Source organism: Lysinibacillus sp. FSL M8-0355 (assembly GCF_038008985.1).
GTDB classification, from domain to species: domain Bacteria; phylum Bacillota; class Bacilli; order Bacillales_A; family Planococcaceae; genus Lysinibacillus; species Lysinibacillus fusiformis_D.
On the sequence record NZ_JBBPAI010000001.1, the window covers coordinates 461,371 to 519,041 of the forward strand.

A 57,671-nucleotide genomic window follows, 5' to 3' on the forward strand; every position below is an offset into this window, starting at 1 on the left:
AGTATTTTTATAATTAGGAAAAAATAGAATAATCTATGGATTTGAGTAGTTTTTCCTGATTATAAGGAATGATGGAGTATAGAGCTAGATGAAGGATGATAGGTGCTTATGGTAAAGAAAACGTTAAAACAAAGAATTGTAGAAGCTTCAGTTGAATTGTTTCAGCAAGATGGTTATCACAATGTAACGGTGGATCGCATTGTGGATTATATTGGGGCATCAAAGGGTGGATTTTATCATAATTTTAAATCAAAAGATGAACTGTTATATGAAATTCATGATGTCTTTATTTCATATGTTATTCAACAATCACAGGATGCATATGACAAATACGATACACCTATTAAACGTCTATGTGCCATGCTGCAAACGCTGACACAAGTGTTCGATATGTATCAAGCACATATTACGATTTTTTATGAAGAGAGTCGTTCACTCTCAGATGAATATAGTGATATTATTCATAAAAAACGAGATCACTATCGAGACATCTTGCAAAAAGTAATAGCAGAGGGCCAGGAAGCAAAGGTTTTTCGTACAGAATTACCTTGTACGATTGTCACGATGGCAATTGTCGGGATGATTAACTGGACATACAAATGGTTTAAGCAATCGGGGCCATTAACAATGGAGCAAATCACAGATGTTTTTACTGATATGGTATTGCGTGCTATTGTGACGGAACAAGCAATGGATGAAGCTAAACAATTTATGATAAAGGGGTAGCCAGTAGGAAACACTGGTTTTATTATTTGTTTTTACAAACCGACTAGTCGGTATTTATCTGTAAGTGACGATCATTGAATTCCATCTATTATGGCAAATTTGACATTAGGGGGATTAGGGATGAATTTTGAATTAACAAAAGAGCAAGAGATGATTCGTGACATGGTGCGTGATTTTGCTGAAAAAGAGATTAAACCGTATGCTCGTGAGGTTGATGAGACATCAACAATGAGAATAGAGAGCTTTAAGAAGATGGCAGAACTAGGCTTATTGGGTATCCCATTTCCTGAAGAATATGGCGGCTCAGGTGGAGATACGGTGTCCTATGCTTTAGCTGTTGAGGAAATTGGTCGTGCATGTGGGGGTACAGGACTAAGCTATGCAGCTGCTGTTAGCTTAGGAGCTTCACCAATTTACAACTTCGGCACAGAGGAACAAAAGCAGGAATGGCTAGTTCCATTAGCAAAAGGTGAGACATTAGGATCATTCGGTTTAACTGAGCCTAATGCAGGTTCAGATGCTGGTGGCACACGTACTACAGCCGTTATTGATGGCGATGACTATGTTATTAACGGAGAAAAATGCTGGATTACCAATGCAGGGTACGCTCGACAAATTATTGTAACTGCAGTAACGGGTAAACGTGGAGATGGTAAAAAAATTATTTCCTCTATTATTGTGCCAACAAACACACCAGGTGTAACGATTAACTGTAATTATGACAAAATGGGTGTACGTGGCTCCAATACATGTGAAATTGTGTTGCAAAATGTTCGTGTCCCTAGAGCAAATCTATTAGGGGATGAAAAACGAGGCTTTAGCCAGTTTTTAAACACACTAGATGGTGGGCGTATTTCTATTGCCGCGCTATCTGTGGGGATTGCACAGGCTGCCTATGAAAAAGCATTGAAGTTTGCACAGGAGCGTGAACAATTTGGTGCACCTATTTCGAAGCTACAGGCGATCCAATTTAAATTAGCCGATATGGCGATGGAAATAGAGCTTGCTCGTACATTAGTACATAAAGCGGCATGGCTAAAAGATCACAAGAAACCATTTGGCAAGGAAGCGGCGATGGCTAAACTATTTGCTTCTGAAATGGGCTTCCGTACATGTAATCAAGCTATCCAAATTCATGGTGGCTCTGGGTATATGAAGGAATACGATGTAGAACGCCATTTACGTGACATTAAGTTAATGGAAATCGGTGAAGGAACATCTGAAATTCAACGTCTCGTCATTTCTCGTCTAATTGGCTGTTAATCATAATCAATTATGCCTTGGCATAATTGTGTCCGGAATTGGCTTTGTGCTTGCACAAAGCAGTCCTTTCCGATTCCGTGACACCCGCTGAACAGTAGCTTAAATCAGCACTCATCTCACCATTTATAAAGGTGGAGACTTCTGCTGAAAGAAGTTAAATAGCATGAATAAGGGGGATCTTCATGGCAGAGCTTGTGTATCAAACCATTGGTCAGTTGCTAGATGAACAATCTAAAAAGTATCCGCAAAACGAAGCGTTGGTCTATGCTGATAGGGGTTTACGCATGACTTACGAGCAGCTAAATCGTCAAGCACGACTCGTGGCGAGAGGTTTAATGGCTTTAGGAATTGAAAAAGGTGACCATATCGCAGTATGGACAACAAATGTGCCTGAGTGGGTGCAGCTTCAATTTGGTACGGGGAAGATGGGTGCTCCTATCGTTACGGTAAATACCAATTATCGTGCAAGCGAGTTGGAGTATCTATTAAAACAATCTGATGCCAAAACGATTTTTTTAGTTGAAAATTATCGAGACCATTCTTTTATTCATACACTGCAAGAGTTATGTCCAGAGCTTGAACATTGTGAACCAGGTAATTTGCAATCAAAGCGACTACCTTTATTAAAAAATGTTATTTTAATCGGCGAAACCAAATATCCAGGTGTACTCAATTGGTCAGATGTTTTGACTGCTGCTGAGCAAGTAACCGAGGAACAGCTAGATCAAAGAGAGCAATCTCTTCATTATGATGATGTCATTAATATTCAATATACATCTGGTACAACAGGCTTTCCTAAAGGTGTGATGTTAACGCATTTTAATTTAGTCAATAATGCAGTCAACATTGCAGAATGTATGCAGTTAACTGCAGAAGATCGTTTATGTATCCCAGTGCCATTTTTCCACTGCTTTGGTTGTGTCATAGGGACATTAGCCATTACAACGAGTGGCGGCACGATGGTACCAGTACAAGAATTTTCACCTGAAGAAGTACTAAGGACCGTTCAGCAAGAACGATGTACAGCATTACATGGCGTGCCAACGATGTTCATTAGCGAACTTAATTTACCGAATTTTGCGTCTTTCGATCTGTCAACTTTACGGACAGGAGTAATGGCGGGTTCAAACTGCCCAATTGAGGTCATGAAAGCAGTCATAGAGAAAATGGGCATGAAAGATATTACAATCTGCTATGGCCAAACGGAATCATCACCAGTTATTACACAAACTAGAACGGATGACCCGTTAACATTAAAAGTGGAAACGGTTGGTCGTGCGTTACCAAATTTAGAAGTGAAAATTGTTGTTCCTGGTACGACTGAAGAGGCCCCAATAAATGAACAAGGGGAGCTATGTACAAGAGGCTACCATGTCATGAAGGGCTACTATAAAAACCAAGAGGAAACAGAGCTTGCTATTGATGAGGCTGGCTGGCTGCATACTGGAGATTTAGCAACGATGGATGAAGCGGGCTATATCCGTGTAACTGGACGGTTGAAAGATATGATTATTCGTGGAGGCGAAAATTTATATCCGAGGGAGATTGAGGAGTTTCTTTACACGCATCCGAAAATTTCAGACGTACAGGTTGCTGGTGTCCCTGACCCTGTATATGGAGAAGAGGCGGCAGCTTGGATCATTTTAAAAGATGGCGAACAGGCAACAGAGGAAGAAATTCGAGATTATTGTAGAGACAAAATTTCTAGACATAAAATTCCGCGACATATTTTCTTTATCGATAACTATCCTATGACTGCATCTGGAAAAGTTCAAAAATATAAATTACGAGAAGATTTTGTTATGACCGTAAAGTAAGGAGGGGCAGTGACTATGTTCAACAAGGTATTAATTGCAAATCGTGGGGAGATTGCTAGACGGGTAATCAGAACATGCAAGCGTCTAAATATTCATACGGTTGCTATTTACTCAGAGGCAGATGTTGATAGCTTACATGTAAAAGATGCGGATGAAGCTTATTGTGTAGGGAAGCCACCCGTTGCACAAAGCTATTTAAACATTGACCGCATTCTTGAAATTGCAAAAGAGAGTGGCGCAGAGGCTGTTCATCCAGGCTATGGTTTACTATCGGAGAATGTGAATTTTGCGAAACGTTGTACAGAGGCGGGTTTAGTCTTTATCGGACCAAGTGCGGAAGTCATTGCGTCAATGGGCAGTAAATTAGAGGCACGTAAAACAATGAAAGCTGCTGGCGTGCCTATTGTAGAAGGAGTAGAGGCTCCTGTGAAGGATGTTGCAGAAGCTACTGAAATCGCTGAACGTTTAGGTTATCCAATTATGTTAAAAGCATCTGCTGGCGGTGGTGGTATTGGGATGCAGCTAGTTGACAATGCCGAGGAGCTGGCTAAAGCATTTGAGGGAAATCAAAAGCGTGCGCAATCATTTTTCGGTGATGGCACGATGTATATGGAGCGTTTTATCGCTAATCCTCACCATGTGGAAGTGCAAATAATTGCCGATCACCAAGGCAATATAGTTCCGTTATTTGAACGGGAATGCTCTATTCAACGAAGAAATCAAAAAGTGGTGGAAGAAGCCCCATCACCGTTCATTTCACAAGAGACTAGAGATAAGATGTTAGAGGCTTCAGTGAAGGCTGTGAGGCACATTGGATACGTCAATGCTGGAACGATCGAGTATTTGGTGGATAAAGATCAAAACTTTTACTTCTTAGAAATGAATACAAGATTACAGGTAGAGCATCCAGTCACAGAGGAAATTACAAAGCTTGATTTAGTAGAAGAGCAATTAAAAATTGCGGCAAAACTACCTCTTACATTTACTAGGGAAAGTATTACTAAAGATGGGCATGCGATTGAAGTGCGTATATACGCAGAGAATCCCTCCACATTTTTCCCTTCTCCAGGTACCATTACGGTTCTTGAATTACCAACAGGCGAAGGGGTTCGACATGAATGTGGTGTAGAGACAGGTTCAGCAGTTACACCATTCTATGATCCAATGATTAGTAAATTGGTGGTGTGGGGAGAAACAAGGGAGATTGCCTGTGAGAGATTAATTCAAGCACTGAAAGCGTATAAAGTGGAGGGTATTCAAACGAATATTCCGATGCTGTTAAAAACCGTTACACATGAACAATTTTTAAAAGGGAATACAACGACTAAATTTGTAGAGCAATATTATTTACCGCAATTAGCAGAAACGAAATAACAACTTTCATACATTCGTGCTTCTTTGAAGGGCGAATGTATGACTAAAATTAGGAGTGAAGGATAATGGCAACAGTAAAAGCAAGTATGGCAGGTACAGTGTGGAAAATCGTCGTAACAGAAGGAGAGAAAGTGACGGCAGGCCAAGATGTAGCTATTTTAGAGTCGATGAAAATGGAAATTCCAATTGCAGCAGAAGAGGATGGCGTGGTAACGAAGATCATTGCCAATGAGGGAGACTTCATTAACGTTGACGATGATATTTTAGAAATTGAATAAGAGGAGGCTTCTTTAATGCAGCTACCTAAGCATGTCATGATCAAAGAAGTTGGTCCCCGTGATGGTTTACAAAACGAAAAAACGCATATTACAACAGTTGATAAAGTACAATTAGTGAATTTATTGAGCCAAACAGGACTAACTTACATTGAAGTGACTTCATTTGTTCATCCGAAATGGATACCTCAATTGGCCGATGCTGTTGAGGTTCTTCAAGCTATTAAACGGCATAAGGATATTACCTATGCAGCGCTTGTACCTAATATGCGTGGCTTAGAACGTGCATTACAGGCTGAAGTAGACGAAGTAAGTATTTTTATGTCTGCTAGTGAAAGTCATAATCAAAGCAATATTAATAAAACCATTGACGATACATTTCCTATATTAGAGGAAGTAGTAATGGGGGCTAAGGCTGCAAAGAAAAAAGTTCGAGGTTATATCTCAACGGTTATTGGCTGTCCATATGAGGGGTATATACATCCTGACAAAGTACTACGTGTAACAGATAAATTGTTGGAAATGGGTGTGGCTGAAATATCGCTTGGTGACACAATTGGTGTTGGCGTGCCAACGCAGGTTGAGTATCTTTTAGAGGCATTATTAAAAAGATACGATGCTGAAAATTTTGCCATGCATTTTCATGACACACGTGGGACAGCGCTAGCCAATATTATGAAATCCTTAGAGATGGGTATGACCAAGTTTGATAGTGCGCTTGGCGGATTAGGGGGCTGTCCATATGCTAAAGGCGCTTCAGGGAATGTAGCTACAGAAGATCTATTATATTTATTCGATGAGATGGGTATTGAAACAGGAATAGATCGACAGAAAGTGCTAGAGGCAGCACTCTTTATTGAAGAGAAATTGGGCAAAGCGGTTGCATCGAAGCAAATGGCTATTGTCCGTAATGAAAGGAGTGCAAACCAACGATGACACAACTTGTTCATTTTGAATTACTAGAGGGCAGCATTGGACTGATTACCCTAACAAGACCAGAAGCTGCAAATGCTATGTCTGTTCAGTTACTTCGTGAGCTGTCCGACATGCTCGATCAAATCAATGGAGATCCAGCAGTGCGTGTTGTCCTACTGACAGGTGCAGGGGAAAAGGCATTTTGTGCAGGGGCAGATTTAAAAGAACGTAAAGGAATGGCTGATCGACAAGTGAAGCAAATCGTACAGTTGATTGGTGCGACTGTGGCAAAAGTTGAGACACTTGCTCAGCCTGTCATTGCTGTACTAAATGGGGTAGCATTTGGCGGTGGATTGGAGCTGGCATTAGCTTGTGATCTACGTATTGCCGCTACACATGCAAAGCTTGGTTTAACAGAAACATCACTCGGTATTATCCCAGGTGCTGGAGGAACACAACGACTTCCACGACTAATTGGCCTTGGCAAAGCAAAGGAATTAATTTATACAGCACGTAGGTTGAGTGCGGCGGAAGCCAAAGATTATGGCATTGTTGAGTATGTTTATGAGGAACATGAGGTAATGGAAAAGGCACAACAACTTGCGCTGGAAATGGCAAAAAATGCACCACTCTCTCTAGTGCAAGCTAAAGTCGCAATCAATCAGGGTGTTGAGGTAGATTTAGCTACCGGGTTAAAAATTGAATCACTAGCATATAGTGCACTGATCCCAACAGAAGACCGATTAGAGGGCTTGTTAGCCTTCCAAGAGAAGCGAGCGCCACAATATTCAGGGAAATAAAGCGCTAAAAATGATTTTGGTGTAATTGATTGGGCAAAGGGAGGAAATAAACATGAGCAATATCTCGACAGAAAATACGCCACCTACAATGAAGGACAAAATTTTAACAGGTGGTTTACCAAAATATCATGATAAAAATGCACAACAAGGCAAGCTATTTGTACGTGAACGTCTTGAACTATTACTAGATGATGGTCTTCAATCAGAGGATGGCCTCTATGCAAACTGTTTAGCAGGGGATTTACCAGCTGATGGTGTTGTCACAGGTATAGGTAAAATTCATGGTCGTACGGTATGTGTGCTAGCTAATGATTCTACTATTAAAGCGGGCTCTTGGGGAAAACGCACAGTTGAAAAAATGATTCGTATTCAGGAAACAGCTGAAAAGCTGAATTGCCCATTACTATATTTAGTCGATTCAGCAGGTGCGCGTATTACAGATCAGTTAGAAATGTTCCCAGGACGCAGAGGAGCAGGACGCATTTTCTACAACCAAGTCAAGCTGTCAGGGAAAGTTCCACAAATTTGCTTATTATTTGGCCCTTCCGCAGCAGGCGGTGCTTATATACCTGCATTTTGCGATATCGTTGTCATGGTAGAAGGAAATGCTTCTATGTATTTAGGATCACCTCGAATGGCGGAAATGGTTATTGGGGAGAAAGTAGATTTAGAAACTATGGGTGGCGCAAAAATGCACTGTTCTGTATCAGGCTGTGGAGATGTGCTTGTCAAAACAGAACAGGAGGCTATTACGTATGCTCGTAAATATTTAGGTTACTTCCCGAATAACTATGCTGAGCGCAGTAAGATAGAGGCATCTAAACCACCTGCTTCATTTGATAAATCTATTGAAGAATTAATTCCACAAAACCAAAATGTTCCTTTTGATATGTATAAATTAATTGAACGTATTATCGATGAAGATTCATTTTGTGAAATCAAAAAATTATTTGCACCAGAATTAATTACAGGTCTTGCACGTATTAATGGGCAATCCGTTGGGATCATCGCTAACCAACCTCGTGTCAAGGGAGGCGTGCTATTCCACGATTCAGCTGATAAAGCAGCGAAGTTCATTTCACTTTGTGATGCATTCAATATTCCGCTGTTATTCCTAGCTGACGTTCCTGGTTTTATGATTGGTACTCAGGTAGAAAAAGCAGGAATCATCCGTCATGGTGCGAAAATGATATTTGCCATGAGTGAGGCGACTGTTCCTAAGCTAACGGTCATTGTTCGTAAAGCGTATGGTGCAGGTCTATATGCCATGGCAGGACCTGCCTTTGAACCAGATTGCTGTATTGCTTTGTCAAATGCACAAATTGCCGTAATGGGACCAGAGGCTGCTGTGAATGCTGTTTATGCCAATAAAATTGCAGAGCTTCCAAAAGAAGAGCAAGCAAGCTTCATTGCTGAGAAACGTAAAGAATACCAAGAGGAAATTGACGTGTATCGATTAGCATCAGAGCTAATCATCGATGATGTCATTGAGCCGAATGAGTTACGCAAGGTGTTAGAAAATCGCTTAGAGCTTTATATGTCCAAATACTTATTATTCTCACAACGTAAGCATGGGGTAAACCCAGTATAAACATACTTATTGAAAGGCTGTCTCTGCTGTTAAGAGGCAGCTTTTTTTGAATGATTAATTTTTTCAGCTACTTGCATGCCATAGAGCAGCATATTAAAATATGGGAAGGAATAAAGGGAAGTGGGTGTTAAGCTTGTCTAAAAACAACATAACGGATGTTCACGGTAATGCCAAGCTCCCATTACCGTATCGAGATGTCATTGATACATATTATTTGCCCCTCAAGGTCATGGGGTGGATCTTATTTAGCATCTATTCATTTATAGCTTTTTATAAATTGGTCATTGATCGCTTAGTAAATGTAGTAGTTGTTTTATTGCAAGGCGATTATTCTATCGGCGACTTAGGTTTGTTTGATTATAGTAGTTGGCGACTAACTACTAATTTTGTTCCCTTTGAAACGATTCTCCGCTATATAAACTACTCTCAATATTTTAATTGGGATATCATAATCGTTAACCTTCTTGGCAACTTATTAATTTTTACTCCAATGGGTTTTTTATTGCCATTATTGTCGAAAAAATTTCGCAAAGCATGGGTCATTATTTGTTTGGGCTTTTTTGCTAGTCTTGCTGTAGAAACCATTCAATTCATTTTTACAGTGGGTTCTGCGGATATTGATGATTTAATTTTGAATACGATTGGCGCATGGCTTGGCTATATAGCTTATAAAGGGATCTTAATTAGACCTAAAAAATGAGAAAGCAGTCCTGTTTTAAGGGCTGTTTTTTGCGTTAATAAAAATTTTGTTTAAAGAGTGCTTACTGTAAAATGAATGTATGGATTATACGCTTAAAAATAGAGTCTTTATACCTAGCACTAAAAATAATTAGTATCTCTTTAGGTGGTTAGTATTAATTTTTGCTTGAATTTAATAGTGAAAATTCCGATAATGAGTGTACAGAAACTGTTCAGACGGTATAGATATAGTGAAAGAAGATATTTTCATATCTAGTATCTTATTAGCATATGAAGATAGAAGGGCGAGGTGAAAACTATGAAAATATCAAATTTAAGGGAGCAAGAGAGAATTTCATCGCAATATAATCGTAAAAAAATCTTGCAACGAAAAGAAGCCGGAGAAGCTTATCGCAAAAATGCGATGTATTTTCAGCCAAAGAAAAACCCAGCATTGCTTGAACTTGAAAATCTACTGTTAGGGCGTACCGATCAAGACTTATTTGAGCAGCAACAAGAAAAGTCAAAAGAAGTTACTCCTCAACAGCAAGCCATAATGGAAGACTTGCGACAAACAGAAAAGAATGTACGTGCTCATGAGCGATCCTATAAAGAAGGTACTAGTGATAGCGCAGAATCTTCTACTGTCGTCAATCCAGAGCAAAATGACACCTTGCAAATTTTAGAGCAGGTGCGACATGCCGCATTAGCATCGACAGAGCCTTCTCCTCAAGATTTACAGGTGGCACAAAGCGTGAATGCGCAAATACAACATATATTAAACGATTCGTATACTGAAGAGGGCAAAATAGGCGAAGAAGAGCCATCCTTTGTACGTGACATCATGGAAGTGAAGGTTCCTGAACGTTTCTCGAAGGAATTGAAATTGGATCCATTTGCAGATACAATTTTCGGTAAGAACTATGAGACTGCATTTAAATTAAGAACATTCCATCAGGTATCGGAAAAATATGCGGCTCATGTTCAAATGACGAAAAATGGCTATCGTCCAGACACGGACTCTATGTTCTCTTTGATAGCCTGATGCTGTAGATAGGAGATTATTGACATGGCAAAGGCAAAGCATGCGAAAACAAATGCAATTCGATTATTAGAACAACAAAAAATCCATTTTGATGTGATTGAATATGAAACGGGAGACGGTCAAGTTGATGGTGTCTCTGTTGCAGAAAAAATTGGTCACCCTGTCACGCGTGTGTTTAAAACATTGGTAGCAAAGGCAAGCACACAAAAGCTATTTGTATTTATCATTCCAGTGGCAGAGGAGCTGGATTTAAAAGCTGCCGCAAAGGTAGTCGGGGAAAAGAAAATCGAAATGCTAGCGGTAAAGGATTTACTTGGTTATACCGGTTATGTACGTGGCGGATGTTCACCAGTGGGAATGAAGAAGTTATATCCAACAGTAATAGATGAATCTGCCCTAGGGCAAGATAGTATTATTGTGAGTGCGGGGAAAATAGGTATGCAAATCCATGTTCAGCTAGACGACTTGAAAAATATGACAAAGGCACAGCTTGCCCCTATTACAACTACCCATGCGTGAGAGAATGGGTAGTTTCTTTATGTATAATGGACAATCAAGTACAAGCGCGGTCTCTCAATTTTTTATAGAAAATGTGATACAGTTAGAGCAATATCATGCATAGAGAGAGGGATAGGAAATGCGTAAGATAATGGGGTGGCGTTGGACATTTTTTATTAGTGGCCTAATTGTGATGTCACTTGGCATCACGATGTCGATAAAGGGGAAAATTGTTGGCACAAGCCCTTGGGATGTCTTGCATGTTGGGTTATTTCAAAATTTTGGGTTAAGTATTGGGACATGGTCTATTATAACAGGGCTCTTTATAGTTGCTTCAACATCGATTGTGTTACGTGAATGGCCAAAGATAGGCACTTGGCTGAACATGCTGCTCATCGGCTCCTTCATTGATGTATTTAATTTGGTGCTGCCATCTACTGATGTTTATGGCTTGCAGATTACATATTTTATCATTGGTTTATTTGTTTTGAGTTTTGGCTGTGGGATGTATATTGCACCGAATATGGGTGCAGGTCCACGAGATACTTTAATGATGATACTTGTTGAAAAGTTTGGTGGCTCGATTAAAACAGCCAGAATGGGCATCGAAGTTCTGGTGACCATTGTTGGCTGGCTTTTAGGAGGACCAGTTGGCGTAGGGACGGTATTAATCGCTTTAACTTCAGGCTATATTGTGCAATATTCATTACCGTATTGTCGTAAAATATTAATGAAATGTATTGGGCATATAGAAGGAATGAAGCCATTCTATTAAACGATGAAGCTACTTAGATCTGTAAAAGATAGAAGTAGCTTTTCATCTTTTTTAGCGTTCTTTCATATAATGCAGGGCAGAAGCTAAAGGAGGAACGACATTTGAATGGAAATGTAACGTATTATTTTGGACACGCATTGACTGGGCAAGGTGTGAAACATTTATATAAAGAGATGATAGAAGAGGCGGAGCTTGTTTACTTTTTGCAAGGTGCCCCCACATTTAAAGGATCAGAGCTGTTAAAAGAGCTAGGGTATTTTTATGTGAAGCAGGGCTTTGCAGTCGAATGGTTTAAGCATGCTTTATTAGAGGAAGTAGTTGAGGCTGTTTATGTAAAGGGCTGTAACAGACTTTTTGTATGGGCCTCTGAATGGAATATCGAGCCAACTTTACTCGGTACAAAGCATCGCGTCATGTCCTTTTATGATTGTTTAGAGGAAGTACAGCTTGAAAAGGTTGGGGAGCAGCTTGCTGAGGCGATGCAGGAGCGTGCAACTTGGCGTGAAAAATGTATTGCAAAGCTGGATCAGGCAATCAAACTTCATGATGACTGGGAGATTATCACGCAAAGCTGTATGAACTGGCAGGCATTAAATGAACAAGTGGAAAATTTAAAGACAGAAGTGTTCCAGTCAATTGTTTTAAATAAAACGGGTATACGGACACATCGTTTACTTGGAACACTAACGCCTAGAGGTGCGGAAAATACAGTTGAAAGTATGACAAAAAGTATAACGACTCGCTTCATGATTAAAGGTAAGCCTGGTACAGGTAAGTCTTCATTAATGAAGGGTTTAGCGGATGAGGCCAATGCTAGAGGTCTTGATGCACAAATTATATGGTGTGGTTTAGATGCAGGTTCAGTGGATATGGTCATTATTCCAGAGCTTAATTTCTGTATCTTTGATAGCACAGAGCCCCATGTCTTTGATCCACAGGATGGTAGATTAGGGGACAAGATTTTTGATATTGGGCAACATTGTGCACTTTCAGAGGAGGCAGAAACAGCAATTGAGGCAGTTCGAGCACACTACAAAGAAGCTATCCAGGATGCAATGGGTCATTCGAAGCGTTATGCTGAAGCCGAATATACAATCCGCCGTCTAGTGGATAATTGTCTATCCGCATCCTTATGGCGTGAAAAAACAGCACCATTATTCGAAAGATTAACAAAGTAATGTAGCTAATGGCTTGCATGTGCTAAACTAGGAGCTAGAACAGTTTTCCTAGGAAAGGATGATACGCTTGTCAAAAGTATTGAATGCATTTTTAGATGAAAACCTACAAGCCTTACATGAACAAGGCTTATACAATGAAATTGATCCAGTAGAGGGAGCTAATGGCCCGATTATTCAAGTCCGTGGCAAAAATCTTGTTAACTTATCCTCTAACAACTATCTTGGCTTAGCAACAAATGAAGAATTAAAGCGTATTGCCAAAGAGACAATTGATAAATACGGTGTTGGTGCAGGTGCTGTTCGTACAATCAACGGGACACTTGATTTGCACGTTAAATTAGAAGAAAAGCTTGCTGAATTTAAAGGAACAGAAGCGGCTATTTCTTATCAATCTGGCTTTAATTGTAATATGGCAGCCATTTCAGCTGTAATGGATAAAAATGATGCGATTCTATCTGATCAATTAAACCATGCCTCTATTATTGATGGTTGTCGTTTATCAAAGGCGAAAATCATTGCGTTTAATCACTCCGATATGGATGATCTACGTGCTAAGGCAAAAGCAGCTAAAGAATCAGGATTATACAATAAAATCATGGTCATAACAGATGGTGTATTCTCAATGGATGGTGATATTGCTAAATTACCTGAGATTGTGGAAATTGCTAAAGAGTTTGATTTAATTACGTATGTCGATGATGCACATGGTTCAGGTGTAACAGGTAAAGGCAAAGGAACTGTGAAGCATTTTGGATTAGAAAAAGAAATTGACTTCCAAATTGGTACACTATCAAAAGCTATTGGTGTTGTGGGTGGCTATGTAGCAGGTAAGAAAAATTTAATTGATTGGCTGAAAGTTCGCTCTCGTCCATTCCTATTCTCAACAGCTCTACCACCTGGTGATGTAGCAGCCATTACAGCAGCTGTACAAATGCTGATTGATTCAACAGAGCTGCACGATAAGCTTTGGGATAATGGCAACTATTTAAAAGCTGGACTGGAGAAGCTTGGCTTTAATATCGGTGCATCTGAAACACCGATTACGCCTTGTATCATTGGGGATGAAAAGCTGACACAGGAATTTTCAAAACGTCTTTTTGAAGAAGGCGTTTATGCAAAATCAATTGTTTTCCCAACTGTGCCAAAAGGTACAGGACGTGTTCGTAATATGCCAACAGCGGCACATACAAAAGAAATGCTGGATGATGCGATTGCGATTTACGAAAAAGTTGGTCGTGAATTAGGCGTTATTCAATAAGAAAAAGGCTTCCTCATGGATGGGGAAGCCTTTTTGTGTGATAGAAAGTTGAAAGTGGTGGATAGAAGTGAAAAAATAGTCGATAGCAGTTCATAACTGATTGATAGCCACCTGAAAGTAGTCGATAGCTTTATTTCGAACCTATAATTTTGGCTGTTCTTAATTGCTGAATGTCTTCAGCGGAGATATTCAAAGCCTGTAAAATCTCCTCATTATGTTGTCCTAAAGTAGGAGCTGCACTTGTTAGATGACCTGGTGTTTGTGAGAACTTGGCTGGGAAGCCTAATGTACGCATTGGTCCTGCAGTTGGGTGCTCATAGGACAAGACCATGCCACGCTCTAGAATATGTGGATCATTTAATGTTTGATCGTAGGAATAGATTGGGCTAGATGGTACGCCGTGTTCATCCAATAGCGCTAGCCAGTAAGTAGCTTGATGCTTGATTAATTCGCTCTCAATTTCTGCCTCCAGTACTTTCACATGTTGGGCACGTGAATAGTTGGTAGCAAAGAGGGGATTGTCTAACCAATCAGGTCGGTTGATAACTTTTGTTGCAAAAATCTCCCATAGCTTTTGATTGCCAGCACCTATTAAAATATAGTCGTCCTGCGTTTTGAAACCTTGATAGGGGGCGGATACCCGATGTGCTGTTCCAGTCCGCTCCGGTAGTTCGCCATGTCCAAAGTAAGCAGCGGCCTCCCATACAGTCCATGCTAGACCTGATTCCACTAAGGAAACATCAATATATTGCCCCTCGCCACTACGCAGCTTATAAATATAGGCCATTAAAATAGATTGTAATGCTGTTTGAGCAGCAGCAATATCATTCACGGCAAAGCCGACTTTTACAGGTCGACCATCCGCTTCACCCGTCATATGCATTAAGCCATTCAGACCCTGCGCCATAATATCATAGCCACCCTTTTGACTATACGGACCCGTTTGTCCATAGCCTGAAATAGAGCAATAAATAAGACCAGGATTGATAGCTTTTAATGTGTCATAATCAATACCAAGCTTTTTTGTGACACCTGGTCGATAGTTTTCCACAAGGACATCAACAGATTGGATAAGCTCTTTAAATAAAGCTAATCCCTCTGGTGTTTTTAAATTAATACAAACCCCTTTCTTATTGCGATTGACCATCATATACATATGGCTTTCTTCATTTATAAAAGGACCCATTGTACGAGTATCGTCTCCATTTGGATACTTCTCAATTTTGATAACCTCTGCACCCATATCTGCTAAGACCATCGTGCAATAAGGACCAGCTAATACTTGCGATAAATCAACAACTCTTAATCCTTGTAATGCTTGTTTCATTTAACCTCAGTCCCATCATGTTTGACTAATGTGATGTTGCGTAATCCTTTGACAGAGGTCGCACCTGCTAAAGCGATGGAAACCTTTAATTCATCATAAAGATTGGTCATCACCTTTTCGACGCCCTGTTGTCCTTCAAGGGCTAGCCCATAGACGAAAGGGCGTCCGATTGCAACGGCATCCGCTCCTAAAGCAAGTGCTTTTAAAGCATCCATGCCACGATAGACACCACTATCTAAAATAATAGGAATTTGCCCATTCACAGCTTTCACAATAGCAGGAAGTGCATCAAGTGAACCAATAACACCATCTAATTGACGGCCACCGTGGTTTGATACAATAATGCCATCAATACCATTGTCGATAGCTAGCTTCGCATCTTCAGGATGTAAAATTCCCTTCAATAGAATAGGAAGGTTTGTACATTTTTTTAATTCTCGAACATGCGCCCAATTAAGTGTTGGGTGGAAGACATTTTGCAAGACACCTTGTACGTAGGACTCGAATGAATCATCAGGTAAAGTGGCTGTAAAAACGGGATCATTCATATAATTGCCTCGTGCATAGCCTAGCTTCAATGGTGAAAATTGATTGCGGACATCTTCTTCACGCCAACCAAGCATTACTGTATCGACAGTTAAAACAATCGCTTCAAATCCGGCTGCCTCCGCTCGTGCCACCATACTAAAAGCGATTTCTTCATTAGTAGACCAATATAATTGAAACCATTTTGTTGCAGAAGGAGCAGCTTGAGCAACTTCTTCAAGTGCATAAGTGGAAACGGTGCTTTGAATATAGGGCATGTTTAAATGCTCGGCAGCACGTACTACAGCAAGCTCACCTTCATCATGAACCATTCCGTTCATGCCGACGGGAGCAAAGAGCAATGGAGTTGGGTATGTTTTACCAAACAAATTAATCGATGTTTGAACATTTGAAACATCCTTTAAAAAGCGAGGAACTATAGAATACTTTTCGAAAGCTGCACGATTATTGCGCAGTGTTTGTTCACCACCAGCACCTGAACGGATATAGCCAAAAGGTCCAGCTTCGATTTTTTCCGCTACGGCCTTTTCTAAATCTGCAAAGCAAATGGGGAAGGGGGCTTGTGCAGTAATATTTTTTAAGAGTAGATCACCATCAGTTATGTTTGTCATCGTTACTACCTCACTTATTTATTGAAAATAGGCTTTCTTTTGTTTAAGAAGGCTTGAATACCTTCGTTATAATCATCTGAACTAAATGAATTAAGAACGATCTGTGCCAGCTCATCGCTTTCTTCGTTTTCACCATCTACAATTGCTTGGATCATTTTTTTGATGCCTGCGTTTGCAATGGAGGATTTACTTAATAGATGTTCAGCAAAATGCAGCGTGGCACTTTCAATATCCTCTGGCTCATGTAAGGCTGTGATTAAACCGATGTTTTTTCCATCTTGTGCTGTAAAAATATTGGCTGTGTATAAAATCTCTTTCGCCTTGGCAACACCAACAAGATTGATGAGACGCTTTGTACTTTCAAGATTATAGACAATACCAATATTCGCCGCTGTGATGCCAAGCTTACTCTTTGGTGTCGCCATTCTAAAATCACATGCGTTGGCTAGTTCTAAGCCACCACCAATGGCTAAACCCTGAATCATAGCAATCGTCGGGTGAGGAAATTTATAGAGGGTATCAATCGCCTTTAGAGCCAAATCATTATAGGCTTTGGCATTGTCCGCGGCATAACGAATATCTAAAAACTCGCTAATATCGGCACCAGATGAAAAGGCTACTTCATTAACGCCACGGACAATTAAGAGCTTAATAGAAGAATCTACACGTAGCTGCTCAAGTTGCTCTACTATGTTCTGAAACATCGCCTTTGATAAGGAATTCCGTTTATCAGGTCGGTTTAACACTAACGTTGCAATATAACCATTTTTCTCTACATAAATTTCAGTTGTCATTGTCATTCTCCTCTTAATCCTTTTTCAATTTCGCAGCGAAGCGGTTGCCGATGGATTGAATGCTTTGCACAAGAATGATTAAGATAAAGACAGTTGCATACATAACATCGACCTCATAGCGTAAATGACCATAACGATAGGCGAGGTCACCCAAACCTCCAGCACCAACCATTCCTGCCATAGCCGTAGCACCGATTAAACCAATTGTGGCAATTGTTAAGCCTAAAATAATAGATGGACGAGCTTCACGTAATAGCACATGCCAAATAATATGGCGACGTTTAATACCCATTGCTGTGTAGGCTTCTACCACTCCCGAATCCACCTCTAATAGCGCAGATTCCATCAGTCGAGCAATATAAGGAGCTGTATAGACAACTAGCGGAACGATAACACCTTTAACCCCAATTGTTGTGCCGACGATCAGCTTAGTAAAAGGTAGGATGAAGAATAATAAAATGATGAATGGGACAGAACGTATAATATTGATGACTAAATTAAAAAATTGATATAAAAATTTATTGTCAAAGGATTGACCTGGTCGTGTTAATACGATTAATAGCCCCAATGGAATCCCAATGAGAATGGAAAACAATAAAGAAATTCCGACCATTTGAAATGTTTCGATAATTGATTTGCCAATTACATCTGACCAATCTGTAAAGAAGCTTTGAATACTACTCATTAAATTCGCCTCCTAATTCTTCCACCGCGACGCCATTTTCCGTAAAATATGTGAGTGCCTTTTGGACAATGTGAAGCTCTCCATGTAAATGCACCACAATGTTACCAACAATGCCGTTTTTTAATTCAATAATATTTGCTGTTAAAATATTTGGTTGTACATCATACACTTTCGTAACTTCTGCTAGTAATGGCTTACCAGTACTTTCACCTAGGAAGGTTAAACGAATGACACTGCCTGAAACATTTAACTGCTTGATCAGGGAAGGGGATAAATTACGTTGTGAAATCGTATTTAAAAACTTTCTCGTTGTAGGATGCTTCGGTTTAGCAAAAAGTTCAATAGCTGTACCAAATTCCACCACTTTCCCTGATTCAAGAACAGAAACCTCATCACATATTTTCTGAATGACATTCATCTCATGTGTAATCAGCAGGATCGTAATGCCTAATTCACGGTTAATTTTTAACAACAATTCAAGAATGGCTTCGGTTGTTTCAGGGTCGAGTGCACTTGTTGCTTCGTCACTAAGTAGAACCTCTGGTTCCTGTGCCAAGGCACGTGCAATAGCAACACGTTGCTTTTGCCCACCTGAAAGTTGGTTAGGGTAGCTGTCTAGTTTGTCTGTTAATCCAACAATTTCAGCATATTTAGCCACACGGTTTTTTACCTCTTTCTCGTTATAGCCAAGTAGCTTTAAAGGAACAGCAATATTATGGTAAACGGTTGCCGTTTTTAATAGATTAAAATGTTGGAAAATCATCCCGATTTTTTGGCGTGTTTGCCGTAATTCATGAAGAGAAAGGGCAGTAATGTCCACATTGTCGATTAACACTTTTCCAGCTGTAGGTCGCTCTAGTAGATTGACGCAACGAATGAGTGTACTTTTACCTGCACCACTATAGCCAATCACACCATGAATTTGTCCTTTTTTTACATGGAGATTGATTCCATCTACAGCCTTAATGATGTCTTTTTTCGTCTTATATTCTTTTGAGATATTTTGTAATTGAATCATCCGATTGATTGCTCCTTTCTCAAGCTCCTAAAAAGCAAGAATCTGCTCGTTTTCCATAGAGGAATTTCGGCAGATTCTTCAGCTACTAGAAGCTTCCTGAATGTATTACCAGCTAGGGATTACTGAACCTTTGAATTCTTCTTCAATGAATTGACGTACTTCATCAGATTGGTAAGCCTCAACGAACTTTTTAATTGTTGGGTCATTTTCATTTTCTGCACGTACCACAATATAGTTCACATATGGAGAGTCAGTAGATTCTAAAAGAATAGCGTCATCTTTAGGATTAATGCCAGCTTCCAATGCGAAGTTTGTATTAATAGCTGCTACATCTACTTCACTAAGCTGCTTAGGAATTTGAGCTGCCTCTAATTCGATGAATTTTAAATTCTTTTTGTTTTCTTCTACATCACGGATAGAGGCTGTTAAATCTGCCCCATCTTTTAATTTTATATAGCCTGCTTCTTGTAAAACAAAGAGGGCACGAGCACCATTTGTTGGATCATTTGGTAAACCAAACGTTGCACCATCTGGAATGTCCTCAAAGGATTTATATTTTTCAGAGTAAATACCCATTGGATTTAAAATCGTTTTGCCTACTGTTACTAAATCTGTATCATGATCTTTATTAAACGTATCGAGGAAAGGCTCGTGTTGATAGCTATTCGCATCAAGATCACCTTCAGATAAAGATGTATTAGGTAAAACATAATCAGAAAATGATTTAAGCTCTACTTCTAGCCCATTTTCTTTGGCTACTTTCGCTGCAACTTCTGCGATTTGTTCGTGTGGACCAGATGTGACACCTACGACGATTTTATTTTCATTAATTGCTTCAGCTTGACCTTTACTCTCTTCTTTAGAGCCACAACCTGCTAGAGCTGCTGCTAATGTAAGACTTGCTAAACCTACTAAAAATTTATTTTTCTTTTTCATGAAAACTACCTCCAAGATTGTTTTTATCGGTTTTTGAAAATAAAAAAACTCTCTTACAAACTAAGAGAGGCTCATGAAAAAATGTCCTCTCTTATCTATCAAACGATAATCGTTTGCAGGATTTAGCACCTTCCTTCTAAAAGGAGGTTGCCGAGCTTCATAGGGCCAGTCCCTCAGCTACTCTTGATAAGAGATTTATCATATTTTTTTGTAATTCCGATAGAACTAATATAATTTATAGGTTATAGTAAGTCAATAAATATTTTTTAAATTTTTTATATTATTATAATATTTCGTCATGAAAGAGGGATAGCAATGTCTGTAAGAGTTAATTATGGTATAGGTTCATTTGGCAAGGTTGTAAGTGCTCGATTGCTAATGGGTACAGACATTATTGAAGGAATGGAGGCACTTTGTGAGGAGAACCATATTGAGTCAGCAACAATTGTTAGCTGTATAGGTAGCCTTCAAAAGAGTAGCTTTGTTTATTTAGTACCTGATGAAACATCTCAGATTAACGTAAGTTTTAGCGATGTCATAAAAAAAGAGGGGCCACTTGAATTGATCCAAGGCTCTGGCGTAGTATGTAAGCGCGATGGGGGATATGAAACACATTTCCATGGTTCTATGAGTGATCAATGGGGCATCGTGTCAGGGGGGCATTTAATGAAGAGGGGGAACCCTGTCATTACGGCTGACATAGTGCTAGCTGAGGTTCAAGGCATCCAGCACTTTCGAAAATTTGATGAAGAAACAGGCCATGTTCAATTTTATCCATTAGAACACGGTTTACAGCAGCCAAGGAAAATTGAAAAATAGCGAAAATGTACTAACTTTTTCTTTTCACTGAGTTGCATGTTCCTTCCTGAATTAAAAAATGTTAGACCGAGCTTATAATCGGTCTAACATTTTTACTTTTGTCCCAGCCTCATGTCATGGTTAAGGGTTGAATAATTGTAATTGTTCGATTCTATGGATTGCTTCACGTAAGCGTTCCTCGCTAACAAGTAAACCAACACGGATATAGCCTTCGCCATATCGGCCGAAGCCATTGCCTGCTGCTACAGCGATATCAGCCTTTTCCAATAATAAATCGGCAAACTGCTCGCTAGTATAGCCGAATGGTACAGGGAGCCATGCGAAGAAGGAGCCTTTTGGAGCCGTTACATGCCAACCAATTCTTTGAGCTTCTTCAATGAATACATTGCGGCGACCTTCATAGGTAGCTCGCAGTTCATCCACACATTCTTGGGAAGCTGTAAGTGCCGTTGCTGCTGCTTGTTGAATAGCAGGGAATTGACTACAAAACAGATGATCCTGAATCAGATTAATGGCAGCAATAATGTCGGCATTACCGACAGCGAAGCCTATACGCCAGCCTGCCATATTATAAGTTTTGGAGAGTGTGTACATTTCAATTCCTACTTCTTTTGCCCCCTCAGCTTGTAGGAAGCTAATAGGTTTATTACCGTCAAATCCTATTGCCCCATAAGCAAAATCATGTGATACGATAATATTGTGTTCCTTCGCAAAGCGAACGGTCTCTTCAAAAAACGCAAGTGTTGCTGTACCACCTGTAGGGTTGTTCGGGTAATTTAGGTAAAGTAGCTTCGCCTTCTCTTTCACTTCATCAGGTAATGTATGATAATTAGGTAAGAAATCATTTGCAGCTAAAAGTGGCATCACTTCAAAATGGACATCACCTAATACGACACCTGATAAGTAATCTGGATAGCCAGGGTCTGGTAAGAGCATTGTATCACCTGGATTTAATACGGCTAAAGGTAGCTCAACGAGTCCAATTTTTGTCCCGCCAAGAATCGCTACCTCTGTGTCAGGATTTAGATTCACATTATATTCACGTTTATAATAGTCGGCAGCTGCTTGGCGTAATTCAGCGATACCGCGAAATGGTGAATATTTGTGATTTTGTGGATTTTCAGCCGCCTCCTGTAATGCTTGAATGATATGAGGGGGCGTTGGTTGATCGGGATTTCCTTGACCAAGATTAATGACATCGCGACCTTCTTCTAAGGCATTATTTACTTTTTGAACTAACGCTGCAAAAAATTGAGTGGGTAGTTGCTGTAGTTTTTTAGAGAATTCCATGCATGATCACCCTTTTCAGAATATAATAATTATTATTGAAGAATATGAAGCAAATAGTATTACTTTTTTTGTTAATTGTCTAGAGGAGGAATGGCTATGAAAATCGGTTGTATTCAATTAAATGTTGGCTTTGGCAAAGTAGAAGAAAATTTTGCACGAGCTGAGGACAAGATTCGAGAAGTGGCAAAAAAAGGAGCAGAAATCATTGTGCTGCCTGAAATGTGGAATACAGGCTATGCGTTAGAGAAGCTGCCTGAACTAGCGGATGTCGATGGTGAACGTACGAAATCCTTCTTGGCTGAATTAGCACAGGAACTTGGTGTACATATTGTAGGTGGTTCTGTTTCAACGAAGAAAGGCGACAAATTTTATAATACGATGTATACATTTGATCGCAATGGAGAACTTGTAGGGGAATATAGCAAAGCACATCTTTTCCGTTTAATGGATGAGCATCTCTACTTAGAAGCAGGGGATGAAATGAATCGATTTGCTCTAGGAGATATTGAAGCTGCTGGGGTCATTTGCTATGATATTCGTTTCCCAGAATGGTTACGTGCACACGCATTACAAGGAGCAAAGGTATTATTTGTACCAGCCCAGTGGCCAACACCAAGGATTGATCATTGGAAAACATTGCTGCAAGCTCGTGCGATTGAGAACCAATGTTTTGTAATAGCAGTTAATCGCATTTCAAAAAAGGTAGAAAACTTTAATGGCCAATCGATGATCATACAGCCTTGGGGAGAAGTACTTTGGATCGGTGCAGAGGATGAAGAAGTAGCGGTGATTGATGTAGATTTTTCTATTGTCGATGAAGTACGTGGAAGAATTCCAGTTTATGACGACCGTAGACCAGGACTATATCATGATGTTGTCGTGAAAGGCTAATAGAGGGGCACGCTCAAGAGGGAGTAATCTTTTGAGCGTGCCATCTTTTTTCTAGCCCTTATCCTCAATCAATGAATTTGCCAATAGCATAAATTCTAATGTAATGCGGTTATGTCCTTTCATGAAATTTTCACCTAGTAAACCTTCAAGCTTTCTTAAGCGATGATATAGTGTTTGACGAACAATAAATAATTGGTTGGCTGTTTGCTGCTTGGAGCCATTTGTTTGTAAATAAACCTGTAATGTTTCAAGAAGCTTGCTATTGTATTTTTTGTCGTACTCAATAACGGGCTGTAAATAATCGTAAATCACTTCCTGTAAATTCACTTGCATTTGTAATTTATAGATTAAATGATATAAATGCAAATCATCATAAAAGAAAGAGGACGTTTGCACTTTGCGGCAAATATATAAAGTTTCTAAAGCAGTTTGATAGCTTTTAGGAATTTCTTCTACATCGCAAACAACCTTTCCAACGGCTATTTGAAAACCTTGTGCTTGCTGCTTTTTATAAAAGTCGGTATTGGGCAGTGTGGAAAAAATGCTATTCAATATGTCACGAATAGCTTTACTGTCTTTCGTATGAAGTAAAATAAAAATAATATAGCTTTTTCTTTCGAATAAAAATGGCATAAATCCATGTTGCTCAAAGAGATTTCGATAATAAAGCTTACTATAGACCATATCCTCCTGTGTCTTTGTCATTGTAGTAGGAGAGGATAAAATAAAGACAGCTCCACTAGATTGTGTATAGCCCGCGTAATGTGTAACGATAAATTTATAGATTTCTTCCTTAGATAATTTTTGATCAATCCAATCGACTAAAATTGTAGCATCCTCAATATTCTTTTTTTCCTCAATATAAAACTCTCGCATTAATAGCTGTGCCAGCGCCGTTGCTGTACGATCTAATATTAATAATTCAAACTCTGAAAATAGTCCATCCTCTCGATAGAGTGTTAAATTTGCATAATGCTGATCAAAGATAAAAATAGGCCCATGTTTAAATTGCTGAGCAGACTTGTTCAATGTTAATAGCTGCTGACGTTTTTGGTGTGTCGTATTGGGGAAAAAGATAGGATTGCGTCCCTTAATGGAAAACATGATTTGTGTTTTTAATTCATTATACATATTTTGTAAAATATCTTCTGTGTTTTGTCCTAAGACAGCATTTTTGTTCAAAGCTTGTGCATAAGATTCTAGCGAAGAAATCATTAAATATTGCTGATTGATAATTTGGCTATGTAAATCCTGCGTAATACGAACAAAAGGAACTGCCTCATGAAAAACAATAATGGGAAACTGATGCCGGTTTGCCAGTGCTAGTATTGCTTTTGGAACGGTCTGAATATAAGAGCCATACTCAATACAAAGAGCAGCACAATTTTTTTGAATGATGGCTTCTACAAATGCGGTAAAATTAGCGATACTATGCTGGAGACTAATTCCTGTTGTTAATACTAACTCCTCACCAACTAAAAAATGATCAACTTGTACGATTTCAAGAACATGTACCCATTTGATAATCCTTGATAATCCTTCATGACCTGCCACAACCTCTGCCTTACGAAAATACTTATTTTCCAAAACATCTAGTACTTTAAGTTGAAACGGACTCAATTTAGCCCCTCCCTTAGTTATACGCATTGTATATTTTTTCTGTTTGATGATTTATATTTTCTTATAAATTCGTGGATATAGTATTTTGAGAATATTTAGTCTATTTTACATTATGTTTAAAACAAAAGTATATAATTTTACAGTTTGTCTATTACTTCAACGTTATGAAACATGTAAAATTTTTGTAAGCGATCAAGCAATCTACTAAAAGGGGTGACAGATATGGAGCAACAAACGCATTTACAAAGAGGGTTAAAGAAGCGGCATATGACGATGATTGCTATTGCAGGAGTAATCGGTGCTGGCCTATTTATGGGGAGTGGTTCAGTTATTAATTTAGCTGGTCCAGGGGCCATTTTATCGTATATATTTGCAGGAATTATCGTTATTTTAGTTATGCGTATGCTAGGCGAAATGGCAGCTGTTAATCCAACGAGTGGCTCATTTGCACATTATGCGCATGAAGCCATTGGCCCGTGGGCAGGTTTTATGATTGGATGGCTGTACTGGTTTTTCTGGGTCATTGCGATTGCACTAGAAGCAACAGCAGCGGCAGCCATTATTCAATATTGGTATGACGGGATGCCTTTATGGCTATTAAGTTTGTTACTAACCGTAGCACTTACTTTAACGAATGTTCTTTCTGTCAAAGCATTTGGTGAGTTTGAGTATTGGTTCTCTCTTATTAAGGTTGCAAGTATAGTGGTTTTCCTTGGTCTTGGTGCCTTCATTATTTTTGGCATCGCCCCAAACTTTAATGCTGTAGGTATGACCAATCTAGTCGGGCAAGGTGGTTTTTTACCTAATGGTTTTGGTGCTGTTCTAATGGGTGTCGTCATTGTTATTTTCTCCTTCATGGGAACAGAAATTGTGGCCATTGCTGCTGGTGAATCAGATGAACCATTAGCTGCTGTAACGAAAGCTACCAATTCCATTACTTGGCGGATTTTAATTTTCTATGTGGGCTCTATAGCGGTTGTAGTAACGCTATTGCCTTGGCATTCCTCCGATATTTTAACAAGTCCTTATGTAGCGGTACTCGATTATATTGGAATTCCTGCTGCCGCACAAATTATGAATTTTGTTGTGTTAACAGCGGTGCTATCGTGTTTAAATTCAGCACTTTATGCAACATCACGCATGGTATTTTCTTTAGCAGAAAAGGGAGAAGCGCCAAAAGCATTTTTAAAATTAAACAAAAAGGGTGCACCTGTCAATGCCATTTTAGCAGCAACATTTTTCTCGTATATTGCAGTTATTATGAATTATGTTTCACCAGATAAAGTTTTTATGTTTTTACTGAGCTCTTGTAGTGCGATTACTTTAATACTTTATTTAATCATTGCCTTTTCACAATTAAGAATGCGACGCAAGATTGAACAAGAAAATTTAGAGCTATTAAAGGTGAAGATGTGGTTTTTCCCTTATTTAACGTATTTCACAATACTCGCTACAACAGCTTTATTAATGGCGATGTTCTTTATAGAGTCTATGCGCTCACAAATTTTATTTACATGCGTTGTCGTCGCTATTATGATGATTTTCTATGTGCTTACTCAAAAGAAAAAGACGATTAAACAACCCGATGAATCAAGTTCTATTTTTAGCAAAGAAGAATTCGATTTTGAACAATAATACGATAAAGGAGTGGTCTAATTATGACAGTTCAGCAAGAAATGAAAACGCTCACACATTTTATCCAAGGGGAAGAGGTAGCTGGTACAAGTGGCCGATTTTCAGAGGTTTATAATCCATCAACAGGAGAGGTTATTGCAAGAGTACCACTTGCTTCAAGAGATGAGGTAAAGCATGCTATTCAGCTTGCAAAAGAAGCCTTTCCAGCATGGAAAAAACGATCAATTGGTAAACGGGTAGAAGTGTTACATCGATTCCGTCAGTTGTTAGTAGAAAAACAGGAAGAGCTTATCGATGTGATTTGTCAGGAAAGTGGTAAAACAAAGGACGATGCAAAAGGTGAAATCGTTCGTGGTATTGAATCCGTTGATATGGCGATCAGTGCACCGCAAATGCTAAAAGGAGAGTACTCAGTCAATGTAGGTGGTAATATAAATGCCTTTTCTGCCAAATCACCACTCGGCGTAGTGGCAACTATCGCACCATTTAATTTCCCTGTTATGGTACCGCTTGCGATTACAAGCATGGCTGTGGCAGTAGGAAATGCCGTTATATTAAAGCCATCAGAGCGCGTACCGATGTCCGCTCTCTATATAAGTCAATTATGGAAAGAGGCAGGTTTACCAGATGGCATTTGGACTGTTGTCAATGGAGATAAAGAGGCTGTCAATGAACTATTAGAAAATAAAGAGATTCAAGCTATCTCATTTGTTGGCTCAACACCTGTTGCTGAATATATTTATCAAACAGGAACAAAGCACAATAAACGTGTTGCGGCATTTGGTGGTGGGAAAAACTTTATGATTGTGATGCCAGATGCCAACCTAGAACAAACGGCGAATGCCTTTTTAGGAGCAGCATATGGTGCAGCATCACAGCGCTGTATGGCGATTTCAGGTGCACTTGTTGTAGGCAAAGATACCGAACAACGGTTTACGGAACTATTAAAAAATAAAATCTCTCAACTAAAGGTTGGACCCTATACAGAAAAAGACGTCGATTTCGGACCAGTCATCACTAAAGAGTCGAAAGGAACGATTATTCGTTCTATCGATGAGGCAGTCACTGAAGGGGCAAATCTTGTGATTGACGGAAGAAATCCGAAAGTATGTGAAACGTCAAATGGCTTTTATCTTGGCCCAACCCTCCTTAATAATGTCACATCGGAAATGAAGATCTTTAAAGAAGAGGTCTTTGGTCCAGCACGTATTGTTGTAGGGGTGGACTCATTACAAGAGGCAATAGATTTAATCAATAACCATGAACTTGGCAATGGGGTAACCATGTTTACAAGCAGTGGAGCAGCAGCACGGAAATTCCAAGAGGAAATAGAAGTCGGCATGGTAGGTGTGAACGTACCTATACCAATCCCTGTTGGCTATCATAACTTTGGTGGATGGAAACGCTCTAAGTTCGGTGAAGGGCATATGTTTGGCCCAGATCAGGCAAGATTCTTTACAAAGGCCAAAACGATTTCTGAGCGCTGGCCAGATGAAACGGAGGATACAACAAGTTCCTTTGCGTTCCCAAGTAATAATGATGCGAAAAACTAATATAGTGAGGGGTGTTTGATGATGACACAGACAAATCTTAAAAGTGATGTATTATCCAAGGATGAGCAATATGTTTGGCATTCTATGAAACCATATAATCCGCAAGCCACATATGTAGTAGAAAGGTCTGATGGTGCAAGAATTATGGATACAGATGGTGTGGAATATATTGATGCAATGGCAGGGCTTTGGTGTGTCAATGTTGGCTATGGACGGAAAGAGTTAGCAGATGCGGCACATGAGCAAATGATGAAAAATGCTTATGCACCATTATCTCAGGGTCATTTGCCTGCAGTGGAATTAGCTGAGAAGCTAAATGAACTACTTGGTGGAGATTACGTTATTTTCTTCTCCAATAGTGGATCAGAGGCGAATGAAACAGCCTTTAAAATTGCTCGGCAATACCATCAGCAAAAAGGACAAAGCTCACGCTATAAAATTGTCTCACGCTACCGTGCTTATCATGGTAACTCCTTTGGGGCTTTAGCGGCAACGGGGCAGGCGGAGCGCAAATATAAATACGAGCCACTATCTCCAGGTTTTATCCATGTCGCACCACCTGATCAATATCGTGAGCATGAAAGCGATGCTATTGCGCCATTGGATTTAGCGAGTGTAAAGGCTGTAGATAAAACGATGACATGGGAACTGAGTGACACAATTGCAGCTATGATCTTAGAGCCTATTATTACAGGTGGCGGTGTCATTATGCCTCCAGAGAATTATTTAAAAGGCATTGAGGAAGTGTGTAAAAGGCATGGTGCTTTACTGATTGTGGATGAGGTTATTTGTGGCTTTGGTCGAACAGGTAAGCCTTTTGGATTTATGAACTACGGTGTTAAGCCAGATATAATTACGATGGCTAAAGGAATTACAAGTGCCTATTTACCATTATCAGCAACAGCCGTGAAGCGTGAAATTTATGAGGCGTTTAAGGGCTCAGATGCATACAGCTATTTCCGCCATGTGAATACATTTGGAGGCTCTCCTGTGGCATGTGCAGTTGCATTAAAAAATATTGAAATTCTTGAGCAAGAAGCGTTGTTTGAGCGTTCCAAGGAAATTGGCGCTGCAACACTACAAACATTGCAGCAACAATTGCAGCATCATCCAAATGTAGGAGATGTGCGTGGCAAAGGTTTATTAATTGGGATTGAATTAGTTGCAGATAAAGTCTCGAAAGAACCTTTACCAGTGGAGAAGGTGAATGCTGTCATTGCCAAATGTAAAGAACAAGGGGTTATCATTGGAAAAAATGGAGCAACTGTTGCAGGGTTTAATAATGTCTTAACGCTATCACCACCACTTAATATTGTACAAGAAGATCTTGATCGTATACTCGATGTGGTTGTGGATAGTGTAAATAAGCTGTAAAGAATATTGATATGGTTCTAAAAGCCTTGGAGTAATTAGCGGTGGGTGGTAGATGTCAACTAGATGGAACAAATTCAGTATACAAATCAAGAAACGATTGAGCGTATTAAAGCCTTGTCTCCTGCATTTGTGCGTAATGACGCAGGGCAGGAAGTAGGAGAAATTGTTTCTACAATTAAAATCGTATAGAGGTGAAGGTACTTGTATGTTTTGGCAATTGACGGTGGTGGAACAAAAACAATTGCGACAATCTCAACATTTCGTGGGCAAGTTATAGCACTAGCAGAAACAGGTAAAAGTAATCCCACATCTATGAGCTTAGAGCAATTTACGCAGACGATAACAGAACTAATAAATGATTTAAAAAGACAACAACCTTATGATTTTCATCAAATTACGAAGTGCCATGCGGGACTATCTGGCGTAACGGAAAATAATAATGAGGAAATTACCCACACATTATTAACCTCGCTATTACCTGAAGGCTGTCAATTATCACTGTCGAATGATGGGTTGAACGCGCTGTATGCTGGTACACTAGGTCAGTCTGGCATTGTACAGATTTCTGGTACAGGTGCAATTACATTAAGTATAGATTCGTCTGGCAGAGTTGAGCGTACGGCAGGATGGGGCTATATTTTTGATGATGAAGGCAGTGGCTATGATATTGGTATTCGCACATTAAAAGCGGTGTTTAAAGCATTTGATAAAAGAGGACCAGAAACAAGCCTCACATCCGCAGTATTAAATTATTTTCAATTACAATCCATTCCACAAATAATTGAAATTGTTTATGGAAAAGGACATCCGAGAGATACAATCTCTCCTTTAAGTAAGATTGCCATTGATTGCGCTAAAAGAGGTGATGCTGTAGCGAACACGATTCTGGATCAAGTGTGCCATGTTTTTTATCAAAGTATAGATGCTTGTTACAAAAAAAATCCGTTTTCAGATACGCGTGTCAAAGTCGTGCTAGCTGGTGGAGTTTTTAATGAGTTGACGTTATTTATTGAAAAATTAGCCTCCATTGATAAAAATAATAGCAATCAGTATGACTTTATGGGTGCTTATAGCCTACCAGTTGGCGGTGCCGCATTAGCTGCATTAAAACTACCTAATAATGAAGCGAAAATATTTATCGATCAATATAATGCTAGTATTAAGGAGTTTTTAACTAATTAATCCCCCCTTTTAATTTAGCAAGTAGAGAATAGGAAGGTCTTTTCTCTACTTGCATTTTGTTAGTCCTCTACTTTAAACATATTACCTTTATAAGACTTATGAATAGTCATAACAATTCCCATAAGCATGATGTTCGATAATATTGAAGGAGCTTAATTTACACTACTGGAGTGGACAAAAAGACAGCTAATCCCACCTAGTAGAAGAAAATGAACTACTAAACTTACATCCAACCTCTTGAGTTGAGAGAAATATAATACCTCCATTCTTTATTAATACGATAAACGTTTGGAATGCATGGAAGGTTACGGTGGCAGAAATAGTATAATTAAGGATCAATGGTAGGGAGTTATTTGTGTGGTAAATTACCTATATAAAACTAGATAATGGGCATAAATTCTTAATTCTTCTTGCAATCTTTACAAAAACATAACACTGGCTTTATATCTTCATACTATCATTATTGGTAAGAGTTGGAGGAGGAGCCAAGGATCATGCATTTTTTCCGTTTCATAAAGGTGAAGGACAAGTTACTTGTACTCATGATTGTTTGTGTATTATCGAATGTATTGCTGGGTGTATTTAGTGTGGATTATTTAAGGAAGATGTCGTGGCATGCAAGTGAGAGTTACACACAGGGACTTGTCCCAATCGGTTGGCTGAATGAGCTAGAAGAATCACAGCGTCAATTAGATTTTATCGTAGATGCTCAGGGTGACTATCAAGAAATGACGGTTATTTTAAAAGAGATGGCACAGCCTTTAAAGCAATTGGATAGCCAAGAAATTGATAAAAAAATGAGTCATCAAATTAAAAAATTTAAATCCTTGCTGAAGAAACAAGGAGAATTGATTGAGAGTTATAAGCAATTGAACCAAGGTGAGCTAGAGCAGTTCTATACGCTGACATTTCTACCAATAAGTCAGGAAAGCCATACATTATTAGAAGAAACACAAAATTATTTGGTTGAAAAAGCGAAGGATCAACAGAAGTATTATCAACAAGATGTGCAATTTGGTTATTGGTTACTAGGTGGCGTATGCTTAGCAGTGGTGTTGCTTGTCATTCTGATAGGATTTATCGCAACTAAGGCAGTCAATGTACCAACACGTCAATTGAAATCATTATTAAAACGAGCAGAACAAGGCGATTTCACTGCGAATGCAAGTTATGTTGCCCATGATGAGCTTGGTGAGGTAGTACTGTCTTACAATCAAATGGTCACAGAGGTAAAACACCTACTCCATACTGTAACGGACAGCGCCTATGAAGTAGAAGAAATGACAGGTAAATTGCAAGGATCCTCAGAGCAATCATCAACAACAACGTTAAAAATAGCAAAAGATGTACAATCTATTTCAGATTCAACGGCTGCTTCTACTAGTAAATTGGCTTCCAATACTGCTTCTTTAGAGGAAGTTTTAAATGATGTACAAGTCATTTTAGAAAAAGTGCAGGTCGTGGAAAGCTTTGCGCATCAAACAGCAAGAGATGCTGAGAGTGGAACTGAAATTGTACAGGCTAATTTAATGCAAATGCAAGTGATTAAGCAGGCCGTAGAAAAATCGAATACAGCTATCTTTAACTTGGTTGAGCGTGCCTCATCAATCGATCAAATGATTGAGGTCATAGAAAAAATAACAGCACAAACCAACTTACTAGCGTTAAACGCATCCATTGAAGCAGCAAGAGCAGGAGAACATGGAAAGGGGTTTGCAGTTGTAGCCAATGAGGTGCGGAAGCTTGCGGAACAAACAGTCCAATCAACACAAACGATTACATCCATTGTACAAAACATCCATTTAGATTCGAGCTATGCAGTACAAATGATGGAGGGCGTGTTGTTGGCTACTGAAAAAGGTGTTGCCGTAACAGGACAAACAGCGACAAGTTTTGATCAAATTTTAGAAAAAGTACATACAATCAAGCCTTATATGATGGAAGTATCTGCTACAGTTCAAGAGATAGCCACTCACACCCAAAAGGTGAGTGAGGATGCGGTTATGTTAACAGCTATATCGGATACGAATGCTGTATCCACTAAGCATGTTGCTACATTAACAGCAGATCAATTAACAGCTCAACAACAATTCCATAATTACATTAAAGAATTGCGCAAAGTATCAAAAGTTTTGCAAATTGCTGTTAAACGTTTTTCAATCTAATTTAATATTAAAGAATAATGTTGAAAAGGAGTCTTTTTTGCGGAAATTAGCAAAGAAGGTTCTTTTTTTGCGTGGTTACAAAACTAGTTTATGAAAGATTTAATTTTTTGTATTTTTGAGGTGTACAATTGTATTTTGTATATTTTTGTAGCACAATATTTTTTGAGTGCTCATATACTGGAAGTAAGGGATTATATGTTCCTTTTAATGAATATTATTAATATAATTGTTGTATTTTCAAAACGAACACATTATAATGAGTTTCATTGAAAGTGTTATTAAATCAATGTTTATCAATATATATTTGTACTTTCAGCAAGTACAATTGTTCATATGTGGAGGTTTTGAGAAATGAAAAAGATTATTGTTACTGGGGCACTTGGTCAAATTGGTTCTGAGCTTGTAGAAAAACTTCGTGGTATTTATGGAGAGGACAATATACTTGCTACAGACATTAGAAAGCTTGAACATACTAAGGGCCCATTTGAAATATTGGACGTGACAGATGGACAAAGAATGCACGATTTAGCAAAGGACTTTGGTGCAGATACGATGATGCATTTAGCAGCATTACTATCAGCCACAGCTGAAAGAAATCCATTGTTAGCTTGGAATTTAAATATGGGCGGTTTAATGAATGCATTGGAAGTTTCTCGTGAGTTAAATATGCAATTTTTCACGCCAAGTTCAATAGGAGCATTTGGTCCATCTACACCGAAGGAAGATACAGCGCAGGATACTTTGCAACGTCCAACAACTATGTATGGTGTAAATAAGGTAGCGGGTGAATTATTATGCGATTATTACTTCAATCGTTTTGGTGTTGATACACGTGGTGTACGTTTCCCTGGATTAATTTCTTATGTAACACCTCCAGGTGGTGGTACAACTGATTATGCAGTAGAAATTTTCTATGAAGCAATTGAGCAAGGTAAGTACACATCTTATATTCAGGAAGGTACGTTTATGGATATGATGTACATGCCAGATGCCTTACAAGCTATTGTAGATTTAATGGAGGCAGATGGTAGTAAGCTCGTTCATCGCAATGCCTTTAATATTACAGCGATGAGCTTTGAACCATCACAAATCGCAGCTGAAATCAAGAAGCATTTGCCAAATTTCACAATGGATTATCAGGTTGATCCAGTGCGTCAAGCGATTGCAGACAGTTGGCCAAACTCTTTAAATATTGACGCAGCTCAAAAAGAGTGGGGCTTCAAAGCAGAGTATGATTTAGCCAAAATGACGATAGATATGTTAGAAAAACTAAAAATGAAACTGCATAAAAAGGCAATTTCCTAATCATTAAAGGACGGATGTAGAATTAGTCTACATCCGTTTTTTTATGTGTCTATAAAAGAGAATTGTTGGCATATATAGATTAAATTACGTAACTGAAATATATTTGTGTTCTGAATATTGACAGTTCCTAAAAGCTAAGCTTTGTGATAGTATTGCCGAAATATACCTAGATCATTGATATAGTTAAAAGAGCGATTTCCTTTTATAGAAGTCACTCTTTTATTGAATTATTTAGTTAACATGTGGAAAACCTGTTCCACGTCTTTATCACCACGACCTGAGATATTAATAATAATGCTTTCTTCAGATGATAAAGTTGGTGCTAATTTTAGAGCATGTGCGACCGCATGTGAGCTCTCAAGGGCAGGAATAATCCCTTCAACCTTCGAAAGTACTTGAAATGCCTCAAGGACTTCTTTGTTTGTCACAGTCACATACTCAGCACGGCCAATTGTTTTTAAATGACTATGTTCTGGACCTGCTCCAGGGTAATCTAAACCAGCAGCTATTGAATAGGTTGGTAGTGGATTGCCGTCTGCATCCTGTAATACTAAGCATTTGAAGCCATGTAGCTCTCCGGGCGAACCTTCGTTTAATGTAGCAGCTTGATCTGGCTCTATTCCAATAAGACGAACCTGTTCATCTGCAATGTAGTCTGCAAATGCTCCAATGGCATTACTGCCACCGCCAACACAGGCAAGGATCGCTGCTGGTAGCTTTCCTTCTTTTTCTAAAATCTGTTCACGACTTTCGCGACTAATCACAGATTGGAAGTGTTTAACCATTGATGGGAAGGGATGTGGCCCAACTGCTGAACCTAATAAGTAAAACGTTGTTTCATAGTTTTCGACTAAGTCAGCGAATGCTTCATCAACTGCATCCTTTAAACGTCCTTGCCCTTTATCAACAGCTACTACGTTCGCGCCAAGAAGCTCCATGCGAAACACGTTCAATGCTTGACGTTTTGTATCCTCTAAGCCCATATAAATAGTGCAATCCATTCCGAACATGGCACAAGCAGTCGCAGTTGCTACACCATGTTGACCTGCACCTGTTTCGGCAATAACGCGATTTGCCCCCATACGTTTGGCTAGTAAAATCTGTCCCAAGACATTATTAATTTTATGTGAGCCTGTATGATTAAGATCTTCACGTTTTAAATAAATTTTTGCGCCACCCAATTGCTTTGTTAAATTTTCTGCAAAATAAAGTGGGGATTTACGACCAACATACTCACGGAAATAGTAATCCAATTCTTTTTTAAATTCTTCATCATCTTTAAAATTTTGGAAATGCTCATCTAGAATAGTTAAGACATTTTGAAGCTCCTTTGGAACAAAGCTTCCGCCAAATTCTCCAAAATAACCTTTTTTCTCTACTACTTTACTCATCTTTACTCGACTCCTCTATGCTAATTTTTCCATAAAAAAAGCCACTCTAATCCTCTTAAAAAGGACGAGTAACCGTGGTGCCACCTTCATTCGCAATTTTTGCGCGCTTTCTTACTCCGATAACGGGGAGTGAATCGGCCTTACATTTAATAAGGCTGCTCTGAAGTCCATTCACAAGTACCTACTACTGGTTTGCACCATCCACCAGCTCTCTGAAAGTAACCATGCTTGCTACTACTCTTCTTCCTTGCATTTATTTAGAAAGAATTGTAGTTTATTTTCAGAATAGTGTCAAGAAAAAAAGACGAATCTAAAAAGACTCGTCTGTTAAATCAAATGATCAAAGTGAAGGCGTTTATTGAGTGCATACATAATCGGTGCACCAACAGCTAACACAATAAATTCACCTGCCGCCACTGTTAGCCAAGTCCAGAAGAATGGTAGTTCTAAGGCCAAATTCAACTCGAAGGCAATAATAAACATTGTGCAAGTAAATAATAATGTATTAATAATTAAACGTGCCCAAATATTTTTGACATATTTACAGATTAAAATGAACAGTCCAAGTGTAATCATCGAATGACCAACACCAAACACTAAATCGTAAATGCCAAGTGGTGAAAATAGATTAGAGATCAATACGCCAATAATGATCCCTACGGCAAAGCGTGGGTTAAAGGCAACTAAATGGTTAAACATTTCAGATACACGGAATTGTACCTCTGTAAAACCAAACGGTGCAACAAGCATTGTCACCGCAATATATAGCGCTGCAATAATACCACTTGCTGCTAAAAATTTTATCTTCATATTCATTTCTCCTTAGTTTTTTTGCGTGGGATGGTTACGAACCACGTAGAGCAAGTGCAATCATATCAGTATTCATGCGGGTTTGTAAATAACATTGTGTAAAATATGTGTAAAATTATAAAGCAACTAGAATATTGACTGTATTATTTTCATCTTCTTCACGAAGCTCTTTGATGAGGTGAGTGTAAATTCGAATTGTTGTATCAACATCTGCATGTCCAAGTCGTTCGGAAATATACTGAACTGAAATTCCTGTGTAAAATAAAATACTAGCGTGAGAATGGGGTAAACCATGAATTGAAATTTCTTCTATCAGTAAATCAAGAAGTATTTTTTTAAATCCTTTATTAACACCTGTATTGCTGAAAACATTTTATAGAAGCGGGTTTATAAAACACCAATTTATGAATATTCTCAGGTGTCACTTCGAAAAAAATGATTGAACAGACTCATCGTTACCTTGTCTATTTTAATTATGCGGTTTGAACTTTCCGTTTTGGTCTTTTTCTTACCTTCATCATAGGAACATGTATATCCCCATGTCTTGTTAATGTTGATGGTGTTGTCTTTGAAATTAAAATCTTTTTAGTAAGTGCGATTATTTCAGCAAAGCGCATCCCTGATTTCAAAGCTAATAAAATAATGTAGTATACAGGTCTATTATCTTCTTTTAGTGATTTCATTAGATAACTGGACAACAGCTTGCTTTCTGTATAGTTAATATGCTTTTCATCACTCTTTTTGGAGTCTTGGCCAGAAATTGTTGCATTGCGAGTAAAGTTTGAAGGAATTATAGCCTCATCAAAAGCTTCGCGTACACAGGCTCTAATGTGGGCATTTATCTTTTTTACCGTTTCCTTAGATTTGGTCTTTAGCAAAAATTTATTTTTTAGAAATGAGTAATTATTGAAAAATTATGTAAAAACAGCATTGTAAAAAAACCACAATAATTGTAATATTGTAATATATTGAGAAAGGAAGTGTTTTGGTAAAAATGAGAAATTATGTTAATAAAACTTTTGCTATTGTGTTAATTGCGGTATTCGCATTCACAACCATTTTTTCGACTAGTATTGAAGTAAGTGCAAATTCAGAAGTCGATATGAATAAGTATATTATTAGCAATTTACCTAATGATGCTGTAATAACACAAAATGATGATAGAATTACAGCAATTACATATTTAGAAAACGGTAAAACTTATACTACTTCAATCGATAAAGAACATAGAAAGATGTATTTAGAACATAATGGAACTAAGTACGAAATGATTGTAGATGCTTTGGAAAGCAATGAATATACTCAGGAATCTGAATTTCTCGGTCACTTAGTAAATATAGAGACTGGAGAAATTATTGATTTTGATGATTTAGATAAGTCAAACAATGAAACTGAAATTACTCCATTTGCTGTATTCGTCGCCCCTTTAGCAATTCCTGTCTTAACGAAAGCCTTAGAACTGTTACTATTAGGAGCAACAATGATATATGTTGCAAATTCGGATTTTGTAGTTGCTTCAGAAGCAATGCAAATGACTAATAAATATAAAAAGAATAACTATTTTGCAGCTTGGATATATTACCCAGAACATTATAAAAAAGGGGAAGAATATGTAGTAATTGGTCAAGGAATCTCGGATGGCGAGGCCCAAGCTCGTCTAATGATTAACAAGAGTATTTTTGCAAGAAGTCAGGCATTAGCTAAATCTATCTTTAAAGATATAGACAGAGGACCAGAACAACATGGACCTTTCCCAAATTATTTACCTCACTATCATGGAACAGTTCCAAATGAAAACAAACCAGGAAAATGGATTTCAAGTGGTGGTCATTCATGGTATTTCGGTAATATTTGGAGATAATATCAAAATTATTTCATTACAAAAAGAAAGTGGACAATATGCTTTAAAAAGCTCAATAGTGTTCACTTTTTTTATTTCAAATTTTTATAAAATAGAGTTATTTGATATATTGAAAGAAAAATGTCAGGGGGAGTATTTTTGAATAATAAAAAACTAATTCCTACAAATGAAATTAAAGAAGAATTTGAGGCTGTTTTATTAGAAAAAGATAATATTGCGCATTGTGAAATTAATTTAAAAGGCGGGACTATAAAAAACATACAACGATTAGATATCAGTTATGACGAGATTGCTTTGGATACTGTGAATAATGAATTCTGTTTTACTCTAAAAGATAAAAATAACATAAACTTTCATAGAGTTAATCTTCAAAAATTTAGTCAAATAAATGCTATAACATTAAATTTAAACGATTATTTTTCTTCTGAAGAACTTAAGGATGAAAGCTATTATTCTAAGTTAATCTACCTTAATCATCAATATTTGTTGTACTTTATTACGAAAAGAGAAATTAACTATGGACTTCCTTTTTATCAATGTATTTTTTTAGTAAACACTTCAACGGGAGAGATAAAACAATTAAATCCTGTACTTCCTAATGGTGATAATTTACTTAGATTAGATACTTCCAAAAACATCTATCTAAGCAATCATAATCACTTATTACTATTAAAAACAGGGAGAATTAGACCCTTTGAGAAGCAATCAATGTATAAAAGAGTAGATATTGAAGATCCTTATCATGACCATCTTGAATCTATTTACTTAATGGAGGTTTCATCTTTAATTGACCAACAAAATTTTAATAATGCAACATTACTATCTTTATTAAATTATTCAGGTGCTTCTGAAAACTTGCGATATGAGAACAATGTTCTTTCATACGTAGTATCTGATTTTACTAACAACACTAAAGAATTAATAAAACATGATTTATTAATGGGGAATATTTCAAAATTTCAAGACGACCAATTAATACGAGATCATTTAGATTATGAACTTGAAGTAGAACCAAGCTACTATCATTTTATATTTAATTTATTTAAACAAGAAAAAAGTGATTCATTTATTCTAATTGACGATGAATTGGTGTTTGAATTAAAACTTGATATGATAAATTAAATTGAAGCATCTTAGATGAGATGCTTCAGACTGTAGACAAACTCGGAAATTTGAGAGTTTGCCTACAGTCTTTTTTCTTTAACAATAGAATAAAGTAGAGCCGTTTATTTTCATTTCGGGCTGCAGTAAATTAGACAAAAACTGCACTTCAATTGTGAGATTGTGTGTCTAACAATTGGGCGCAGTTCAGAAATTGTGGTCATATATTTTTATTGTGTAAAGCGGAACAGAAATTAAACTCAATTTAACGGAAAATTTTATACAAAGTTGAAAAGTATTAATAATACAGTATTTCGAAATTTATGTAAAAATTGTAAATGAGTCCAGCTTAATTTTTTCATGGGATGGTTATGAACCACGGTGCTTTCACACAAGACAACATTTTATTATAGATATCTAGCAGAAGTCAAATGTCAGACTTTTTGTCTATATGACACACTTCGTAAAATTGTCATAAATATTTTTGACTATTTTTTAAAAAGAAAGCAAATAACTAAAATAGCGTAGTTTAGCGGTTTAAAGCGGCAAATTGAATGAAAAACTAAAATATTTCGTCAGTTTTAAAAGTCAGAACATTCATAATGTTATTGACGGAGCTTGATAATAACGATAATATAGCGATACATTCACACTTTGTTTGGATAAAGTGTGATAGATATTGAGAATATAATCGGGGGGATTATTTGTGAAGAACAGTGTAAAAAAGCTTTCATTCCTTCTTTTTGGATTAGTGTTACTACTTGCTGCTTGCGGTAGTGGCGGATCTAGTTCAACAGATTCAAAAGGGAATGAATCAAACAATGCAAGTGAGAGCGGGAATACAGAGGATAAAACATATAAAATCGGGATTACTCAAATTGTAGAGCATCCATCATTAAACGCAGCAACGGAAGGCTTTAAAAAGGCAATTGAAGATGCTGGCTTAAAAGTTGACTACGATCCACAAATTGCACAAGGAGATAACAGTCTTAACACAACGATTGCTAACAATCTAGTAAGTGCAAACGTAGATTTAATTTTTGCTAACTCCACACCTTCTGCACAAGCAGCGGCAACAGCCACAAGTGATATTCCAATTATCTTCACATCTGTCACAGATGCTGTTGGTGCACAGTTAATCGAATCAATGGAGAAGCCAGGAAAAAATGTTACAGGAACAATTGATTTACATCCTGAAACGATTTCTAAAACAGTCGCATTCCTAAAAGAGCTTGGTGCCAAAAAAGTTGGGATGGTCTACAATGCTGGTGAGCAAAACTCTGTTGCACAAGTTAAAGAAGTGAAAAAGGTGATGGATGAACAAGGCTTAACAGTAGTAGAAGCGTCAGCATCTACTTCAGCAGATGTAAAACAAGCAACAGAATCACTAATTGGTAAGGTAGAGGCTTTCTATATTATTACGGATAATACAGTAGTTTCTGCTTTAGAGTCTGTTATTGATGTTGCTAATACAAATGAATTACCACTTGTTGTGGGAGAGCTAGACTCTGTTGCACGAGGCGGTTTAGCTGCTTATGGTTTTGAATATTTCGATATCGGTTACGAGGCTGGTCAAATGGCTGTGAAAATTTTAAAAGGTGAAGCAACACCTGCCGAGACGCCAGCACAATATCCACAAAATCTGAAACTATTAATCAATAAAAAAGTAGCGGACGATTTAGGAATTGAAATTAAAGATTCTTGGGGTGCAGAACTTCTAGAAAAATAAATGGAAGCGGGGGAGAACTATCCCCGCTTTATCTTCATTTATAAACAGTAGAAATAATAAAAAGATTTAGGAGATGATTCAACGATGTTTTTAGCATTATTTGGCGCAGTGGAGCAAGGAATCATCTATGCAATTATGGCACTTGGTGTATATTTAACGTTTCGGGTGTTAGATTTTCCGGATTTAACGGTTGATGGAAGCTTTGTAACAGGGGCGGCAACTGCAGCAACAATGGTTTTGCTTGGCTACTCCCCAATCTTAGCGACTTTAGTGGCAATTGTTGCTGGATTTATTGCTGGATGTATGACAGGAATTCTTCACACGAAAGGAAAGATTAATCCACTATTATCAGGGATTTTAATGATGATTGCGTTATACTCGATTAACCTGCGCATCATGGGGTTAACTGCAGAAAATACGATAGGTCGCCCGAATATTCCACTACTAAACTCAGAAACGATTTTTTCAAAGTTTCAGGCATTTTGGAGTGATTTAGGGATCGATGCTGCTCTCAATAACCTATTAAAAAGCATGGGCTTTCAGCATGTACCAAATACATGGAGTGTGCTGATAGTCGTATTAATCATCACGATTTTAATTAAGTTAATAGCAGACTGGTTCTTGAAGACTGAGGTCGGGCTAGCTATCCGAGCAACTGGTGATAATAAACGAATGATTCGTAGCTTCTCTGCAAATACAGATACACTTATCATTTTAGGGCTTGGACTTTCCAATGCGCTTGTCGCATTTTCTGGAGCTTTAATCGCACAATATTCAAAGTTCTCCGATGTTAGTATGGGGATTGGTATGATTGTCATCGGTCTTGCATCGGTTATTATTGGTGAAGCTATTTTTGGGACAAAGACCATTATCCGTACAACTTTTGCAGTCATTGCAGGAGCTATCATTTACCGTATTATTTTAGCATTAGCATTACGTGTAGATTTCCTTGATTCAGGAGATATGAAATTAATTACGGCTATCATCGTTATTTTGGCGCTGATCTTACCACAATTTATCAATAAGAGTAAGGAACGTAAACGTAAGGCGAAGCGTGCTGCAGAGCTATCACGAGTAAAAACAGTAGAGCAAGGAGGAAAAGGTCTTGCTTAAATTACATGGTATTAATAAGGTGTTTAATGAAGGAACACCTGATGAAAAAATTGCACTAGCAGAGATTAATCTACACTTAAAGCCAGGTGATTTTGTGACGATCATTGGTAGTAACGGTGCAGGGAAATCAACGATGATGAATATGATTTCAGGCGCCTTAACACCTGATTTTGGCACAGTTTCTATTGATGGTAATGATGTCACAAATTTGCCTGAATATAAACGCTCACAATACATTGGTCGTGTGTTCCAAGACCCAATGGCGGGAACAGCTCCTACGATGACAATTGAAGAAAACTTAGCACTGGCCTATTCACGAAATAAGGGTAGAGGACTGCATATCGGTGTGGACAAAAAGCGTCGTACCTTGTTCAAAGAATCATTAGAAATGCTTGGTTTAAATCTGGAAGATCGGCTTTCTGCAAAAGTAGGCTTACTTTCAGGTGGGGAACGGCAAGCATTGTCACTGTTAATGGCTACTTTCACAAAGCCCTCTATTTTATTGCTGGATGAGCATACGGCTGCACTTGATCCATCACGTGCAGAATTAATTACCCGTATTACGAAGTATTTAGTTGAAAAAGATCAGTTAACGACATTAATGGTAACGCACAATATGCAACAAGCTTTGGATTTAGGGAATCGTCTGATTATGATGGACAAAGGCCAAATTATTTTAGAGGTTGCTGAAGACCGTAAGCATGAATTAACGATCCCAGATTTAATGGCCGAATTTGAACGCATTCGTGGGGAAAAAATGAATTCAGACCGTGCTTTATTAGGTTAATGACGAAACGCTCATACACTTGTATGGGCGTTTTTTATAGTGTTAAAAAAATCCATCAATAGCGTTTTTGTCAATGGTGAAAATGAATGTCCGTTGCAGGCTACTTGATTTCCTGTGGGGGGAATGCCGATCTATCCCACGGGAGTCAAGTAGCCTTCCACTCCACCCCATAAATTGAGCAAAGGGGTTCACTACTGTTAGTATGAAAGAAAATGAAAAGACACATTTGCAGAATAGTTGATTGAGCGTCATATAGGAGAAGCTGGAGCGAACGGAAGTGAGTGAAACGGTTCATCGGAAGCTGGCGGAACGGAGATCAACCCCTCGCATTGCCAGAATGTCACTTTCCGCAGGTGATATTATTTTTTTAACAACATATAAAACGCTCATGCACTAGTTTGAATGTTTTTTATTTAGGGTAATAAAAATGATTGATAAACTTTATCACAATAAAAAAGTCTCACTTGCAGAGAAGTGAGACTCTTCATTTTAAACGAGTAAGCCAAATAGTTGAATGTCGTTGTTTACTTCTTTGTATTTGAAGCCGAATTCATCCATTCGTGCAAGCAGCCCTTCATAATCCGCTTGATCGCCAAGCTCAATACCAACGAGGGCAGGACCACTTTCTTTATTGTTTTTCTTTGTGTATTCAAAGGTAGTAATATCGTCGTTAGGTCCTACAACGCTTGTGAGGAATTGACGTAATGCCCCTGCGCGCTGAGGGAAGCTGACGATGAAGTAGTAAAGTAAGCCTTCGTGAATAAGCGACTTTTCTTTAATCTCCTGCATCCGTCCAATATCATTATTACCACCACTAATAATAACCACGACTGATTTCCCTTTAATTTCTTCTTTATAAAAATCAAGAGCTGCCACTGATAGTGCCCCAGCAGGCTCGGCAATAATGGCATGTTTATTATATAGATCTAAAATCGTTGTACAAACTTTGCCTTCTGGTACAAGAATAATGTCGTCTAAATAGCGGCGACAAACATCATAAGTGTGATGGCCGACGCATTTTACGGCAGCGCCATCGACGAATTTATCAATCCAATCAAGAGCCACAGCGCCCCCTTCAGCAAAAGCAGCCTTCATACTGCCAGCTCCGGCAGGCTCTACGCCAATAATTTTAGTAGAAGGGGAGAGGTTTTTAACGTAGGCAGAAACGCCAGACATTAAGCCGCCACCACCAATACTGCCAAAGACGTAGTCGATTGGCTCCTCCATGTCATTCATAATTTCTACTGCAACAGTTCCTTGACCAGCAATGACATCGAAATCATCGAATGGATGGATGAATATTTTATCGTGTTCTTCGCAATAGCTTAAGGCGCTTTCAGCAGAGTCATCGAACGTATCACCTGCTAAAATAATCTCTACAAATTCGCGCCCAAACATTCGCACTTGGTCTATTTTTTGTTTTGGTGTTGTTTGAGGCATAAAAATGCTAGCCTGGATTTTTAATTGAGCACAGGCATAAGCTACACCTTGTGCATGATTGCCTGCGCTTGCACAGACAACACCAGCGTTGCGTGCTTCTTCCTCGATTTTTTTAATTTTATAATAGGCACCTCGGAGCTTGAATGAGCGCACATGTTGTAAATCTTCGCGTTTAAAGTAAATAGTAGCTCCGTATTTCTCGGATAAATAATCGTTTTTTTGTAGTGGTGTATGGACAACTACATCTTTTAAAAAATGATGTGCAATCAGGACATTTTCCACTTGCACGGTTCTAGTATCAGCAACTTCCATAGTATTCATCCTCCGTTATACGTTTAAAACATTTATCTATGATAGCACACTTTATTTGCTTTTGGTGGTTAATTTTTAGTAAATTCTAAATTTTCCGTGTCTATTTTATGATGTAAGCGTTTTATCGAATAAATGATGCCTCGAGCAATTGCTGAAACGTTACTTTTGGGACAAAAAGCATTTGCTGAATCCAGATAAATACAATTCTCATAACAAAAATGGTCAAGCATATACTAGATTAGCTGAGGACAAGTAGGAGGGTAAGTAGTGGAAATCATTCAAGGAATTCTATCTACATATTGGCAATTTTTTGATTGGGCGATGTGGCAGGAAGTATTAATGGACCCTGTATCCTGGGGGCTAATATCCTCATTAATTATTATAGAAGGGCTACTGTCAGCGGATAATGCACTTGTATTGGCAGTTCTTGTTAAACATTTACCAGATAAACAACGAAAACGGGCATTAATGTATGGCATGCTAGGCGCCTATTTTTTTAGATTTTTATTTATTGGTATAGGTGTTTATCTTGTGGAATTTTGGTTTATTAAAGTGTTAGGTGCATTATATTTAGGCTGGCTCTGTGTAGCTCATTTTCTTCAAATTGGGAATGAGGATAGCGTGAAGGAAGTGAAAAAATCAGGATGGATGGTGCGTCTCTTTGGAACCTTTTGGGCCACCGTCATTTCTGTCGAGCTAATGGATATTGCATTTTCGATCGACTCTATCTTTGCAGCCTTTGCCATATCAGATCAAGTGTGGGTACTTTTAATTGGGGGTATGTTAGGCATATTAATGATGAGGACAATTGCAGGTGTGTTTTTAATCATTATCGAAAAAATTCCAGAGCTTGAAGCAACGGCCTTTATTATAATAGGTGTTATTGGCTTAAAAATGCTAGTGAGTGTTGTTAATATTCATATCCCGCATTACTTATTCTTCCTATTCTTGGTGATTGCTTTTTCCATCACAATCATTGTGCATATGATGAAGAGGGTAAGAGCTGCCTAATTAAAAAGTACTGTTCTCCAAAAATGAGAACAGTACTTTTCTTATTGCTGAAAAACAGTCAATTGACAGACAGAAATGGATTTCCGTTGCAGGCTACTTGCTTTCCCACGGGAGTCAAGTAGCCTTCTACTCCAACCCATAAAAGTTTAGCAAAGATTTTCAAATAAAGTAAAGGTGTTCACTACTCTTTTATGAGATGTTGTCACTCATCACTTCTCTACATTGAAAATAAAAGCTTATCCCCTCTAAGAATAAAGGTAATGGGCGATTGGATCGCTATGCTACTATGAAAAAAAGTAAAGACACTTTGCAGAATGGTTGATTGGAGTGGAGCGGCACATCAGGACGTTGGCGGAACGGAAATCAACCTCTCACCTTGCAAAGTTGCTTTTTCTGCCATTGACATCATCTTTTTTTATTTTACATATTTATCTGGGTCAACAATATAAAACTTTTCAACATTTAGCCAGCTTTCACTCATTGGTTCACCATCATCAATGCGCTTTTCAGTTTCCTGCATCATCCAACCAGTTTGGGATGAATGGGCTTGTAATGCTTTTAATTTGTCCATTTTCATTTCAGAAATATCATAGACAACATGTGGATCACCATTTTTTTCAATTGTATCATTGGCAAAGGCACAGCCTAATACTTGTGGTCGGGCAGCCTTAGGCATTCGACGAACAGCTTCAACTACAGCACGTGCTGTGGCTTCATGGTCTGGATGGACAGCAAAGTCAGGTAAGAATGTGAAGATTAATGAAGGCATTAGCTCTTCGATTAACCCTTCAACTATTTTTACCATTTTCTCATCGTCTTCAAATTCGATTGTTTTATCTCGTAAACCTAGCATACGTAAATCTTGAATACCCATTGCCTCTGCTGCTGCTACCAATTCTTTGCGGCGGATTTCAGGCAAAGATTCGCGTGTTGCAAAGGGTGGATTACCTAAATTACGTCCCATTTCGCCTAATGTTAAACAGGCATATGTAACAGGTGTATTCATCTTCTTTGTATAGTAGGCGATTGTCCCAGCAACTGAAAAAGCTTCATCATCTGGGTGAGGGTACACAATTAAAATATGACGTTGTGGTTGTAAATTCAAATAGTCGTCCCCCTTAGTAAGTAAATGGCGTTTCGCTAATTTCAAGCGCAATCGCCAGTTTCCCTGAGTAGTCTAGTCCAGCCATTAATAAACGGCCTAAATCATCTAATTCAAAATGTGTAATGCCTTGTGCATAAACCCAGCCGTGAGGTAATTTTAAACCAACACGATGCGGTGCATGATCTACCACTTTAGCAAGCTCATAATTAATCTTAGCATTGCGAATAAAAGCACCTGCATTAAAGAATTTTTCATCATAGTGTGCTGCATAAGATCCATTTGTCGTCTCAAGATGAATATAAACGTCTTTGTTGGCGAAAGAATTCAGCAATTCCTGTAACGTCTCTACCTGTACTTCTTGCATCTTAACACTCCTCTCGATCATTTCTCCTTTTAGTATAGTAAAAAAAATTCGCAAAGGGAAATTGATTGCATTGTTATGACAATTTAATGACTCATGAAAAAATGAATCATTATCTATAATTCTATGATAAGTATTCAAGCAATATTCTTGAAAAAATTATTGTAATGTATCAATATAGGGAGTGTGAAAATAGTATGTACAAAATGTGTCGTTCTGTATTGTATCCGTTTTCACATCCGAAAAGATATTGCAACCATGACTTCTTCCTAATTCGTGTGTGTAGACAGCCCCGCCTGTTGAAGGGAGTATTATTTTAGTAATAACGGATTCTATCTTGGTACAATAGATGACGTTCCTTAGACAGGTGAAACAGGATAGCTGTGAAAAGAGGAAGAAAAGTGAAGCTCATTATCATAGTATAGTAAAAAACCGCGATTCTCTTTTATGACGGAGAGTCGCGGTTTTTGTCTTGATTCAGCAAATGTTTTTTTATACCAAAAGCGAAGCGTCCTATAAAGAGACTACCTCATCTATTGGTTATGTATTTATTAGTATCGATTAAGCTTTCGTTCGATTGTATCTAAACGGTTGTTGACATTTTGTAACTGTTTAAACATTTGCTTCATATAAAGATTTTGATCTTGTGTTTCAGTTGTTTTGGCTTGTGCCAATTCTTCCTCCTCCTGCAGCGCTAATATTGTGGCAAGGGTGGATAATGAGTAACCAAGTGTTAATATAATGGAAGCAATTACTTCAACTTTTGAAGCGGTGATATCCCCAGCTAATAAACCTGATTCTTCCGTTAAGTCCTCTGCCTTGTTTTTTTTCATCTTTTCCCCTCCCATACAGCTAATATATGGGATATGTAGCCCTAACGTATCTTGTCCACTTTTTATCTTTAGCAAGCAAATGATTCATCATGAACAGAGTGTTTACCATTGGTAATTTTTAAAAAGGATGTCTCCAAAATTCTTTGAGACATCCTTTTTATGTTAAATTTCAGTTACTGTTACTGGAGGAGCACCAAAGCGAGATTTCGCTCCATGCATGACTGGTCCTACATATTCATTTAGCGCCCAGCCATGGGCAATGGCAGCAGATACAAATTCTTTCGCTTCAATGACAGAATCTTTAATAGAAAGACCGTTAGCAAGGTTGGCTGTTACGGAAGCTGCAAATGTACAACCAGCGCCATGATTATAAGTAGACGCGACCTTTTCCGATTCTAATAAGAAGAATGTTTCACCGTCGAAGAAAAGGTCTGTTGCTTTTTCAGTAGCTAATGCTTTTCCACCTTTAATGACAACAGCCTTAGCCCCTAGTTCGTGAATTTTACGAGCAGCAATTTTCATGTCGTCAATGTTTTTTGGTGTACCTGTGCCAGCTAATTGTCCTGCTTCAAAAAGGTTTGGTGTTGTTATAGTTGCTAGTGGTAGAAGATGTTGCACCATAGCATCAGTATTTCCAGGATTCAGTACTTCATCGTCACCTTTACATACCATAACAGGGTCGATGACGACATTTGAAGTGCCAGATTTTGCGATAGCTTCTCCAGCGATACGAATAATCTCTTCTGTTGAAAGCATTCCTGTCTTAATGGCATCAATACCTGTTGAAAGGGCGGTATCAATTTGTTTTTGAAGAAGCTTTGTTGGCAATGGTGTGACGTTATGTGTCCAGCCATTCGGATCCATTGTTACGACTACTGTTAAAGCCACCATCCCATATGTACCGTGCTCCTGGAATGTTTTCAGGTCAGCTTGCATACCTGCGCCACCTGATGTATCTGAACCAGCAATTGTTAATGTTTTTTTTAGAGTCATCTGAAAGATCTCCTTTAGCATTGAGAGTTGTAAAATTACCATCTAGTATAATCCGAAACTGATTCTATAAAAATAGTCAGAATATGATATTTATATATGGTCAGTTTGAACTGATGCTTGAATTCATGTTTGATTTTTTGTACCGTTGTAAGAAGAGAAAGGGGCTTAAAGAACGATGAAACAAGTATTCCCGAATGATTGGCAAGAAATACTCGCAGAAGAATTGAAAAAACCATACTATCACAAACTACGTCAATTTGTAGCAAATGAATATTCGACGCAAATGATTTATCCACCAATGACTGATGTGATGAATGCCTTTTATACAACAGCTTACCATGATGTAAAGGTTGTTATTTTAGGACAAGATCCTTATCACGGTCCGAATCAAGCACATGGCTTAAGCTTTTCCGTTAAACCAGGTATTCCACATCCACCAAGCTTGCGAAACATGTTGCAAGAGCTGCAAGATGATTTAGGCTGTCCTATTCCTCCAAATGGAACATTAACAAAATGGGCAGAGCAAGGTGTTATGCTTTTAAATACTGTGCTTACTGTTCGAGCAGGACAGGCTCATTCTCATAAAGATCAAGGGTGGGAGCAATTTACCGACGCTGTTATCGACCAATTAGCAGCAAGGGAAGAGCCGCTAATTTTTGTACTGTGGGGTAAACCAGCACAGCGTAAAAAGCAATTGATACGTAAATATAAAACACCACATGTTATACTCGAAGCGCCACATCCGAGTCCACTCAGTGCTTACCGAGGATTCTTTGGTAGTAAACCTTATTCAAAAATTAATCAACAATTGGTGGAATGGGGCAAACAGCCAATTGATTGGTGTCTAGTATAGATTGGCACAAATCGTTTTCTTTATACACTTTATAAATCATGATACAGTTAATATAGAAGAAAGTGTGGGACAATAATGAAGGTGAATTGTTTCAAGTGTCAATTTTTCAAAGTAACCTGGGACCCTCAAACGCCACGAGCCTGTGCAGCTTATGGCTTTAAAACAAAGCAAATACCATCCGTTGTCGTGAAGCAATCTTCAGGCATGGAGTGTTTAAAATTTGTACCAAAAATAGAAGGGGGGAGAATGTCATGATTCCTTATCAAGCCGTGATACAGCAACTTGAAAAACAATTATCTGGCGCAAAAAATGCAGGAAATGATCAGCAAATTCGCGAGGCACTTACAGCTATTCGAGCATTATGTGATGTGGTATTAGATTCTCCAAACGATACGCCAGCCATCACAACACCTAAGCATATACCTCAAATGCTTGTGTCTGAGTCAAAACAAGCAACTTTATACACATCAAAAATTGAAGAAGATGGAGCAAATGGTGACTCCATTTTTGATTTTTAATCCATTTAAAAGGTAGGGTACGAGAAATGAAAAGATTCATCGTGACAGGTGCTCTTCATGGCCTATTAGCAGTGGCATTTGGTGCATTTGGTGCACATGCGTTAAAGGAAATATTAGATGAATATAGCCGAGGAATTTGGGAGACTGCTGTTCAATATCAAATGTTTCATGCAACAGGGCTGCTGGTCATTGGTCTATTAATGAGCTCTAAACTATTAGGTGAAGTAAAGCAATTAAATGTAGCAGGTATTTTCTTTAATCTGGGCATTGTGTTCTTCTCAGGTAGCTTATATGTACTGGCGATAAGTGGAATTAAAGTATTGGGTGCCATTACACCAATTGGTGGCGTCCTATTCTTAGCTGGATGGTTACTCATTATTTTATCTGCTTTAAAACATGCTCGCTAATTTAAAGTTAAGACTCTCTTACATTATTTGTAGGAGAGTTTTTTTGTTATAAACGAATTTTTTACGTTGGTGATTTAAATCCTATTCATTTTGTAAGAATTTATAGTACACTACTATTATTACTTGCAATATTTCGAAAATACAAAAAGAGAGGTTATGTAGTATGGAAAAACTATTTGCATTAATAGATGGGTACTATAATGAAATGGTAGGGATTCGTCGTCATTTACATGAATACCCTGAATTATCCTTTGAGGAAGTGGAGACGCCAGCCTATATAGCTGCTTTTCATAGAGAATTGGGTCATGAGGTTCGTGAAGGAGTAGGGGGACGTGGCGTAGTAGCTATATTATGTAGCGGAAAACCTGGTAAGACAGTAGCATTACGTGCTGATTTTGATGCATTAGCGATACAAGAGGAAAATGATGTACCTTATAAATCTAAAGTAGCTGGAAAAATGCATGCATGTGGACATGATGGTCATACAGCAACATTGCTTGGGCTAGCTAAAGCACTTAATGCGATGAAGGATGAAATAACAGGCAATGTGGTGTTTATTCACCAGCATGCAGAGGAAGTAGCACCAGGTGGCGCAAAGCCGATGATAGAGGATGGTTGTTTAGATGGCGTAGATGTTATTTTTGGTATGCACTTATGGGCGCCTACACCACTAGGAGAAATTTTAGTGAAGGATGGAGCCATTATGGCAGCTGCGGATAAAGTAGAAATCACGGTTCAAGGGAAAGGCGGTCATGGCGCAGAGCCACATCATTCCATCGATGCTGTTACCCTTGCCTCACAATTTGTGGTCAATGCTCAACAACTTGTTTCAAGACGCATTGATCCATTAAAATCAGCTGTTTTAACAATTGGTCATTTGGAGGCTATTAATCCGTTTAATGTGATTGCGGATCGAGTGATTTTAGCAGGAACAATTCGTACCTTTGAAGAAGAAGTACGTTCACAAATGGAGCAGGAACTAGAAGCAGTTTTAAATGCGACATGTCTGGCATTTGGGGCAAGCTATGAATATCGTTATACAAGAGGTTATCCGCCTGTATATAACCATCAAAAAGAAACAGAGTTTGTAGCACAGTTGGCGTCTACTGTTCCAGGTGTGGAGCAAGTAATAACATGTCCACCGTTTATGATTGGGGAAGATTTTGCCTATTATTTAGAAAAGGTACCGGGTACTTTCTTCTTCACAGGTGCTAAAAAGCCGGAATGGGAAACTGCCTATCCACATCATCATGCACGCTTTGATTTTGATGAACGTGCCATGCTAATAGCTGCGAAAACTTTAGGGAAAGCAACTTTAACGTATCTAAAAGAGCACTAAATATAGTGAATGATAAAAATCCGCCTACACTCATCGACTTTTGTCAGTGAGCGTATAGCGGATTTTTACATTACAAGATGGCATTATGGATTTTGATTAAAGTAAGCCATTTCCTCATCGTATTCAGCAAAATCGAAATAAATCATAGGGAATAGGAAGCGATGATTGGATTTTAGTTCACGAATAATGACATGATCACGACCAGCGGCTTCTACCACACCACGAACAGTTTTTGTATTTTTTCCCTGTTCCACAGCATGTTCGAAAGAAAAATGGAAGGTAGCTGGTTTTCCGCGATTCAAACGTAAAATATTTTCTATATAGGACTCCTCACGACCAGGTGGCCGTCCGCTCGGAAGAGTGACTGGAGGAGGAGTCATTTGTTGTTGCGTTGTTGGTGTCCAATAATAAGGCATCATCAATTATCAACCTACTTTCTTTTTAAATTTGAGGACAATCTTGTTCAGATGGCGAGAAAAAGCAATGAGATTTGAATCTGCCAGTATTCCATTGACCATACCATTGTGCGGGACAATCCCCCGCTGGCATGAAAAACCACAAGGAGCGAGTAGCTGGATGAAATCTTTCCCCTTGAATCACCCTTTTCGCTAAACGAATGTCTTGTTCACGGGCTCGCTGATAAAAATAACCCTTTTGTGTTGCTTCAAAGCCTCCCGGACGCTGATAAACCATTTGCTCAATCGTTCGAATATCACCAAAATCTAAACAGTCACCTCTTACACGATTAACGCCAACATTCCCAACCATCAGCATGCCTAGCTCTCCTTCACCTTCTGCTTCGGCACGCATTAGCCTTGCTAGTAGGGCAGTCTGTGCATCATTCGTCTTGATAACAGCGATTTTCATACCTCCTCGCAGACAGTATATGCACGAGGGTATTGTAGACATGTTCAATTTTGATAAGAAAGACAATCACACATTAAAGTTACTATGCATATAGTAATCATAACGATAAGTGCCTAGAAAATAATTGAAAACGCTACAAGATCCGATAGTCTTTTAGTCAAAACGGGTAAATAGAAAAAGATAGAATTAGGGGAATGTGAGATGGATGATTTGCATGTGTATTCAATACATGTGAGGTGAGTACTTATGGAAATTGGAGTTTGGTTTGGAATTTTATTAAGTGCGGTACTGGCTTTTCTATTGGGCGAGTTTTATGGACAGCCGCTCCATTGGTATCTCTTTATTGTCATAATTGTAATCGGTTTTTTTATTCAAACTGTTATTTTGATTTTAAAAGTAAAGGACGAACACTCTTGAGGAAGTATGCAAAAATTGAATGGATGAATGAACAAAGTGTTATCGCAGAGAGATGGCACTTTTTTATATTACAAGTATATTAAAGATAGAGCGAGACATACTAAAAGTGACTTTATTTTTGCTTTCAAGAAGGAGCGTTTTCATGCGTATTTTTAGTATGTTTGTAGCCATTATCATCAGTGCTTTTTTAGCAGTTGGGATAGCAGAATACTATCATCAACCATATAATTGGTATTTAGTTTTTCTCATGGTTCTTACTGGGTTCTTTATTCACATCATTATTTTAATATTTGAATCTGAGAATGCTGAAGAAAACGAAATTTAAAAATGCGAGTCCGTTGTGGAGGACTCGCATTTTCTATGTGTATTAAACAGTTAAGAACTTAACTAATTTATCGTTATCAAGTAGGTTTCCGACGAAGAATGCACCGAACTCACCATAGCGAGCAGACACTTCATCAAAGCGCATTTCATATACTAATTTTTTGAATTGTAATACATCGTCTGCGAATAGTGTTACGCCCCATTCGTGATCATCGAAGCCTACTGAGCCAGTAATAATTTGTTTCACTTTACCTGCATAGCCACGACCAATCATTCCATGAGAACGCATTAATGATTTACGCTCATCCATTGATAGCATGTACCAGTTATCGTTGCCTTGACGGCGTTTATCCATTGGGTAGAAGCATACATATTTGGCACGTGGAAGTTCTGGGTATAAACGTGCACGTACATGTGGGTTTTGGTAAGGATCCTCATTTGATTCGCCAGCTAAATAGTTTGAAAGCTCCACAACAGATACATAAGAATATGTAGGAATTGTAAAATCAGCAATTGCTAATTTATTGAATTCTGCTTCAATCTCTTGTAGTTCATCCATTGTTTCACGCAATGTCATAACCATAAAGTCAGCTTTTTGACCCACGATAGCATAAAAGGCATGAGCGCCTGTTTTAGCGATATCTGCTTCGTTCAATTTTTCTAAATAAGCAATAAATTCCTCTATTGCTGCTTGACGTTCTTCTGCAGAAACAAGTTTCCAAGAAGCCCAGTCGATTGAGCGGAAATCATGTAAAGCGTACCATCCATCTAATGTAATTGCTGCTTCATTCATTATTGAAACACTCCTTTATAAGTGAATACCATTCAAAATTAGTTTATCATAGTTTGTACAAAATCCCTAAGTTCATGACAGTAATTCACGAATTTGACACCAACTAAAGATGATGTATTCTAAGAAGAAGATATGTGACTAGAGGAGTACCAATATGAAAAGTATTTTACAACAGCCAATTTGGCGTTTTTATGATCAATCCATTAGTGCCAAGCAACGATCACCATTAGAATCGTTTGCAACGGATGATACGTTGTGCCAATTAGTTGGACAATTAACTTCTCCGCCAACTATTCGTACATGGGTCCATGAGGCATCCGTTGTGCTTGGTATTCAAGATCATCGTTTGCCGTATGTTCAGCAAGGCATGGATTTACTAGAGTCTAGAGGCTATCATCCAATCGTTCGTAACTCTGGTGGATTAGCAGTTGTGCTAGATGAAGGAGTCCTCAATATTTCTATTGTATTATCTGAACAATCAGAGTCGCTTAGTATAAACGATGGCTATGATGTGATGGTAGACCTTGTGAAGGGATTGTTTCCAGAAGTAGCTGATAAAATAGAAGCTTATGAAATTGTAGGCTCCTATTGCCCTGGCTCTTATGATCTAAGTATTGAGGGGAAAAAATTTGCTGGTATATCCCAAAGACGCTTACGCCAAGGAGTGGCTGTGCAAATTTATTTATGTATTGAAGGAAGTGGCTCACAACGTGCGGCACTCATTCGTGACTTTTATGAAGTAAGCTTGCGACAAGAGGAGACAAAGTTTATTTATCCTCAAATCGTACCTGAAGTGATGGCATCATTATCAGAGCTTGTTGACCCCGATTTAACAGTAGAAGGGGTGGTTATTCGTCTACAGCAATTACTTCATCAGTTGTCCGTGGAAGTTCGTCCACAATCTTTCTATGATGAAGAATTAATATTATACGGTTTCTATTTACAGCGAGTATTTGAGCGTAATGCCAAAATGCTTGAACGAAAATAATAGGCTGATTATATGAAACATAAAAGGGAAAAGCGATGCTGCTAATTTAGCGCATCGCCATTTTCTGATTGATAAACTGGGCCACTTGTTACGAGATTTCCGTTTTTCTCCATTTTGAAAACGGGTGCAATTCGCTCTTCTTCTTCATCCAGTGTTACAAGACGTCGAGCACGATTCATAATTTGAACAAACTGCTCGTAATCTTTGCGGATTGCTCGATTTTCTTCCTCTAGTTTTGTAATAGTTTTCTCTAGTTTTTTATTTTTCTCAGATGTTACATGTACTAGCTGTCTCCATTTTGAAGATTCATTTCCTACTTCACCAGAATGCTGTAAACGTAGTAAATAAGCTATCACAATATCAAGAGAAAGAGCAGATAACGGAATTGATTTTCCTTCTGCAGCACTATTATTCACGGTAAACATACTAGAGGCACGACGTCTCGCTGGTGCTCCTAACACTCGCATTCTCTCTTTTCTTTCTTTTTTAGCCTCTGCTAATTGTTCCTCGTATTCTTTACGAACAACCGCATTCCAACGGAAACCACAGGCTGCAGCAGTACGATTTAATGCATCACCAGCTTCTTCAAAAGCATTGAGCTGTGTGCTACCTTCCGTCACATGACGAATAACCGCCTCTGCTAATAATTCATCGTTTTCTTGTAACCAAGCATCTTGTCTTATTTTACTCATCTTAAAATCCTCCCACCTTTATTTGGAACTTGTTATGTAAGACTAGCATGACCAATCTTTTAACCTTTTATTCATCTATGTAGAAGGAATTATGCTTGAATAGAAGGGGAAAAGTACGATACAATACCCGATGTAGGTTTGTGCACATGCTGCATACTTAAATATGTGAAGGTCATGTGTTCAATAGAGCGATATTTTGTTGAAAAAATACTATATAGAAAGGGTTGTTGACAAAATGGCAAACGAATTTAAAGTTTGCGATGAATGTCAGGCCGTTAACTTAAAGACGTTAATTCCAAAATTAAAGGAAATCGATCCTGATGCAACCATCGAAATTGGCTGTCATTCTTATTGTGGCCCAGGACGCAAAAAAACATTCACCTTTGTAAATAGTCGCCCTGTTGCAGCACTAACAGAAGACGAACTAATGGAAAAGGTTTTAGCAAAATTAAAGAATAAGTAAAATAAAAAGCTATCTCTATTTGTTAGGGATAGCTTTTCATGTTGTTGAAAAAAGATATTGTCATTAGTAGAAAATGACCTTTTGGCAAGGTGAGGAGGTGATTTCCGTTCCGCCAGCGTCCTTTCCAGGGAGACGTCACTCTAATCAACCGTACTACAAAAGTGTCTTTTTTTGTCTTACATACTAGTAGTGAATAAAATAGCCCATGATTTCTATTTTTAAAGAAAGGATAGCCTCTTAATTTTCAATGTGGAGAAGTGATTGATTTCAACAACCATCACCTTCGTTTGATTTGTGAAAGCTTTGCTAAATTTTGTTGAACAGAAAATCTTTCCCACCTCTCATCTTTCATAAAAATGCCATTGTTTTGTTTTTCAACACTTTGCTATCTCTACATATTAGGTATAGCATTTGCTTTGTATATTTTTAAGTTGCTGTGAATATTAGATCAATAGAAATTTACAATAAATAGGCATATGGCGAAAAAAGGTTGTTAGTATCTATAGAAAAAAGTTAATAAGTATGCTAGTCCTAGATTTATGGCATATAATAGAACTATCACAAAATGGAGGTGCTATCCAAATGACATATGCAAACGCTAAATTACAAGAAGAGAAGGTATTTAAAGACCCTGTTCACCGATATGTACATGTTCGCGATCAAGTGATATGGGATTTAGTGGGTACAAGAGAATTTCAGCGTTTACGCAGAGTTCGTCAGCTAGGTACCACATTTTTAGTATTTCATGGGGCGGAACACAGCCGCTTTAGTCATTCACTTGGTGTTTACGAAATTGTACGCCGCATAGTAGATGATATCTTCGTCGGTCGTCCCGATTGGGATGAAGGGGAAAGACTATTAGTATTATGTGCAGCCCTTTTGCATGATTTAGGGCACGGTCCATTTTCACATGCCTTTGAAAATGTCTTCGAGCTGGATCATGAATACTATACAAGGCAAATTTTATTAGGGGATACAGAGGTAAATGCTGTTTTAAGAAAAGTAGCAGATGATTTTCCAGAAAAGGTCTCGCAAGTGATTGAAAAGACATATCCGAATAAGCAAGTCATCAGTTTAATTTCCAGCCAAATTGATGCGGATCGTATGGATTACTTACAACGTGATGCTTATTTTACAGGTGTCAGCTATGGTCACTTTGATATGGAGCGGATTTTAAGAGTAATGCGTCCACGTAAAAACCAAGTGGTTATTAAAGCAA

General features: G+C 38.3%; 60 protein-coding genes, 2 riboswitches and 1 other annotated feature (1 of these 63 running past the window's edge). Of the genes, 39 read left to right on the forward strand and 21 right to left on the reverse strand.

Annotated features, from left to right (window positions below; all coding sequences use genetic code 11):
- Positions 1–108: 108 nt before the first annotated feature.
- The 14 genes from MKY46_RS02225 to MKY46_RS02290 all read left to right on the forward strand — a co-directional run bounded on the left by MKY46_RS02225 (position 109) and on the right by MKY46_RS02290 (position 14,193).
- Positions 109–726, forward strand: a complete 618-nt coding sequence (locus MKY46_RS02225) for a TetR/AcrR family transcriptional regulator (RefSeq protein WP_036117492.1) — start codon at positions 109–111, stop codon at positions 724–726.
- Positions 727–846: 120 nt separating this feature from the next.
- Positions 847–1,989 carry an acyl-CoA dehydrogenase gene (locus MKY46_RS02230; protein ID WP_340833676.1) on the forward strand — a complete coding sequence of 381 codons (1,143 nt, stop codon included), beginning with the start codon at positions 847–849 and terminating at the stop codon, positions 1,987–1,989.
- A gap of 182 nt (positions 1,990–2,171) precedes the next feature.
- The gene (locus MKY46_RS02235) at positions 2,172–3,806 is read left to right on the forward strand and encodes an AMP-binding protein (RefSeq protein ID WP_340833678.1); all 1,635 of its coding nucleotides are present in this window, start codon (positions 2,172–2,174) and stop codon (positions 3,804–3,806) included.
- A gap of 15 nt (positions 3,807–3,821) precedes the next feature.
- Entirely contained in the window at positions 3,822–5,180 is a 1,359-nt protein-coding gene (locus MKY46_RS02240) for an acetyl-CoA carboxylase biotin carboxylase subunit (protein ID WP_340833679.1), read from the forward strand.
- Positions 5,181–5,245: 65 nt separating this feature from the next.
- Positions 5,246–5,458, forward strand: coding sequence for an acetyl-CoA carboxylase biotin carboxyl carrier protein subunit (locus MKY46_RS02245; protein WP_004225532.1), 213 nt, complete (start codon positions 5,246–5,248; stop codon positions 5,456–5,458).
- A gap of 15 nt (positions 5,459–5,473) precedes the next feature.
- A complete protein-coding gene (locus tag MKY46_RS02250; protein WP_340833680.1) occupies positions 5,474–6,391 on the forward strand; it encodes a hydroxymethylglutaryl-CoA lyase in 918 nt (305 codons plus the stop codon).
- The gene (locus tag MKY46_RS02255) at positions 6,388–7,170 is read left to right on the forward strand and encodes an enoyl-CoA hydratase (protein WP_338652394.1); all 783 of its coding nucleotides are present in this window, start codon (positions 6,388–6,390) and stop codon (positions 7,168–7,170) included. The genes MKY46_RS02250 and MKY46_RS02255 overlap by 4 nt, the downstream gene beginning before the upstream one ends.
- A 52-nt stretch (positions 7,171–7,222) precedes the next feature.
- The gene (locus tag MKY46_RS02260) at positions 7,223–8,761 is read left to right on the forward strand and encodes an acyl-CoA carboxylase subunit beta (RefSeq protein WP_340833681.1); all 1,539 of its coding nucleotides are present in this window, start codon (positions 7,223–7,225) and stop codon (positions 8,759–8,761) included.
- 124 nt (positions 8,762–8,885) lie between these two features.
- On the forward strand, positions 8,886–9,461 hold the full coding sequence (locus tag MKY46_RS02265) for a VanZ family protein (RefSeq protein ID WP_231744989.1): 576 nt from the start codon (positions 8,886–8,888) through the stop codon (positions 9,459–9,461).
- Between the two features lie 297 nt (positions 9,462–9,758).
- Positions 9,759–10,484 (forward strand): hypothetical protein, encoded by a 726-nt coding sequence (locus MKY46_RS02270; RefSeq protein ID WP_330493608.1) that lies wholly within the window; start codon positions 9,759–9,761, stop codon positions 10,482–10,484.
- Positions 10,485–10,508: 24 nt separating this feature from the next.
- Positions 10,509–11,003 (forward strand): Cys-tRNA(Pro) deacylase, encoded by a 495-nt coding sequence (gene ybaK / locus MKY46_RS02275; RefSeq protein WP_340833682.1) that lies wholly within the window; start codon positions 10,509–10,511, stop codon positions 11,001–11,003.
- A 118-nt stretch (positions 11,004–11,121) separates the two neighbouring features.
- A complete protein-coding gene (locus MKY46_RS02280) occupies positions 11,122–11,757 on the forward strand; it encodes a YczE/YyaS/YitT family protein (RefSeq protein ID WP_036117471.1) in 636 nt (211 codons plus the stop codon).
- 101 nt (positions 11,758–11,858) lie between these two features.
- Positions 11,859–12,935, forward strand: a complete 1,077-nt coding sequence (locus tag MKY46_RS02285) for a nucleotide kinase (RefSeq protein ID WP_340833683.1) — start codon at positions 11,859–11,861, stop codon at positions 12,933–12,935.
- 58 nt (positions 12,936–12,993) lie between these two features.
- A complete protein-coding gene (locus tag MKY46_RS02290; protein ID WP_170829839.1) occupies positions 12,994–14,193 on the forward strand; it encodes a glycine C-acetyltransferase in 1,200 nt (399 codons plus the stop codon).
- 130 nt (positions 14,194–14,323) lie between these two features.
- On the opposite strand, the gene MKY46_RS02295 is transcribed toward MKY46_RS02290, so the two are convergent.
- From MKY46_RS02295 to MKY46_RS02320, 6 genes are all read right to left on the reverse strand, one after another.
- The gene (locus tag MKY46_RS02295) at positions 14,324–15,520 is read right to left on the reverse strand and encodes a CaiB/BaiF CoA transferase family protein (protein ID WP_340833684.1); all 1,197 of its coding nucleotides are present in this window, start codon (positions 15,518–15,520) and stop codon (positions 14,324–14,326) included.
- Entirely contained in the window at positions 15,517–16,677 is a 1,161-nt protein-coding gene (locus MKY46_RS02300) for an alpha-hydroxy acid oxidase (RefSeq protein ID WP_340833685.1), read from the reverse strand. Before MKY46_RS02300 ends, MKY46_RS02295 begins: the two co-directional genes overlap by 4 nt.
- 14 nt (positions 16,678–16,691) lie before the next feature.
- Positions 16,692–17,471 carry an enoyl-CoA hydratase/isomerase family protein gene (locus MKY46_RS02305; protein ID WP_058843617.1) on the reverse strand — a complete coding sequence of 260 codons (780 nt, stop codon included), beginning with the start codon at positions 17,469–17,471 and terminating at the stop codon, positions 16,692–16,694.
- Positions 17,472–17,484: 13 nt separating this feature from the next.
- Positions 17,485–18,156, reverse strand: a complete 672-nt coding sequence (locus tag MKY46_RS02310) for a methionine ABC transporter permease (RefSeq protein WP_036117459.1) — start codon at positions 18,154–18,156, stop codon at positions 17,485–17,487.
- Entirely contained in the window at positions 18,149–19,174 is a 1,026-nt protein-coding gene (locus tag MKY46_RS02315; RefSeq protein ID WP_340833686.1) for a methionine ABC transporter ATP-binding protein, read from the reverse strand. Before MKY46_RS02315 ends, MKY46_RS02310 begins: the two co-directional genes overlap by 8 nt.
- Positions 19,175–19,279: 105 nt before the next feature.
- Entirely contained in the window at positions 19,280–20,110 is an 831-nt protein-coding gene (locus MKY46_RS02320) for a MetQ/NlpA family ABC transporter substrate-binding protein (protein WP_340812530.1), read from the reverse strand.
- A gap of 88 nt (positions 20,111–20,198) precedes the next feature.
- Positions 20,199–20,303, reverse strand: a riboswitch (SAM riboswitch).
- 122 nt (positions 20,304–20,425) lie between these two features.
- On the opposite strand from MKY46_RS02320, the gene MKY46_RS02325 reads away from it, so the two are divergent.
- Positions 20,426–20,929 carry a PPC domain-containing DNA-binding protein gene (locus MKY46_RS02325; RefSeq protein WP_058843619.1) on the forward strand — a complete coding sequence of 168 codons (504 nt, stop codon included), beginning with the start codon at positions 20,426–20,428 and terminating at the stop codon, positions 20,927–20,929.
- Between the two features lie 120 nt (positions 20,930–21,049).
- On the opposite strand, the gene MKY46_RS02330 is transcribed toward MKY46_RS02325, so the two are convergent.
- Entirely contained in the window at positions 21,050–22,219 is a 1,170-nt protein-coding gene (locus tag MKY46_RS02330) for a pyridoxal phosphate-dependent aminotransferase (RefSeq protein ID WP_340833687.1), read from the reverse strand.
- A gap of 96 nt (positions 22,220–22,315) precedes the next feature.
- Between MKY46_RS02330 and MKY46_RS02335 the strand changes: the two genes are divergently transcribed.
- On the forward strand, positions 22,316–23,110 hold the full coding sequence (locus MKY46_RS02335; RefSeq protein ID WP_036117447.1) for a carbon-nitrogen family hydrolase: 795 nt from the start codon (positions 22,316–22,318) through the stop codon (positions 23,108–23,110).
- Positions 23,111–23,161: 51 nt separating this feature from the next.
- Here the strand turns inward: MKY46_RS02335 and MKY46_RS02340 are convergent, their stop codons facing one another.
- Positions 23,162–24,730, reverse strand: coding sequence for a PucR family transcriptional regulator (locus MKY46_RS02340; protein WP_340833688.1), 1,569 nt, complete (start codon positions 24,728–24,730; stop codon positions 23,162–23,164).
- Positions 24,731–24,952: 222 nt separating this feature from the next.
- Here MKY46_RS02340 and MKY46_RS02345 point away from each other — a divergent pair, with 222 nt between their 5' ends.
- The 7 genes from MKY46_RS02345 to MKY46_RS02375 all read left to right on the forward strand — a co-directional run bounded on the left by MKY46_RS02345 (position 24,953) and on the right by MKY46_RS02375 (position 33,944).
- On the forward strand, positions 24,953–26,365 hold the full coding sequence (locus MKY46_RS02345) for an amino acid permease (RefSeq protein ID WP_340833689.1): 1,413 nt from the start codon (positions 24,953–24,955) through the stop codon (positions 26,363–26,365).
- 23 nt (positions 26,366–26,388) lie between these two features.
- Positions 26,389–27,918, forward strand: coding sequence for a CoA-acylating methylmalonate-semialdehyde dehydrogenase (locus tag MKY46_RS02350; RefSeq protein ID WP_340833690.1), 1,530 nt, complete (start codon positions 26,389–26,391; stop codon positions 27,916–27,918).
- 21 nt (positions 27,919–27,939) lie between these two features.
- Positions 27,940–29,292 (forward strand): aspartate aminotransferase family protein, encoded by a 1,353-nt coding sequence (locus MKY46_RS02355; protein ID WP_340810194.1) that lies wholly within the window; start codon positions 27,940–27,942, stop codon positions 29,290–29,292.
- 63 nt (positions 29,293–29,355) lie between these two features.
- A complete protein-coding gene (locus MKY46_RS02360; protein WP_268987977.1) occupies positions 29,356–29,481 on the forward strand; it encodes a hypothetical protein in 126 nt (41 codons plus the stop codon).
- 12 nt (positions 29,482–29,493) lie between these two features.
- The gene (locus MKY46_RS02365) at positions 29,494–30,474 is read left to right on the forward strand and encodes an N-acetylglucosamine kinase (protein ID WP_036117436.1); all 981 of its coding nucleotides are present in this window, start codon (positions 29,494–29,496) and stop codon (positions 30,472–30,474) included.
- Positions 30,475–30,968: 494 nt separating this feature from the next.
- On the forward strand, positions 30,969–32,639 hold the full coding sequence (locus MKY46_RS02370) for a methyl-accepting chemotaxis protein (RefSeq protein ID WP_340833691.1): 1,671 nt from the start codon (positions 30,969–30,971) through the stop codon (positions 32,637–32,639).
- Between the two features lie 351 nt (positions 32,640–32,990).
- Positions 32,991–33,944 (forward strand): L-threonine 3-dehydrogenase, encoded by a 954-nt coding sequence (locus MKY46_RS02375; protein ID WP_036117431.1) that lies wholly within the window; start codon positions 32,991–32,993, stop codon positions 33,942–33,944.
- A gap of 227 nt (positions 33,945–34,171) precedes the next feature.
- Here the strand turns inward: MKY46_RS02375 and trpB are convergent, their stop codons facing one another.
- The 4 genes from trpB to MKY46_RS02395 form a co-directional block, all read right to left on the reverse strand.
- Positions 34,172–35,335 (reverse strand): tryptophan synthase subunit beta, encoded by a 1,164-nt coding sequence (gene trpB / locus MKY46_RS02380; RefSeq protein WP_271912323.1) that lies wholly within the window; start codon positions 35,333–35,335, stop codon positions 34,172–34,174.
- Positions 35,336–35,392: 57 nt separating this feature from the next.
- Positions 35,393–35,592 (reverse strand) — a binding site (T-box leader).
- Between the two features lie 70 nt (positions 35,593–35,662).
- Positions 35,663–36,145, reverse strand: a complete 483-nt coding sequence (locus tag MKY46_RS02385; RefSeq protein ID WP_340833693.1) for a QueT transporter family protein — start codon at positions 36,143–36,145, stop codon at positions 35,663–35,665.
- 6 nt (positions 36,146–36,151) lie between these two features.
- Positions 36,152–36,196, reverse strand: a riboswitch (PreQ1 riboswitch).
- Between the two features lie 64 nt (positions 36,197–36,260).
- Positions 36,261–36,476, reverse strand: coding sequence for a tyrosine-type recombinase/integrase (locus tag MKY46_RS02390; protein ID WP_340835622.1), 216 nt, complete (start codon positions 36,474–36,476; stop codon positions 36,261–36,263).
- 142 nt (positions 36,477–36,618) lie between these two features.
- Positions 36,619–37,023 (reverse strand): hypothetical protein, encoded by a 405-nt coding sequence (locus tag MKY46_RS02395; protein WP_340833694.1) that lies wholly within the window; start codon positions 37,021–37,023, stop codon positions 36,619–36,621.
- Between the two features lie 116 nt (positions 37,024–37,139).
- Between MKY46_RS02395 and MKY46_RS02400 the strand changes: the two genes are divergently transcribed.
- The 5 genes from MKY46_RS02400 (at position 37,140) to MKY46_RS02420 (ending at position 42,736) form a co-directional block, all read left to right on the forward strand.
- On the forward strand, positions 37,140–38,006 hold the full coding sequence (locus MKY46_RS02400) for a hypothetical protein (RefSeq protein WP_340833695.1): 867 nt from the start codon (positions 37,140–37,142) through the stop codon (positions 38,004–38,006).
- Positions 38,007–38,144: 138 nt separating this feature from the next.
- Positions 38,145–39,128 (forward strand): hypothetical protein, encoded by a 984-nt coding sequence (locus tag MKY46_RS02405; protein ID WP_340833696.1) that lies wholly within the window; start codon positions 38,145–38,147, stop codon positions 39,126–39,128.
- Between the two features lie 685 nt (positions 39,129–39,813).
- Positions 39,814–40,836, forward strand: a complete 1,023-nt coding sequence (locus tag MKY46_RS02410; protein ID WP_340812535.1) for an ABC transporter substrate-binding protein — start codon at positions 39,814–39,816, stop codon at positions 40,834–40,836.
- A gap of 84 nt (positions 40,837–40,920) precedes the next feature.
- On the forward strand, positions 40,921–41,949 hold the full coding sequence (locus tag MKY46_RS02415; RefSeq protein WP_340833697.1) for an ABC transporter permease: 1,029 nt from the start codon (positions 40,921–40,923) through the stop codon (positions 41,947–41,949).
- Positions 41,942–42,736 (forward strand): ABC transporter ATP-binding protein, encoded by a 795-nt coding sequence (locus tag MKY46_RS02420; protein WP_036117422.1) that lies wholly within the window; start codon positions 41,942–41,944, stop codon positions 42,734–42,736. The genes MKY46_RS02415 and MKY46_RS02420 overlap by 8 nt, the downstream gene beginning before the upstream one ends.
- Positions 42,737–43,225: 489 nt before the next feature.
- Here MKY46_RS02420 and ilvA read toward each other — a convergent pair whose 3' ends face one another.
- Positions 43,226–44,488, reverse strand: coding sequence for a threonine ammonia-lyase IlvA (ilvA, locus tag MKY46_RS02425; RefSeq protein ID WP_058843265.1), 1,263 nt, complete (start codon positions 44,486–44,488; stop codon positions 43,226–43,228).
- Positions 44,489–44,755: 267 nt separating this feature from the next.
- On the opposite strand from ilvA, the gene MKY46_RS02430 reads away from it, so the two are divergent.
- The gene (locus MKY46_RS02430) at positions 44,756–45,499 is read left to right on the forward strand and encodes a TerC family protein (protein WP_036117400.1); all 744 of its coding nucleotides are present in this window, start codon (positions 44,756–44,758) and stop codon (positions 45,497–45,499) included.
- 415 nt (positions 45,500–45,914) lie between these two features.
- Here the strand turns inward: MKY46_RS02430 and bshB2 are convergent, their stop codons facing one another.
- From bshB2 to thiD, 4 genes are all read right to left on the reverse strand, one after another.
- Positions 45,915–46,604, reverse strand: a complete 690-nt coding sequence (bshB2, locus tag MKY46_RS02435) for a bacillithiol biosynthesis deacetylase BshB2 (protein ID WP_036117397.1) — start codon at positions 46,602–46,604, stop codon at positions 45,915–45,917.
- Between the two features lie 13 nt (positions 46,605–46,617).
- Positions 46,618–46,968, reverse strand: a complete 351-nt coding sequence (locus tag MKY46_RS02440) for a YojF family protein (RefSeq protein WP_036117395.1) — start codon at positions 46,966–46,968, stop codon at positions 46,618–46,620.
- Positions 46,969–47,516: 548 nt separating this feature from the next.
- Positions 47,517–47,798: a hypothetical protein gene (locus tag MKY46_RS02445; protein ID WP_036117393.1), complete on the reverse strand. Its 282-nt coding sequence runs from the start codon at positions 47,796–47,798 to the stop codon at positions 47,517–47,519.
- Positions 47,799–47,960: 162 nt separating this feature from the next.
- Positions 47,961–48,791, reverse strand: a complete 831-nt coding sequence (thiD, locus tag MKY46_RS02450) for a bifunctional hydroxymethylpyrimidine kinase/phosphomethylpyrimidine kinase (protein ID WP_036117391.1) — start codon at positions 48,789–48,791, stop codon at positions 47,961–47,963.
- Between the two features lie 175 nt (positions 48,792–48,966).
- On the opposite strand from thiD, the gene MKY46_RS02455 reads away from it, so the two are divergent.
- The 5 genes from MKY46_RS02455 to MKY46_RS02475 all read left to right on the forward strand — a co-directional run bounded on the left by MKY46_RS02455 (position 48,967) and on the right by MKY46_RS02475 (position 51,908).
- Complete coding sequence (locus MKY46_RS02455; protein ID WP_036117389.1) at positions 48,967–49,644, forward strand: uracil-DNA glycosylase; 678 nt, start codon at positions 48,967–48,969, stop codon at positions 49,642–49,644.
- 75 nt (positions 49,645–49,719) lie between these two features.
- Positions 49,720–49,899: a hypothetical protein gene (locus MKY46_RS02460; protein ID WP_036117386.1), complete on the forward strand. Its 180-nt coding sequence runs from the start codon at positions 49,720–49,722 to the stop codon at positions 49,897–49,899.
- Positions 49,896–50,162: a YwdI family protein gene (locus tag MKY46_RS02465; protein WP_036117384.1), complete on the forward strand. Its 267-nt coding sequence runs from the start codon at positions 49,896–49,898 to the stop codon at positions 50,160–50,162. Before MKY46_RS02460 ends, MKY46_RS02465 begins: the two co-directional genes overlap by 4 nt.
- Before the next feature lie 26 nt (positions 50,163–50,188).
- Complete coding sequence (locus MKY46_RS02470; RefSeq protein ID WP_340833698.1) at positions 50,189–50,569, forward strand: DUF423 domain-containing protein; 381 nt, start codon at positions 50,189–50,191, stop codon at positions 50,567–50,569.
- Between the two features lie 163 nt (positions 50,570–50,732).
- Positions 50,733–51,908: a M20 family metallopeptidase gene (locus MKY46_RS02475; protein ID WP_340833699.1), complete on the forward strand. Its 1,176-nt coding sequence runs from the start codon at positions 50,733–50,735 to the stop codon at positions 51,906–51,908.
- Between the two features lie 83 nt (positions 51,909–51,991).
- Here MKY46_RS02475 and gerQ read toward each other — a convergent pair whose 3' ends face one another.
- Both gerQ and MKY46_RS02485 read right to left on the reverse strand, forming a co-directional pair.
- Positions 51,992–52,327: a spore coat protein GerQ gene (gene gerQ / locus MKY46_RS02480; RefSeq protein ID WP_004227629.1), complete on the reverse strand. Its 336-nt coding sequence runs from the start codon at positions 52,325–52,327 to the stop codon at positions 51,992–51,994.
- A 22-nt stretch (positions 52,328–52,349) separates the two neighbouring features.
- A complete protein-coding gene (locus MKY46_RS02485) occupies positions 52,350–52,775 on the reverse strand; it encodes a cell wall hydrolase (protein ID WP_036117377.1) in 426 nt (141 codons plus the stop codon).
- Positions 52,776–53,021: 246 nt separating this feature from the next.
- On the opposite strand from MKY46_RS02485, the gene MKY46_RS02490 reads away from it, so the two are divergent.
- A complete protein-coding gene (locus MKY46_RS02490) occupies positions 53,022–53,192 on the forward strand; it encodes a hypothetical protein (RefSeq protein WP_170829838.1) in 171 nt (56 codons plus the stop codon).
- 142 nt (positions 53,193–53,334) lie between these two features.
- Positions 53,335–53,517 carry a hypothetical protein gene (locus tag MKY46_RS02495; protein WP_036117367.1) on the forward strand — a complete coding sequence of 61 codons (183 nt, stop codon included), beginning with the start codon at positions 53,335–53,337 and terminating at the stop codon, positions 53,515–53,517.
- 42 nt (positions 53,518–53,559) lie between these two features.
- Here the strand turns inward: MKY46_RS02495 and hemQ are convergent, their stop codons facing one another.
- A complete protein-coding gene (gene hemQ, locus MKY46_RS02500; protein WP_036117365.1) occupies positions 53,560–54,309 on the reverse strand; it encodes a hydrogen peroxide-dependent heme synthase in 750 nt (249 codons plus the stop codon).
- A 154-nt stretch (positions 54,310–54,463) separates the two neighbouring features.
- On the opposite strand from hemQ, the gene MKY46_RS02505 reads away from it, so the two are divergent.
- On the forward strand, positions 54,464–55,297 hold the full coding sequence (locus MKY46_RS02505; RefSeq protein WP_036117363.1) for a lipoate--protein ligase family protein: 834 nt from the start codon (positions 54,464–54,466) through the stop codon (positions 55,295–55,297).
- A gap of 41 nt (positions 55,298–55,338) precedes the next feature.
- Here MKY46_RS02505 and MKY46_RS02510 read toward each other — a convergent pair whose 3' ends face one another.
- Positions 55,339–55,989: an RsfA family transcriptional regulator gene (locus MKY46_RS02510; protein ID WP_036117361.1), complete on the reverse strand. Its 651-nt coding sequence runs from the start codon at positions 55,987–55,989 to the stop codon at positions 55,339–55,341.
- A 235-nt stretch (positions 55,990–56,224) separates the two neighbouring features.
- Between MKY46_RS02510 and MKY46_RS02515 the strand changes: the two genes are divergently transcribed.
- Both MKY46_RS02515 and MKY46_RS02520 read left to right on the forward strand, forming a co-directional pair.
- On the forward strand, positions 56,225–56,452 hold the full coding sequence (locus tag MKY46_RS02515; RefSeq protein WP_036117359.1) for a DUF1450 domain-containing protein: 228 nt from the start codon (positions 56,225–56,227) through the stop codon (positions 56,450–56,452).
- A gap of 582 nt (positions 56,453–57,034) precedes the next feature.
- Positions 57,035–57,671: the 5' portion of an HD domain-containing protein gene (locus tag MKY46_RS02520; protein ID WP_080717019.1), read on the forward strand. Its footprint extends 671 nt past the window's final position; 637 of the gene's 1,308 nt are visible here — the first part of the coding sequence; its start codon is at positions 57,035–57,037; the stop codon falls past the right edge of the window.

Bases quoted from the DNA above. Each gene is read 5' to 3' on its own strand.
- MKY46_RS02225 (WP_036117492.1), top strand. From the start codon at position 109: ATGGTAAAGAAAACGTTAAAACAAAGAATTGTAGAAGCTTCAGTTGAA.
- MKY46_RS02230 (WP_340833676.1), top strand. From the start codon at position 847: ATGAATTTTGAATTAACAAAAGAGCAAGAGATGATTCGTGACATGGTG.
- MKY46_RS02235 (WP_340833678.1), top strand. From the start codon at position 2,172: ATGGCAGAGCTTGTGTATCAAACCATTGGTCAGTTGCTAGATGAACAA.
- MKY46_RS02240 (WP_340833679.1), top strand. From the start codon at position 3,822: ATGTTCAACAAGGTATTAATTGCAAATCGTGGGGAGATTGCTAGACGG.
- MKY46_RS02245 (WP_004225532.1), top strand. From the start codon at position 5,246: ATGGCAACAGTAAAAGCAAGTATGGCAGGTACAGTGTGGAAAATCGTC.
- MKY46_RS02250 (WP_340833680.1), top strand. From the start codon at position 5,474: ATGCAGCTACCTAAGCATGTCATGATCAAAGAAGTTGGTCCCCGTGAT.
- MKY46_RS02255 (WP_338652394.1), top strand. From the start codon at position 6,388: ATGACACAACTTGTTCATTTTGAATTACTAGAGGGCAGCATTGGACTG.
- MKY46_RS02260 (WP_340833681.1), top strand. From the start codon at position 7,223: ATGAGCAATATCTCGACAGAAAATACGCCACCTACAATGAAGGACAAA.
- MKY46_RS02270 (WP_330493608.1), top strand. From the start codon at position 9,759: ATGAAAATATCAAATTTAAGGGAGCAAGAGAGAATTTCATCGCAATAT.
- ybaK (WP_340833682.1), top strand. From the start codon at position 10,509: ATGGCAAAGGCAAAGCATGCGAAAACAAATGCAATTCGATTATTAGAA.
- MKY46_RS02280 (WP_036117471.1), top strand. From the start codon at position 11,122: ATGCGTAAGATAATGGGGTGGCGTTGGACATTTTTTATTAGTGGCCTA.
- MKY46_RS02290 (WP_170829839.1), top strand. From the start codon at position 12,994: ATGATACGCTTGTCAAAAGTATTGAATGCATTTTTAGATGAAAACCTA.
- MKY46_RS02295 (WP_340833684.1), bottom strand. From the start codon at position 15,520: ATGAAACAAGCATTACAAGGATTAAGAGTTGTTGATTTATCGCAAGTA.
- MKY46_RS02300 (WP_340833685.1), bottom strand. From the start codon at position 16,677: ATGACAAACATAACTGATGGTGATCTACTCTTAAAAAATATTACTGCA.
- MKY46_RS02305 (WP_058843617.1), bottom strand. From the start codon at position 17,471: ATGACAACTGAAATTTATGTAGAGAAAAATGGTTATATTGCAACGTTA.
- MKY46_RS02310 (WP_036117459.1), bottom strand. From the start codon at position 18,156: ATGAGTAGTATTCAAAGCTTCTTTACAGATTGGTCAGATGTAATTGGC.
- MKY46_RS02315 (WP_340833686.1), bottom strand. From the start codon at position 19,174: ATGATTCAATTACAAAATATCTCAAAAGAATATAAGACGAAAAAAGAC.
- MKY46_RS02320 (WP_340812530.1), bottom strand. From the start codon at position 20,110: ATGAAAAAGAAAAATAAATTTTTAGTAGGTTTAGCAAGTCTTACATTA.
- MKY46_RS02325 (WP_058843619.1), top strand. From the start codon at position 20,426: ATGTCTGTAAGAGTTAATTATGGTATAGGTTCATTTGGCAAGGTTGTA.
- MKY46_RS02330 (WP_340833687.1), bottom strand. From the start codon at position 22,219: ATGGAATTCTCTAAAAAACTACAGCAACTACCCACTCAATTTTTTGCA.
- MKY46_RS02335 (WP_036117447.1), top strand. From the start codon at position 22,316: ATGAAAATCGGTTGTATTCAATTAAATGTTGGCTTTGGCAAAGTAGAA.
- MKY46_RS02345 (WP_340833689.1), top strand. From the start codon at position 24,953: ATGGAGCAACAAACGCATTTACAAAGAGGGTTAAAGAAGCGGCATATG.
- MKY46_RS02350 (WP_340833690.1), top strand. From the start codon at position 26,389: ATGACAGTTCAGCAAGAAATGAAAACGCTCACACATTTTATCCAAGGG.
- MKY46_RS02355 (WP_340810194.1), top strand. From the start codon at position 27,940: ATGACACAGACAAATCTTAAAAGTGATGTATTATCCAAGGATGAGCAA.
- MKY46_RS02360 (WP_268987977.1), top strand. From the start codon at position 29,356: ATGGAACAAATTCAGTATACAAATCAAGAAACGATTGAGCGTATTAAA.
- MKY46_RS02370 (WP_340833691.1), top strand. From the start codon at position 30,969: ATGCATTTTTTCCGTTTCATAAAGGTGAAGGACAAGTTACTTGTACTC.
- MKY46_RS02375 (WP_036117431.1), top strand. From the start codon at position 32,991: ATGAAAAAGATTATTGTTACTGGGGCACTTGGTCAAATTGGTTCTGAG.
- trpB (WP_271912323.1), bottom strand. From the start codon at position 35,335: ATGAGTAAAGTAGTAGAGAAAAAAGGTTATTTTGGAGAATTTGGCGGA.
- MKY46_RS02385 (WP_340833693.1), bottom strand. From the start codon at position 36,145: ATGAAGATAAAATTTTTAGCAGCAAGTGGTATTATTGCAGCGCTATAT.
- MKY46_RS02400 (WP_340833695.1), top strand. From the start codon at position 37,140: ATGAGAAATTATGTTAATAAAACTTTTGCTATTGTGTTAATTGCGGTA.
- MKY46_RS02415 (WP_340833697.1), top strand. From the start codon at position 40,921: ATGTTTTTAGCATTATTTGGCGCAGTGGAGCAAGGAATCATCTATGCA.
- ilvA (WP_058843265.1), bottom strand. From the start codon at position 44,488: ATGGAAGTTGCTGATACTAGAACCGTGCAAGTGGAAAATGTCCTGATT.
- MKY46_RS02440 (WP_036117395.1), bottom strand. From the start codon at position 46,968: ATGCAAGAAGTACAGGTAGAGACGTTACAGGAATTGCTGAATTCTTTC.
- MKY46_RS02445 (WP_036117393.1), bottom strand. From the start codon at position 47,798: ATGAAAAAAAACAAGGCAGAGGACTTAACGGAAGAATCAGGTTTATTA.
- thiD (WP_036117391.1), bottom strand. From the start codon at position 48,791: ATGACTCTAAAAAAAACATTAACAATTGCTGGTTCAGATACATCAGGT.
- MKY46_RS02455 (WP_036117389.1), top strand. From the start codon at position 48,967: ATGAAACAAGTATTCCCGAATGATTGGCAAGAAATACTCGCAGAAGAA.
- MKY46_RS02460 (WP_036117386.1), top strand. From the start codon at position 49,720: ATGAAGGTGAATTGTTTCAAGTGTCAATTTTTCAAAGTAACCTGGGAC.
- MKY46_RS02465 (WP_036117384.1), top strand. From the start codon at position 49,896: ATGATTCCTTATCAAGCCGTGATACAGCAACTTGAAAAACAATTATCT.
- MKY46_RS02470 (WP_340833698.1), top strand. From the start codon at position 50,189: ATGAAAAGATTCATCGTGACAGGTGCTCTTCATGGCCTATTAGCAGTG.
- MKY46_RS02475 (WP_340833699.1), top strand. From the start codon at position 50,733: ATGGAAAAACTATTTGCATTAATAGATGGGTACTATAATGAAATGGTA.
- gerQ (WP_004227629.1), bottom strand. From the start codon at position 52,327: ATGATGCCTTATTATTGGACACCAACAACGCAACAACAAATGACTCCT.
- MKY46_RS02485 (WP_036117377.1), bottom strand. From the start codon at position 52,775: ATGAAAATCGCTGTTATCAAGACGAATGATGCACAGACTGCCCTACTA.
- MKY46_RS02490 (WP_170829838.1), top strand. From the start codon at position 53,022: ATGGAAATTGGAGTTTGGTTTGGAATTTTATTAAGTGCGGTACTGGCT.
- MKY46_RS02495 (WP_036117367.1), top strand. From the start codon at position 53,335: ATGCGTATTTTTAGTATGTTTGTAGCCATTATCATCAGTGCTTTTTTA.
- hemQ (WP_036117365.1), bottom strand. From the start codon at position 54,309: ATGAATGAAGCAGCAATTACATTAGATGGATGGTACGCTTTACATGAT.
- MKY46_RS02505 (WP_036117363.1), top strand. From the start codon at position 54,464: ATGAAAAGTATTTTACAACAGCCAATTTGGCGTTTTTATGATCAATCC.
- MKY46_RS02510 (WP_036117361.1), bottom strand. From the start codon at position 55,989: ATGAGTAAAATAAGACAAGATGCTTGGTTACAAGAAAACGATGAATTA.
- MKY46_RS02515 (WP_036117359.1), top strand. From the start codon at position 56,225: ATGGCAAACGAATTTAAAGTTTGCGATGAATGTCAGGCCGTTAACTTA.